Origin of the sequence: Streptomyces sp. NPDC006512 (assembly GCF_040611935.1) — a bacterium.
Taxonomy (GTDB): domain Bacteria; phylum Actinomycetota; class Actinomycetes; order Streptomycetales; family Streptomycetaceae; genus Streptomyces.
Genome location: NZ_JBEXPG010000020.1, coordinates 55,114 through 112,784 on the forward strand (window position 1 = coordinate 55,114; position 57,671 = coordinate 112,784).

Consider the following 57,671-nt stretch of genomic DNA (forward strand, 5'->3'; position numbering starts at 1 on the left):
TGGTAGCCGGGGGTGCGGGCGAGCTCGGGCAGCCGGGGCGCCGCCCAGGCCAGGGCTTCCGCGAGGCTGCCGTCGGGGGCGCCCATGGCGGCGATGGCGAGGTCGATGCCCGGTTCGTCGTCGGCCCGTCCGCCGATGCCGCCGACGAGGGCGTGGGTGCCGACGGGGCGGTGGCCTTCGGGCAGTTCGGTCCAGGTGCCGGAGCCGCGCCTGCTGCGCACGTAGCCGCTCTCGCGGAGCAGGTCGTAGGCGCCGGTGACGGTGGCGCGGCTGGCGCCGACGGCCTCGGCGAGTTCGCGTTCGGCGGGGAGGCGGACGTGCAGGGCGATCCGGCCGTCGAGGATCAGGGTGCGGACGGCGTCCGCGAGGGCCCGGTAGCCGGGGCGGGCCAGAACCTCCGCGGGGAGCAGTGCGGCGAGCTGCCGGCTGCCGATCGTTCTGTCCGCCGTCTGGACCACTCGCGCGTTCGCCATGCCAACCTCCCCCGATTGGCTCTGCCAGCCAGGCCAATCCAGGTCCAGACTCGCCTCATTGGACCCCGATTGGCAAGGAGAAGCCGATATGTACGAGCAGGTGTTCACCGACCGTGACGAGCGGGCCATGGCGGCCGCCTTCGAGAACCGGATCTCCGAGCCGCTGCGGATCGGCGCCGCGCTGGCCGCCGTCGGACGCGCCCTGGCGGGGCGCCCGCGGCGGGCCGCGAAGGCGCGAGAATCGTTGCCATGTCAGCACCCGAACGCCTCACCGACCCGTCCGCTGCCGCAGTAGCCGCCCCGCACGCCGGGGAGGGGCCGGTGGTCGCGGGACTGCTCCTGGCCGCCGGCGGCGGGCGCCGTCTCGGCGGACACCCCAAGGCCCTCCTGACCTACCGGGGCCGCCCGCTCGTGGAGAACGCGGTGCGCGTGCTGCGCGAGGCCGGCTGCGGTCCGGTCCACGTGGTGCTCGGGGCCTCGGCGGCCGAGGTCCGGGAGCGGGCCGACCTGACGGGCTGCGTGGTGGTGGACAACCCGGACTGGGAGGAGGGCATGGGCTCCTCCCTGCGGGTCGGCCTCGGTTCGCTGGCCGGTACGGGGGCCCGCGCGGCCCTGGTGTCCCTGGTGGACCAGCCCGGCATCGGCGCCGCGGCGGTGACCCGGGTCCGGGAGGCGTACCGCTCCCCCACGAGCCTGGCGGCGGCCGCGTACGGCGGGGAACGCGGGCATCCGGTCCTTTTCGGGGCGGACCGCTGGGCGGACATCGTGCGGACGGCGACCGGCGACCGGGGTGCGCGCGTCCATCTGAGGGAACACGCGAAGGAGGTCGTCCTGGTGGAGTGCGGGGACGTCGCGGCGGACTTCGACATCGACACCCCTCCCGACCTGGCACGACTGGCCGGGAGCGGGCCGGAGGAGGGCCTGCGCGGGGCGTGACCGAGGTGGCACCGAGGGCCACCGGCAGGCTGAATCTGTCGACTCAGAGAATCTCGACATCAACAAACCATTGAACTTCCACCATGAGGAAATTACTATCCACTGGTCAGAAGCGCCCTGAACCCCCAGACGGCGCCCGCGACCGTATTCCGGAACTCTCCACACCCGACGGCACTGCGTGCCGTCTCGCGCGAGCATTCCCCCGCGGCCGCCAGGCACCGCCGCTGAAGGAGTGACAGATATGTCCGCACCAGCGCCGTCCCCGCTGGCCATCGTCGACGCCGAGCCCCTGCCCCGGCAGGACGAAGTCCTCACCGAAGCGGCCCTCGCCTTCGTGGCCGAGCTCCACCGGCGGTTCGCCCCCCGCCGCGCGGAGCTCCTCGCCCGACGCGGCGAGCGGCGCGCCGAGATCGCCCGGACCTCCACCCTCGACTTCCTCCCGGACACCGCACAGGTCCGCGAGGGCGACTGGAAGGTCGCGCCGGCCCCGGCCGCGCTGAACGACCGCCGCGTGGAGATCACCGGTCCGACGGACCGCAAGATGACCATCAACGCCCTGAACTCGGGCGCCAAGGTCTGGCTCGCCGACTTCGAGGACGCCTCGGCTCCCACCTGGGAGAACGTCGTCCTCGGCCAGCTCAATCTCATCGACGCCTACGAGCGCCGCATCGACTTCACCGACCCGCGCACGGGCAAGGCGTACGCGCTGAAGCCCGCCGACCAGCTCGCCACCGTCGTGATGCGGCCGCGCGGCTGGCACCTGGAGGAGCGCCACCTCCGCTTCGAGGGCGGCCCGGCCTCCGGCTCGCTCGTGGACTTCGGCCTGTACTTCTTCCACAACGCGCAGCGCCTGATCGGCCTCGGCAAGGGCCCGTACTTCTACCTGCCGAAGACGGAGTCGCACCTGGAGGCCCGCCTCTGGAACGAGATCTTCGTCTTCGCCCAGGACTACGTCGGCATCCCGCAGGGCACCGTCCGCGCGACCGTCCTCATCGAGACCATCACCGCGGCCTACGAGATGGAAGAGATCCTCTTCGAGCTCAAGGACCACGCGGCGGGCCTGAACGCGGGCCGCTGGGACTACCTGTTCTCCATCGTGAAGAACTTCCGCGACGGCGGCGAGAAGTTCGTCCTGCCGGACCGCAACGCGGTGACCATGACCGCCCCCTTCATGCGGGCGTACACCGAACTGCTGGTCCGCACCTGCCACAAGCGCGGCGCGCACGCGATCGGCGGCATGGCGGCCTTCATCCCGTCCCGCAAGGACGCCGAGGTGAACAAGGTGGCCTTCGAGAAGGTCAAGGCCGACAAGGACCGTGAAGCCGGCGACGGCTTCGACGGCTCCTGGGTCGCCCACCCCGACCTGGTCCCGATCGCGATGGCCTCCTTCGACGCCGTCCTGGGCGACAAGCCGAACCAGAAGGACCGCCTCCGCGAGGACGTCTCGGTCGCCCCCGGCGAGCTGATCGCGATCGACTCCCTGGACGCGAAGCCGACGTACGAGGGCCTGCGCAACGCGGTCCAGGTCGGCACCCGTTACATCGAGGCGTGGCTGCGCGGCCTCGGCGCCGTCGGCATCTTCGGCCTCATGGAGGACGCCGCCACCGCCGAGATCTCCCGCTCGCAGATCTGGCAGTGGATCAACGCCGGAGTCGTCTTCGAGAACGGCAAGACGGCCACCGCCGAGCTGACCCGCGAGATCGCCGCCGAGGAACTCGCCGCCATCCGCGCCGAGGTCGGCGAGGAGGCCTTCACGGCCGGCAAGTGGCAGCAGGCCCACGACCTGCTCCTCCAGGTCTCCCTGGACGCCGACTACGCGGACTTCCTCACCCTCCCCGCGTACGACCAGCTCGTCGGCTGACCACCGCTTCGGCTGTCACGCACAGCAGCCGGAACACCGCCTCCGTCCCCGTCGCCCCCAAGGCGCCGGGGGCGGAGGCGTTTTCGGCCCCAGCCGGAACGGCCCGGCGGCCGCGGACCGGAGTCCGGACGGACAAGCGGAATCCACCGGCCCGAACGACCGGTCGGTCGTTACCCCATCGTAATCTGCGGCTACCTAGCGGTAACAACCGTCGGCATGTCACCTTTCCGAAAGCCACCGGCCGGCGGTATCCCCCACTTCCCCAGCCACGCACCGGAGTTCTTGCCGTCTCCGGCGTGGCCTACCGCAGGAGTTCCGCAGTGATCGGATTCCGCAACGCCAGCAAGAGCAGGAACGGCGGCCGGGTGCGACGGCCCGTCAGGGCCGCGGTGGCCGTCTCGGCCGTCGCCGGCGCGCTGATCGCCGCCGGCGCCGGCACCTCGGCGGCAGGGCCCCGGCCCGGACCGGGCACGGGACCCACCGCCGTGGTGTCCATGGGCGACAGCTACATCTCCGGCGAGGCCGGACGCTGGAAGGGCAACAGCCTGACCAACAGCGGGAGCAGGAACGGCACCGACCGGGCGTGGGTCAGCGGCAGTTCCTACGATCCCTCCAAGGTCTACGGCGCCACGGCGGGCGGCTGTCACCGCTCGGACTCGGCCGAGGTGTTCAGCGCGGGCGCGATCGCCGAGACGGCCGTGAACCTGGCCTGCTCCGGAGCGGTCTCCCGGAACGTCTTCCGGGCCTCGAACGGCGGCGTGTCCCAGAACGGCGAGGCCCCGCAGGCCGACCGGCTCGCGGCGGTGGCCGCGAGCAACAACGTGAAGATCATCGCCCTCTCCGTCGGCGGGAACGACCTGGGCTTCGCCGACATCATCAAGGACTGCGCCTACGACTTCGTGCTCTGGGGCTCCTACTGCCACGACGACCAGCAGGAGGGCGTCGACGCGAAGATGGACGGGGTCATGGCGGACGTCGGCAAGTCCGTCGACGAGATCCGCGCCGTGATGCGCGCGGCCGGGTACGCGGACTCCTCGTACCGCATCGTGCTCCAGTCGTACCCGTCGCCGATCCCGCGCGGCGCGGAGAACCGGTACACCCAGAGCGACTGGAGCCGGCTCAACACCGGCGGCTGCCCCTTCTGGAACCGGGACTCGGACTGGGCGCGGGACTCCCTCGTACCCCAGATCTCGAACCGCCTCAAGGCCGTCGCCGCCGCCAAGGGCGCCCAGTTCCTCGACCTGCGGGACATGATGCAGGGGCGCGAGGTGTGCGCGAAGGCCAGCAAGCAGGTCAGCTCCTCGGTCCCGGCCTCGGCGAAGACGAGCGAATGGGCGCGCTGGATCGACAACAACGAGTCGCAGGGCCTGATCCAGGAGTCCATGCACCCGAACCACTTCGGACAACTGGCGGCCGGGCGCTGCCTGGCACTGGCCGTCGCCCAGCCCGCGGGCTCGGGCGTCAGCTGCAAGAACACGGCCGGGGGCGACCACAGCGGGATGTACCTGACGCCCGCCCCGTAGCCGCGATCACCCCGTGGGGACGTCGCCCGACGCCCGCGGGGCGCGAACGAGCGGGCTGCCGTGGCCGGTTCCACGGCGGCCCGCTCCGCTCCTCCCGCAACGCCGCCTGCGGCCGGGCCTACGTCGCCACCTCGAACCTCCCCTGCGCGGCGCCCGGTTGGCCCGGCAGGGCGGCCAGGGCCGTGGCGAAGGCGGCGCGGCAGCGGAGCCAGTCCGGGTCCGCCGAGGTGGTGTGCAGGTCGCGGAGTTTGGGCAGTAGGTCCGCGGAGAAGTCGCGGGCGGCCTCGGCCGGGAGCAGGGACGGCAGGTTGTCGATGGCGATCACGTCCAGCGGGCGGTTCCCGCCGCGCAGGCGCCGGGCCGGGACCGTCCAGTCGGTGAGTTCGTCGTACACGGGCAGCAGGTGCAGCTCGGATCCCGTGTCACAGGTGATGTCGGCGATGACCGAGAGCCTGCGGGCCCCGGCCTCCAGGTCGTCCGGGGTCAGGAAGGGCGCCACGGGCCGGGTCGTGAGCACCGCGTTGACCAGGATGTCGTGCTCCAGCAGCGCGGCCTTGTCCAGCCGGCCCGTCGCGGCACGGCCCCAGCGGGTGACGGGGATTCCGGCCGCGGCGAGGGCGTCGCAGGCGCCGCGTCCGCTGCGGCCGCCGGCTCCGATCACCAGGGCCCGTAATCCGTCGGGCGCGGAGGCGCGGAGGCGGGCGTCGAGTTCGGCGCGGGCCTGGGGCACGAGCGGGGCCGCGAGCCGGCCGCGGGCGTGCAGTGCGGCAAGGGCGGCGCCCGCGTAGCCCGCCCAGTAGCCGAAGGCGGCCAGGCGACGGCCCTGCGCGTCGGCGAGGTACTCCAGGTCGAGCAGGGTTCCGCCGCCGGCCGCGAAGCGCCTCAGCAGGCCGGGAGCCTGGGCCTGGCCCTTGTAGGCGTGCCCGAAGTACACGTGCCGGTGGTGCAGGCGCTCGGGCGCGGGCGGGAGTTCCTTCAGTCCGAGGACGTACGCCGACCCGGGCGCGGCCTCGGCCCAGGAGCCGGCCGGGGCGGCGCGGCAGCCGGCGGCCAGGTAGTCGTCGAGGGGGAAGACCCGGTGCGCGGAGTCCTCCACGGTGACCCGTACGCCCTGCCGGACGAGGCGTCCGGCGTCGTCGGGGGTGAGCGGGGCGCGCCGTTCGGTGGGCCGGGTCTCGTTGCGCATCCAGAGCTGCGGAAGATCTGCCATCGCTGTGCCACCTGTCTGCTCAGAGGGGTGGGGACGAGCGGGCGGCGCGCGGGCCCCGGGGGTGGGGGGACCACGTGCTCATGCGATGTCTTTCCGCGTCCTTGACGCTGCACGCGGGTTCGGGGAGGGAACTCCGGGCCCGGGCGCACCGTGCGCACCGCGGGTCTTCCCGGGCCCCAGAGCTGCGGCGGCGACGGCCGCTTGTGCGTCCGGGCGCCGGGGGCGTGCGCCGCTGCGGGGCGGGGGCCGGGCCGGCGCGCGCGTACGCGTGCGGCGGTGCGCACGTCACACCCGCAGTGGGTGACGTACGCACCGCCGCACGCCGGTCGGGTGGGGCCGCGGTGCCGGTGGTCCCGGTACCGTCGCTCCCCGTGCCGGGGTCCCGCGTCAGTGCACGAAGGCGGGTTCCGGGGCCTGTTCGGAGGCGGCGCCCTTCCTGGAGCCGAGGTGGTTGAAGGCCAGGTTGAGGACGATCGCGACGACGCATCCGGTGCTGATGCCGGAGTCGAGGACGACGAGGAGGTCCTTGGGGAAGGCGTGGTAGAACTCCGGCGCGGCGATCGGGATCAGGCCGATGCCGACGGAGGCGGCGACGATCAGCGCGTTCTCGCCCCGCTCCATGGCCGCGCCGGCCAGGGTCTGGATGCCGCTGGCCGCGACCGAGCCGAAGAGGACGATGCCGGCGCCGCCGAGGACGGGCAGCGGCACGACCCCGATGACGGAGGCGGCCACCGGACACAGGCCGAGCAGGATCAGGATGCCGCCGCCCGCGGCGACCACGAAGCGGCTGCGCACCTTGGTCATCGCGACCAGGCCGATGTTCTGGGCGAAGGCGCTGCACATGAAGCCGTTGAACAGCGGGCTGATGGCGCTGCCGAGGGTGTCGGCGCGCAGGCCGCCCTCGATGGTCTTCGCGTCCGCCGGCCGGCCGACGATCTTGCCGAGGGCCAGGATGTCGGCGGTGGACTCCGTCATGCAGACGAGCATGACGATGCACATCGAGATGATGGCGGCGACCTGGAACTGGGGGGCGCCGAAGTGGAAGGGGGTGGGGAAGCCGACGAGGTCCGCGTTGCGGATGGCGTCGAAGCTGGTCATGTTCAGCGGTATCGCGATGAGCGTGCCCGCGATCAGGCCGAGCAGGATGGAGATCTGCTGGAGGAAGCCGCGCAGGAACTTCCGCATCAGCAGGACGATCGCCAGGGTGAGGGCGGCCATGCCGATGTTCTGCATCGAGCCGTAGTCGGAGGCGGTGCTGTTCCCGCCCTGCGACCAGTTGAACGCCACCGGGAGCAGTGACACGCCGATCAGCGTGATGACGGTGCCGGTGACGACGGGCGGGAAGAAGCGGACGAGCTTGCCGAAGTAGGGGGCGGCGAGGAAGCCCACGAGTCCGGCGACGATGATCGCGCCGAAGATGACGGGGATGGCGTTGTCCCCCTCCCCCTTGCCGATGGCGATCATCGGGGTCACGCCGGCGAAGGAGACGCCGTTGACGAAGGGGAGTTTGGCGCCGATCTTCCAGAACCCGAGGGTCTGGAGGAGGGTGGCCAGGCCTGCGGTGAAGAGGGAGGCGCCCATCAGGAAGGCGGTCTCGGTGGCGGAGAGACCGACGGCGGGGCCGACGATCATGGGCGGTGCGACGACACCCGCGTACATGGCGGCCACGTGCTGGAGGCCGCTCGTGAACATCTTCAGCGGGGGCAAGGTCTCGTCGACCGGGTGCTTCTCCTCCGGTACTGCGACTGCATCTTTGCGAAACCTGGGCGTTGCGGCCACGGCTTCCTCCGGTCGGTTAAACACGTCGGCAGGGACGTGGGTGTCTTGGAGGTGGTGCGAAAGCGTGCTGGTCGAGCCTGTCTTCAGTTGTGGGGTCGTGCCGAATGCGGGTCCCAAGGGGTGCGGAAACGATTCGCCCAAAAACCGGTTCCACGAGGTGTGCTGCGCTGGAGCTGGTGGTGCCGTGGCAGTGGCGCGGGACGAGTGCTGCGGGGCAGCCGTCACGGGTCACCGGCCCCGGGGGCGCCCTCGGATCTCTCCTCGGGCGCGTCCCGGGAACGGCTGCCGCGGACCCCGCTCGGGTCCGCGGCCGCCGGCCGGGGGCCGTCCCCCCCGACCGGACTCCGGGGGATCAGGCCTGCGCGGAGATCCGCGCGAGGCGCTGGGCCTCTTCCCGCGTGGACACCGCGATGGCGTCCTCGTCGGCGAAGAGCAGTCGGTTGTTCTCGACGATCTGCTTGCCGTTGACGAACGAGGCCGTCACCGGGGCCGCCGCACCGAAGACCAGCGCGGTGACCGGGTCGGCGATCGAGGAGTGCAGGAAGGTGTTCAGGTTCCACAGGACGAGGTCGGCGCACTTGCCGACCTCAAGCGAGCCGATGTTGTCGGCGCGGCCGAGGACCTGGGCGCCGCCGTAGGTACCGAGGCGCAGGGCCTGGCGCGCGTTGAGGGCGCGCTCGCGGTGGACCGGGTTCAGGCGGTTGATCAGCAGCGCGTTGCGCAGCTCGGTGTGCAGCTCACCGGACTCGTTGGAGGCGGTGCCGTCCACGCCGAGGCCCACCGGTACGCCGGCGGCCAGCATGTCCGGGACGCGGGCGATGCCGGCGGCCAGACGGGCGTTGGAGGACGGGCAGTGCGCGACACCGGTCTTGGTGCGGGCGAACGCGGCGATGTCGGAGTCGTTCATGTGGACGCTGTGCGCCATCCACACGTCCTCGCCGAGCCAGCCGGTCGACTCGAAGTAGTCGGTCGGGCCCATGCCGAACAGTTCCTTGCAGAACTGCTCTTCCTCGACGGTCTCGGAGCCGTGCGTGTGCAGGCGCACACCCAGGCGGCGGGCCAGCTCGGCACCCTGCTTGAGCAGCTCGGTGGAGACCGAGAAGGGGGAGCAGGGGGCGACGGCGACCTGGGTCATCGAGTCGAAGGAGGCGTCGTGGTACTTCTTGACGGTCGCCTCGGTGTCGGAGAGCGCGCCTTCGAGGGTCTCGACGGCGTGGTCCGGCGGCAGGCCGCCGTCCTTCTCGCTGCGGTCCATCGAACCGCGGGCGAGGGTGAAGCGGACACCCATCTCGGACGCGGCGCGGATGATCGAGCCGGACAGGTCGCCGGAGCCCTTGGGGAAGACGTAGTGGTGGTCCATCGCGGTGGTGACGCCACCCTTGGCCATCGCGGCGAGGGAGCCCTGCGCGGCCGAGTACGTCATCTGCTCGTCGATGCGCGCCCAGGTCGGGTACAGCGAGACCAGCCAGTTGAAGAGGTTGTGGTCGGTGGCCAGGCCACGCGTGATCCACTGGTAGAAGTGGTGGTGCGTGTTGACCAGACCGGGAGTCACGAGGTGCCCGGTGCCGTCGATGCGGCGGACTACGTTCTCGAGGTTCTCGGGGGCCTTGCCCGCGCCGATGGACTCGATCTTGTTGCCGGCGACGACGATGTGACCCGAGGCGTACTCGGTGTCGTTGGCGTCGACGGTCGCAATCGCACAGTTCTCGATGACGATGCGCTCGACGGCGCTGTCAGGGGCTGCCGATGCTGCCATGGGACTTCCTCGTGCTTTCAGTGGCGGTGCGGGCACGGCAAAACCCAGGGGATTTGAGTGCCGGAGCCGGGGGCCTTGGCAGCTGACAGTACTGCCGCCCCGTGTGTTGCGTCCGGGTGCCGATTCAGGAAGTTGAAGAGTGTCGCGCGCCCCGGGGCCACTGCGGAGCCCCGGGACGCGCGTGCCGCGCTCAGAGGTTGGTCATGTCCACGGGGATACGGGCGTCAACGCCGTCGCGGAGAACCGTCGCCTCGATCAGACCGTACGGGCGGTCGGCGGCGAAGTAGACCTCGTTGTCGTTCTTGAGCCCGAAGGGCTCCAGGTCGACGAGGAAGTGGTGCTTGTTCGGAAGCGAGAAGCGGACCTCGTCGATCTCCGAACGGTGGTTGATGATGCGCGAACCCATCTGGTACAGGGTCTGCTGCAGCGAGAGGGAGTAGGTCTCCGCGAAGGCCTGGAGCATGTGCTTGCGGGTCTCGGCGTAGGACTTCTCCCAGTTGGGCATCCGCTGCTCGTCATCGGACCAGGCGAAGCGCCAGCGAGCCGAAACCTGGGTCGCCAGGATGCGGTCGTAGGCCTCCTTCAGCGTCGTGTACTTGTCCTTCACGTAACCCCAGAACTCGGAGTTCGTGGAGTTCATGACGACGAGGTCCTTGAGGCCGGAGATGACCTCCCAGTTCTTGCCGTCGTACGTGATCTGGGTGACGCGGGTCTCGCCGCCGTTGCGGACGAAGGAGTGGTTCACCTCGTCGGAGCCGATGAACTTGGAGTTGGCGTCCGAGGTGGCGATCCGGGACCAGGAGTACTCCTCGATCCGGATGCGCGCCTTCTGGATCGGCTCCTGGCTGTTGACGAACCAGCGCGCCAGGTGGATGCCGAACTGCTCGGCGGACTCGATGCCGTATTCCTTCGCGAAGGCGTACACCGTGTTCTTGGTGGTGTCCGTCGGCAGCACGTTGGCGTTCGAGCCGGAGTAGTGGACGTCGTCCATGTCGCCGGAGAGGGCGACCGAGACGTTCAGGTCCTTGATGTGGTGGGTGTCGCCGTCCCGCGTGATCTTGACGACGCGGTTCTCTGCTTTGCCGTACTGGTTCTGGCCGAGAATCGTGGCCATGCTAGCTCCCTCGGTAAACGGAGTAGCCGAACGGGTTGAGCAGCAGCGGTACGTGGTAGTGCTCGCCCGGGTTCACCGCAAAGGTGATGGTGACCTCGGGGAAGAACGCACCGCTGTCCCTTACGCGGGGGGCGTCCTGCTGCGCCTCGGCTTGCTTCTTGGAGAAGTACGTCTCGGTCTCGAAGTCGAGACGCACGTGGGTGGTGCCCTCCGGCAGCGCCGGCAGGTCCTTGCAGCGCCCGTCCGCATCGGTGGCGGATCCGCCCAGGGCCGCCCACTCGCCGTCGAGACCCGTACGGGCCGACAGGGAGATGGCGACGCCCTCGGCGGGCTTGCCGATGCTGGTGTCCAGGATGTGAGTGGACACCGACGCGGTGGTTGCCGTGCTCATGGTCACTCTCCTTCTACGAGTCGGGTCAGGCGGATCTTGTTGATCTTGACGAGCTCGCCGCGGGCGATTTCCCGCTCCTGCTCCGGCGAGTTGTCGATCCGGACCTTGACCGCGTCCCGCATGAACTCACCGGTCGCACCGGTGGCACAGATGAGGAAGACGTGGCCGAACTTCTCCTGGTAGGCCAGGTTCAGTTCGAGGAGCTCGGTCTTGAGCTCCTCCGAGGCACCGGCCATGCCACGCTGCTCGCGGGCGGAGGTCGGGTCCCCCGGCTTCGGCCGGCCGATCGGCGCGTGGCCGCCCATCGCCTCGCCCAGGTCCTCCGCGGTGAGCTCCGCCATGGCGGATTCGTTCGCGGCGAACAGGGAGTCGGCGGTGGCGAAGGGGCGCTGGGCGAGGAGCTTGCCGCCCCACGCCGAGCTGGCGCACACCTCGTGCAGCTCGGCCGTGGCCTCGCTGTCATCCAAGGCGTTGAACCGGGCGAGACCCGGGGTCGGACTCGAAGTCACGGTAGGCCTCCGTGGCCTGTTGTTGCTTAGACGGGCTGCGCATAGCTAACGCCCTCGACAACACGGCGTCAACACTTTGTTGAAACTTCCCGTACACAAAAGCCGCCGCCCGGGTGAATTGGGCGGCGGCTCGTCACCAGCGGTGACTCGTCCTTCACTCTTGGCTGCTCTTCGGCCCTTTCGGGGTGGCGGAATCCCTGTTCAGGTAGTTGTAGACCGTGAAGCGGCTTACGCCGAGGGCTCCCGCGACCGTTTCCACGCCGTGCCGGACGGAAAAGGCACCGCGCGCCTCGAGTATCCGCACCACGTCCTGCTTGGACTTCCGGTCCAGCTGGGCCAACGGTACGCCGTGCCGGCGTTCCAGGGCCGCCAGGATGTGGTCCAGCGAGTCGGAGAGCTGGGGCAGCCGCACCGCCAGCAGTTCCTGGCCCTCCCAGGTCAAGACCACGTCGTCCGGCTGCGCCAGGGCCGGATCCATCAGCTCGCCGCCCATCGCGTCCACCAGGGGCTTGACCGCGGCGACGAACGGGTGGTCACGGGGCTCGGTCACGGGGTCTCCTCCCGGATCACGTTCACCTGGAGCGAGACGCGCGTGGCGCCGGCCTCCAGGGAGTCGCGCAGCAGCGCGGCCACCGCGCTCAGCACCCGGTCGGACTCGCCCTCGGCGGTGTTGCCGAACGGGCCGACGTCCACCGCGTCCAGCTGCGCCCTCTGGATGACCTCGCGAGCGGCCACGGCATGGGCGGGGGCCTCTTCGAGGTCGAAGGGCTCGGTCGTGAACTCCACTCTCAATCGCACGCAGGTCAACCTACTGCGCGGTCAGGATTTTTCGGGAGTCCGCACTTGACATCCGCGCGCAAGCCCATGCAGTCTTCCATCAAGCAGAAAATAACTTCCGCAATACGGAAGGAGCGCACACCCCTCATGGGATACACGGACCAGCGCTTCGATGTGAACCTGTCGATCCTCTTCACGGAACTCCCGCTTCTGGAGCGTCCCGCGGCTGCCGCCGCGGCGGGCTTCACGGCGGTCGAGCTGTGGTGGCCCTGGATCGAGACCCCCACCCCCGCTCAAGCGGAACTCGACGCCCTCAAGAAGGCTCTTGAGGACGCCGGCACCCAGCTGGTGGGCCTGAACTTCTACGCCGGCCAGCTGCCGGGACCGGACCGCGGTGCGGTCTCGGTACCCGGTGAGGAGTCGGACCGCTTCAACGCCAACATCAACGTCGCGGCGGACTTCGCCGCCTCGGTGGGCTGCAAGGCGCTGAACGCCCTGTACGGCAACCGCGTCGAAGGCGTGGACCCCGCCGTCCAGGACGAGCTCGCCCTGAAGAACCTGGTCGTGGCCGCTCAGGCCGCGGACCGCGTCGGCGCGATCCTCCTGATCGAGACCCTCAACAAGCCCGAGTCGCCGCTCTACCCCCTGGTGAGCGCACCGGCCGGCATCGAGGTCGTGGACAAGGTCAACGAGGCCACCGGCCTCGGGAACGCCAAGTTCCTGCTCGACCTGTACCACCTGGCGATGAACGATGAGGACCTCTCCGAGGTCATCGAAAAGTACGCCGCCAAGACCGGCCACGTCCAGATCGCGGACAAGCCGGGACGCGGTGCCCCCGGCACCGGCGAGCTGCCCCTCGAGGCGCTCCTGGACCAGCTGAAGAAGGCCGGATACGAGGGCTACGTAGGCCTCGAGTACAAGGCGGCCGACGCCGCCGCGTCCTTCGAGTGGCTGCCGGCCGAGGCCCGCGCCGCCCGATAGGCGGACAAAGTCCAGGCGATCAGCCAGGCACCCCCCGCACTTTTCGTACAAAGCATTAAGAGAAGGACCCTCATCATGAGCAACCTCCCCAAGATCGCCTGGATCGGTCTCGGAATCATGGGCTCCCCCATGGCCGAGAACCTCCTGAAGGCCGGCTACTCGGTCACCGGCTTCACCCTGGAGCAGGACAAGCTCGACCGCCTCGCCGCCGCCGGCGGCAGCGCGGCCGGCTCGATCGCCGAGGCCGTCAAGGACGCCGACGTCATCATCACGATGGTGCCCGCCTCCCCGCAGGTCGAGGCCATCTCCTACGGTGAGAACGGCATCCTGGAGAACGCGAAGTCCGGCGCGCTGATCGTCGACATGTCGTCGATCACCCCGCAGACCTCGATCGACCTCGCGAAGAACGCCGCCGAGAAGGGCATCCGCGTCATCGACGCCCCGGTGTCCGGCGGCGAGGCCGGTGCCATCGAGGCCGTCCTGTCGATCATGGTGGGTGGCGAGCAGGCCGACTTCGACGAGGCCCTGCCGGTCCTCCAGGCCCTCGGCAAGACCATCGTCCTGTGCGGTCCGCACGGCTCCGGCCAGACGGTGAAGGCCGCCAACCAGCTCATCGTCGCGGTGAACATCCAGGCTTGCGCCGAGGCCGTCGTCTTCCTCGAGAAGTCGGGCGTGAACCTCACCGCCGCCCTGGACGTCCTCAACGGCGGTCTGGCCGGCTCCACGGTCCTGACCCGCAAGAAGGACAACTTCCTGAACCGCGACTTCAAGCCCGGTTTCCGGATCGACCTGCACCACAAGGACATGGGCATCGTCACCGACGCCGCCCGCAACGTCGGTGCGGCCCTCCCGGTCGGCGCGGTCGTCGCCCAGCTCGTCGCCTCGCTGCGCGCCCAGGGTGACGGCGGTCTGGACCACTCCGCGCTGCTCCGCGCGGTCGAGCGCCTCTCCGGCGCCCAGATCTGATCCGGTTCTGATCCAGATCTGAGTACCCCTCCCCTCACGGGGCCCTGAGTTTCCGGATGGTGCCGGTGCTGACACCTGTCCTGTCGCGCCCAAGCGCCGGCACCGTCCGGATTTCCTCTCCTCAATCTTTGTTCAACAAACTGTTGACGTTTAGTTCTCGCCGAAATTAGGCTGTTCCGCATGACGGAAGACGCTTTCCGTCAGCAGTTACCCGTACGGAAGGTCACCATGTCGAAGCGCACGCTGACGACCGAGTCCGGCGCCCCGGTCGCCGACAATCAGAACTCCGCCACCGCCGGCGTCGGTGGCCCGCTCCTGGTCCAGGACCAGCAGCTCCTCGAGAAGCTTGCCCGGTTCAACCGTGAGCGCATCCCGGAGCGCGTGGTGCACGCCCGCGGCTCGGCGGCGTACGGCCACTTCGAGGTGACCGACGACGTCACCGCGTACACCAGCGCCGCGTTCCTGAACACGGTCGGCAAGAAGACCGAGACCTTCCTGCGGTTCTCCACCGTGGCGGACTCGCTCGGCGGCGCGGACGCGGTCCGCGACCCCCGCGGCTTCGCGCTGAAGTTCTACACCGAAGAGGGCAACTACGACCTCGTCGGCAACAACACCCCGGTGTTCTTCATCAAGGACCCGATCAAGTTCCCCGACTTCATCCACTCCCAGAAGCGCGACCCCTTCACGGGCAAGCAGGAGCCGGACAACGTCTGGGACTTCTGGGCGCACGCCCCCGAGGCGACGCACCAGATCACCTGGCTGATGGGTGACCGCGGCATACCCGCGTCCTACCGCCACATGAACGGCTACGGCTCCCACACCTACCAGTGGACCAACGCCCAGGGCGAGGCCTTCTTCGTCAAGTACCACTTCAAGACGAACCAGGGCATCCGCTGCCTGTCGGGCGAGCAGGCCGCCGAGCTCGTCGGCAAGGACGCGAACTCGCACCAGACCGACCTGCTCCAGGCCATCGAGCGCGGTGTGAACCCGAGCTGGACCCTCTACGTCCAGATCATGCCCGCCGCCGAGGCCGCGGACTACCGCTTCAACCCGTTCGACCTCACCAAGGTGTGGCCGCACAGCGACTACCCGTTGCAGCGCGTGGGCCGTCTGGTCCTCGACCGCAACCCGGACAACGTCTTCGCCGAGGTCGAGCAGTCCGCGTTCTCCCCGAACAACTTCGTCCCGGGCATCACCGCCTCGCCGGACAAGATGCTCCAGGGCCGTCTCTTCGCGTACGCCGACGCCCAGCGCTACCGCCTCGGTGTGAACCACACCCTGCTGCCGGTCAACGCCCCGAAGGCCACCACGGCCGACAACTACGGCCGCGACGGCGTCATGGCGCTGCGCAACGGCTCGCGCCACGACAAGAACTACGAGCCCAACTCGTACCAGGGTCCGGCCGAGACCGGTCTGGCGCTGGGCGCCCCCAAGGCCGTCTCCGGCTACACGGGCACCCACGAGGCCCCGGCCCACACCAAGGACGACAACTTCTTCCAGGCCGGTGAGCTCTACCGCCTGATGTCGGAGGCCGAGAAGGAGCGTCTGGTGGCGAACATCGCCGGCGGTCTCTCCCAGGTCACCCTGGAAGACGTCATCGAGAAGAACCTGGCTCACTTCCACGCCGCCGACGCCGACTACGGCAAGCGCGTCGAGGAGGCCGTCCGCGCCCTGCGCGACGCCTGAGCCACACAGCTGTACCGGGGGCCTGACGGGAGGTCAGGCCCCGGGTGCTGAGCCCGACCCGTGGACCCGGATGAGGGGTGGTACGCGGTGAGGGCCGGACGAGGACCGTGGCGAGCGAGCGAGCCAGTGCGGTGGTAATGGGTTCCGAGGCCCGTCTCTTGACCTGAGGGAGACGACGCCGGAGTTCTCGTCGCCCGCCCGCCACGGTCCCAGCCATCTCCCGCGCATATAGGGGACACGCACAGCGTCCCCTCCGTGCGCGGGACCACCTCCCCCCGACAACTCCGCCCGGCGGTGCGAACGTCCTGTCGCGCCAGCCTCGCTCCGTCGGGCGGTACCAGCCAGAGCGCCGAGTCACGGACGGTCCCGTGACCCGGCGCTTTGTCGTTCCCGGGCTTTGCCGTTCTCGGGGCTTTGTCGTTCGGGGGGCTTTGCCGTTCGGGGGGCTTTGCCGTTCCCTCCGTGCGGTGCTCCCGGCGCGGGAGGCCCTTACGCCAGCGGCTCGGTGAGCTGTCCGTAGAGCTCGGGGCGGCGGGTCTGGAGGAGGCCGAACGCCAGCCAGTCGCGGCGCTGGTCGAGGTCGAGGTCGGCGACGAGGACGGCGGGCCGGTCGCGGGGGGCGCGCAGCACGACGCGGCCGTAGGGGTCGGAGATGAAGGACGAGCCGTAGAAGGTGGAACGGCCCTCGGTGCCCACCCGGTTGGGGACGATCATGAAGAGGGCGTTGGCGAGGCCGTTGGCGGTGATGGCGTGTTCCCACATCGGCCGGGTGTCGAGGTCCGGGAGGCCGACCTCGGAGCCGATGGCGGTGGGGTGGACGAGGATCTCGGCGCCGTGCAGGGCGTAGGCGCGGGCGAGTTCGGGGAACCACTCGTCCCAGCAGGTGGGGAAGCCGAAGCGGGCGCCTTCGTGGGAGACGACGGGGAACCCGCTGTCACCGGGGCGGAAGCAGAGGTCCTCGCGGTAGCCGGGGAAGGCCGGGATGTGGTTCTTGCGGGTCCGGGCGATGAGCTTGCCGTCCGGGCCGACGCAGACGGCGGTGTTGTAGCCGAGGCCGCCGTCCTCGGCGCGCTCGTAGAGGGAGGCGTGGACGGTGACGCCGAGGTCCGTGGCGAGCTCGCCGGCCAGCCGGACGGTGGGTCCCGTGCCGAGGTCCTCCAGGTGGCGTGCGGCGCCGTCGGCCATCGGGTCGTCGGTGGTGCAGAAGTAGGGGCTGCGGGTGAGTTCGGGCAGGCAGACCACCGTGGCGCCCTGTGCGGCGGCCAGGGCGACGCCCTCGCGGATCCGGTCGTCGTGCTCGTTCGCGTCGGGGTACCAGCGCGTCTGGACGAGGCCGACGCGCAGCATGCCGCGCTCGGCGGGTTCCGTGCGGGCCGGGGAGCCGAGCGGGGAGCCGTGGGAGGTGAGGAGTGCGTACGGGGTCACGCGCGGGCCTCCTTCGGGAGCTGCTGGGTGATGCAGTGGACACCGCCGCCGCCGTAGGCGAGGACGGGGGCCTGTACGCCGACGACCTTGCGGCCGGGCAGGGCGGCGGCGAGCACGGCGAGCGCCTCCTCGTCGCGCGGGGTGCCGGCGACGGGGACCACGCAGCCGCCGTTGGCGAGGTAGAAGTTCAGGTAGCCGATCTCGATCGGGACGCCCTCCACCTCGCCGCGGGAGGTCTGCGGGACGGTTATGACCTCCAGCCTCCGGCCCCGGGCGTCGGTGGAGGCCTCCAGGACGGCGAGGTTGGCGCGCATCCGGGCGTGGTCGGGGTGGGCGGGGTCGTCGGGGAGGGAGACCACCACCGTGGCGGGGGCGACGAAGGCGGCGACGCCGTCGACGTGCCCGTCGGTCTCGGTGTCCTCCAGGCCGCCGTACGGGAGCCAGATGATCTTCTCGATGCCGAGGCGGCGCTTGAGCTCGTCCTCGATCTCGGCGCGGCTCATGCGGGGGTTGCGGTTGGGGTGCAGGAGGCACTGCTCGGTGGTGATCAGGGTTCCCTCGCCGTCGACGGTCAGGGCGCCGCCTTCGAGGACCATCGAGGAGTGGACGCGGGGGATGCGGAGCCGGTCCAGGAGGAGCGCGGCGAACTTGTCGTCGGCGGTCCAGGGGTGGTGCTTCTCGCCCCAGGCGTTGAAGCGGAAGTCGACGCCGACGCGGGTGCCGTCCGCGGCGTGGGCGAAGATCGGGCCCGAGTCGCGCAGCCAGGAGTCGTCGATGGGCAGTTCGATGACCTCGATGGGGTGAATGCCGGACGCCTCCTCGCGGCCGGGGGTGCTCTCGCGGCCGGTGGTGCCCTCGCCGCCTGGGGCGTCGGCGCCGCATGCGGCCCGGGCCTCGTCGGCCAGGCCGGGGGCGGCGGTCATGAGGACGGGCTCGAAGGCGGAGATGGCGCGGGCGACTGCCGCGTACTCGCGCTTGGCCGCCTCGAAGGCCGGGCCCCACAGTTCGCGGCGGGTCGGCCAGGCCATGAGGCAGGCCTCGTGTTCGGTCCATTCGGCCGGCATGCGCGGGTTCATCGGAGAGCTCCTCGGGTGCGGGTGTGTGGGTGTGTGGTCCCGGGTCCCGGGCCGTGGTGTGCGGCCGTCTTCCTGACTGAAATTTCAGTCAGGAAGACAGGCGGCTGAAAATCCGGTCAGGGGGCACGGTGGGGACTATCGTGTGTCCTGACTGAAAGGTCAGTCAAGGGGTGAACGACCGAAAGGTGCGAGCAAGAGTGGCCGACCGACAAGCGTTGATCTTGGAAGCAGCCGTACGGGTGATCGCGCGCAACGGGGTCAGAGGCCTGCGCGTCGAGGAACTCGCGGCCGAGGCGGGGGTCTCCACCGCCCTGATCTACTACCACTTCAAGGATCGCGCCGGCCTGGTCCAGCGGACGCTCGCCTTCATCAGCGACCGCGCCACCGGCTACACCGACGAGGCCCTGGAGGACACCGAGGACGCCCGCGCGGTGCTGCTCCAGCTGCTGCTCGGCGAGCTCCAGGAGGTCCCGCGCATCCGCGAGAACAGCATCGCCTGGGGCGAGCTGCGGGCCAGCGCCATCTTCGACACCGACCTGCGCGAGCCCCTGGCCGAGTCCACCCGCAGCTGGACCCAGGACACCGCCGACGCCGTGGCCGACGCCCAGACGGCCGGCCTGGCCGACCTCCGGGCGGTGCCGCTGGATGCCGCGGAGCGGCTCACCGCCCTGGTGGAGGGGCTCAGCGAGCGCTGGCTGAGCGGCTCCCTGAGCCTGGAACGGGCCCGCACCCTCCTGGAGGGCGCCGTGGACGCGGAACTGGGGCCGCACCCCGGCTAGTGCCGTGACCGGAAAGGTCCGCGGACGCGGGACGGCCCCCGCCCCTCCGGGGGGAGGGACGGGGGCCGTTCGGCGCTGCCGGACCGGTCAGACGGTCAGCGGGAGGATCGCGGTCGGGGCGTGACCCGGCTCGGTCGCGAGCTCTTCGAACTCGGTGACGTCGCTCATGTCGACCGTCTTGCTCATCGCGATGTTGGTGATGCGCTCCAGGATGGCCTCGACGACGACCGGGACCTGGAACTCCTGCGCCAGCTTCTTGGCCTCCTCGAAGGCCTCGCCCAGCTTGTCCGGGTCGGTGACGCGGATGGCCTTGACGCCCAGGCCCTCGGCGACCTTGACGTGGTCGACGCCGTAGACGCCCAGCTCGGGGGTGTTGATGTTCTCGAACTCGAGGTTGACCTCGAAGTTGATGCCCAGGTTGCCCTGCGCCTGACGGATCAGGCCCAGGTAGGCGTTGTTCACGAGGACGTGGACGTAGGGGACCTTGTGCTGGGCGGCGACCGCCAGCTCCTCGATCATGAACTGGAAGTCGTAGTCGCCCGAGAGCGCGACGATCGGGGTCTCCGGGTCCGCGGTGGCGGCACCGATCGCGGCCGGGATGGTCCAGCCGAGGGGGCCGGCCTGGCCGCAGTTGATCCAGTTGCGCGGGCGGTAGACGTGCAGGAACTGCGCGGCCGCGATCTGGGAGAGGCCGATGGTGGTGACGTAGCGGGTCTCCGGGCCGAAGGCCTTGTTCATCTCCTCGTAGACGCGCTGCGGCTTCAGGGGGATGTTGTCGAAGTGCGTACGGCGCTGCAGGGTGGCCTTGCGCTCCTGCGCGGAGGCGGTCCAGGCGGAGAAGTCCGGCAGCTTGCCCTCGGCCTTGAGCTCCTTGGCAACCTCGATGAAGAGCTCCAGCGCGACCTTGGCGTCGGAGGCGATGCCGAAGTCCGGGGCGAAGATCTTGCCGATCTGGGTGGGCTCGATGTCGACGTGGACGAACTTGCGGCCCTTGGTGTAGGCGTCCATGTTGTAGCCGGTGTGGCGGTTGGCCCAGCGGTTGCCGATGCCGAGGACGAAGTCCGACTCCAGGAACGTCGCGTTGCCGTAGCGGTGCGCGGTCTGGACACCGACCATGCCGGCCGCCAGCTCGTGGTCGTCCGGGATGGTGCCCCAGCCCATGAGGGTGGAGATGACGGGGACGTTGATCAGCTCGGCGAACTCGACCAGCAGGTCGGAGGCGTCGGCGTTGATGATGCCGCCACCGGCGACGATCAGCGGACGCTCGGACTCCAGCAGGAACTGGATGGCCTTGGCGGCCTGCGCGCGGGAGGCCTGCGGCTTGTAGACCGGCAGCGGCTGGTAGGTCTCCGGGTCGAACTCGATCTCGGTCAGCTGGACGTCGATCGGGAGGTCGATCAGGACCGGGCCCGGACGGCCGGAGCGCATCAGGTGGAAGGCCTGCTGGAACACGCCGGGGACCTGCGCGGCCTCCAGGACCGTGGTCGCGGCCTTGGTGACGGGCTTGGCGATCGAGGCGATGTCGACGGCCTGGAAGTCCTCCTTGTGGAGCTTCGAGACCGGAGCCTGACCGGTGATGCACAGGATCGGGATGGAGTCGGCGATCGCCGAGTACAGGCCGGTGATCATGTCGGTGCCGGCGGGGCCGGAGGTACCGATGCAGACACCGATGTTCCCCGCCTTGGCACGCGTGTATCCCTCGGCCATGTGCGAGGCGCCCTCGACGTGGCGGGCCAGCGTGTGGCTGATGCCGCCCACGTTCTTGAGCTCCCGGTAGAACGGGTTGATCGCTGCGCCGGGCACGCCGAAGGCTTGCGAAACGCCCTCGAGCTTGAGGATCTCCACTGCAGCGGCGGCGGCTGTCATACGGGGCATCGAGTTCTCCTGCGGGTCCGACGGTCAGGCTTTTCCGTAATCCGGAAGTTTTGTTCTGCTATACGGAACAAGCTAAGCGGCGGCTTCGCGCACGTCAAGGCGGTGGGTCACCCCGGAACCCACCAAAAGCCGCATCTCTTTCGGTGAGTTGCACAAATGGCCGGGTCTTCGGCGCGATTCCGGTGGAATCCGAGGGCTCGCACGCCCCCGTGGTCGCGGGTGGTGGAGCATGGACCCACGCACAGCGACGAGGGGGTCCTTTTCTCATGGCGGAAGCGGTACCGGTGCGCTGCCCGGCGTGCATGCGCGAGAACGGCTACACCAGCCCGGTCTTCCCCTGCGCCTGCGGGAGTCCGGTGACGCCTCCACTGGACCTGGCCTCGCCACCGCTCCCGCTGACGCACCGCACCTGGTCGCAGAGCTGGGTGGCCGTGCGCTGCGGGGCCTGCGGGCGGGAGAGCGAGTGGCCGCACCCGGAGGTCGGGTGCGGCTCGTGCGGGACGGTGGTGCTGCTCCCGGTCCACCCGCCGGAGCAGGCGGAGCCGCAGGGCCCAGGCGGGGCCGGGCCGGGCGCGGGCGTGCCGGAGAGCTCGGAGGGCGGCGGGGCGCCGGGTGCGCGGGACGGCGTACGGGCGGACGGGGCCGGTCGGGGTGCCGGGGCTCCGGGGCGGTCCGAGTCGCGTACGAGCGCGTCGGGGCGGACCCCGGTGCCGCGGCCGGCGTTCCGACCGGTGACCATCCGGACGGCCCGGGACGCGGTGGCGACGGCAGCGCTGTACCTGCGGTGGCTCGGTTTCCAGGACGTGCGCCAGCCGGACGGGCTGCCGATCCCCTCGGCGGCGGTCGACCTGCGGGCGCCGGGGGTGGTCGCGCAGGTGGACCCGACGACGACGCCGGCCGGGCTGCGGGCGGTGGAGTGCGTCTGGCTGAACGGGCTGACGGCCTCCGCGACCAGCGTCTACTTCTCGCTCGCGGGCTACACGGAGGAGGCCCGGACCCGTGCGGACGACCTGGGCATACCGTTGTTCGTGATGGACCTGACCGGCATGCCGCAGCCGGTCAACGACCCGGCGGACGCGCTCGTGGGCACGGGGGCCTAGGCTCGGAGGCTGTTGTTGCCGCCGCCCTGCCTGCCGAGGAGAGCCCTGTGAGCCTGTACGACATCCCGCTGACCACCCTTGACGACGAGCCGACCAGCCTCGCGGCCCACAAGGGCAAGGCGATCCTGCTGGTGAACACCGCCTCGCAGTGCGGGCTCACCCCCCAGTACTCGGGCCTGGCCCGGCTGCAGTTCAAGTACGAGGAGAAGGGGTTCACCGTCATCGGCGTGCCCTGCAACCAGTTCGGCGGCCAGGAGCCGGGCAACGCGGAGGACATCCAGACCTTCTGCGCGGCCGGTTTCGGCGTGACGTTCCCGATGCTGGAGAAGTCCGAGGTCAACGGGGAGAACCGGCACCCGCTGTACCGGGAGCTCGTGAAGACCGCGGACGCCGAGGGCGAGGCGGGGGACATCCAGTGGAACTTCGAGAAGTTCCTGATCTCCCCCGCCGGCGAGGTCGTGGCGCGCTTCCGCCCCCGCACCGAGCCCGAGGCCCCCGAGGTCATCGCCGCGATCGAGGCGCAGCTGCCGGCCTGAGGCCCCCGGCCCGCGTGCGCCCGCTCAGCGCAGGTCGGCCTCGTCGTATTCCTCCGCAGAGCCCGCGGCGGTGAGGTCCCGCAGCTCCACCCGGCGGATCTTGCCGGACACGGTCTTGGGGAGCTCGGCGAACTCGATGCGGCGGATCCGCTTGTACGGGGAGAGGACCGCCCGGGAGTGCTCGAAGAGCGCCCGGGCGGTCTCCTTGTCCGGCTCCCAGCCGGCGGCGAGGGTGATGTACGCCTTCGGTACGGAGAGCCGCAGCGCGTCCGGGGCCGGTACGACGGCCGCCTCGGCGACCGCCTCGTGCTCCAGCAGGGCGCTCTCCAGCTCGAACGGGCTGATCTTGTAGTCGGAGGCCTTGAACACGTCGTCGGCGCGTCCGATGTAGGTGAGGTAGCCGTCGGCGTCGCGCGAGGCGATGTCCCCGGTGCGGTAGAGGCCGTCCGCCATGGCTTCGGCGGTGCGCTGCGGGTCGTCGCGGTAGCCGGTCATCACTCCGGCGGGGCGGGGGCGCAGGTCGACGCAGAGCTCGCCCTCGTCGGGGGACTCCTCGCCGGTGACGGGGTCCAGCAGCACGATCGTGTAGCCGGGTGCCGGGCGGCCCATGGAGCCGGGCTTGACGGGGGCGCCGGGGAAGTTGCCGACCTGGAGGGTGGTCTCGGTCTGGCCGAAGCCGTCGCGGATGGTCAGGCCCCAGGCCCGCCGGACCTTCTCGATGACCTCGGGGTTCAGCGGTTCGCCCGCGGCGACGGCTTCGCGCGGGGGCTTGCGCAGCCGGGTGAGGTCGGACTGGATCAGCATGCGCCAGACGGTGGGCGGGGCGCAGAAGGTGGTGACTCCGGCCCGGTCCATCTCGGCCATCAGCCGTTCGGCGTCGAAGCGGGCGTAGTTGTGGACGAAGACGGTGGCGCCGGCGTTCCAGGGGGCGAAGAGGTTGGACCAGGCGTGCTTGGCCCAGCCGGGCGAGGCGATGTTGAGGTGGACGTCGCCGGGTCGCAGGCCGAGCCAGTACATGGTGGACAGGTGCCCGATCGGGTACGAGGCGTGGGTGTGCTCGACCAGCTTGGGGCGGTCGGTGGTGCCCGAGGTGAAGTACAGCATCAGCGGGTCGGTGGCGAGGGTCTCGCCGTCCGGACGGAATTCCCGGTCGGCGCCGCGCAGGTCCTCCAGCCGCCGCCATCCGGTGGGGACGTCCTGTCCTGCCGCGATCCGGGTGTAGGTGCCCGGTACCTCGTCGAACTTCGGGGTGTCCTCGGCGCGGGCGATGACGTGGCGGACCGCGCCGCGCTCGACCCGGTCGCGCAGGTCGGCGGGGCCGAGCAGGGGCGTGGCGGGGATGACGACGGCGCGCAGTTTCATCGCGGCGAGCATCACCTCCCACAGCTCGGCCTGGTTGCCGAGCATGACCAGGATCCGGTCGCCGGCGTCCACGCCCTGGGCGCGGAGCCAGTTCGCGGCCGCGGCGGAGCGGCCGCTGAGGTCCTCGAAGGAGATGCTGCGGCCGGCGCCGTCCTCCTCGACGATGCGCAGCGCGTCGGCGTCGTTTCCGGCCGCGATGCGGTCGAACCAGTCGAGGGCCCAGTTGAAGCGGTCGGGGCGGGGCCAGGTGAATCCGGTGTGGGCGGCGTCGTAGTCCCCGCGGCGCGCGAGGAGGAAGTCCCGCGCGGCGAGGAAGCTGTCGGTGGCGCTGTTCTCCGTCATGAGAGGCATCGTGCCGCGCCGGGTGCGGGGTCCACCAGGGCGGCGTCAGCCGTGGATTGACCCGAAGCGCACGGATCCGGGTCCGCCGGCCATCCCGGTGAGCAGGGTCCGCCCCTCGGCCTCGATCTCTTCCTTCCGCGCGCGGGACTGCGTACCGAACAGCTCGACGGTGAGGACGGGGTCCGCGCCCGTGCCGTCGAGGCGCCACAGTCCGGCGAGGAAGCCGTCGACCAGGAGGGTGCAGTGGGCCTGGTTGCCGGTCCAGGTGCGGCCCTTGATCTCGGGGGCGACGACGCGGGACCGGTCGGCGTGGGAGAGCAGCAGGTTGTCGAACTCGGGCAGGAAGCGGGGCGGGGCGGGGGTGTCGGGGTCGGGGCGGGGTGCGTCGGGGAGGTCGAACAGTTCGGTGCCGTTCTCGTCCCGGAAGGTGAGCAGGCGCGGCCGGAGCCGTTCGAAGGCTTCCCGCAGCCGGGTGAGGCCGGCCCAGGTCTGCATGTCCTTGACGGATGCGGGACCGAAGGCGCCGAGGTAGCGCAGCACGACGTCGTCGATCTGCTGCGCCGGGCCGGGGCTCTCGCCGATCCACTGGCTCTCACCGATCCACTGTTCCGCGGTGGTGAGCCGGACCTGCCCGCTGCGGCCCCACACGCCGCGCGGGGTGACCTGGACGAGCGGGAGCAGGCAGCGGGCGGCGACCGACAGGGACTGCGGGTCGGCGGCGGGCCAGTGGGTGAGGAGCTCCTCGCGGATCTCGGCCATGGTGTGGGGCCCGGCCTCGACGAAGTCCTGGGCGCGTGCGCGGAGCAGGTCCAGGTCCACGCCCGCGAGGCCCTTGCGGAAGTAGGCGACCTCCCGGTCGCGGGCGGGCTGGACGAGCGGGCGGAGGGTGAGGGCGTCGTCCGCGGTGTGGGTATGGATGGTGGAGCGCATGGTGACCATCCGGACCACCTGGCGGGACTCCATGAGCCCGGCGAGCTCCTCGGGCCGGAATCCGGCGAGGCGGGCGTGGAGCTGGAAGTAGGGGGGCTTGACGTTCTGGGCCTGGAGCCCGAGGAGGTGGGCGACGGCGTCCCGCGCGGACATCTCGGCGCGGCTCAGCAGCAGCTGGCGGGCGAGGGTGGCACGGTTCAGCGCACGGGTGCCGAGCACGGGGGTGGTCGTCGCGCTCTCGCCGGTCGGGTTCTTCGTCCTGGAGGCCATGACAGCAAGCTATCCGCCCTTGCGGACGACTTCTGTCCGCAACTCGAACGGACGGGTGGCGGGGAGGCGGCCCTCGCGGCCCCCCGCATCCGGTTCGCCCTATATCCTGCCCCTTGCCCGTAAACGTACGTTCGACCGGGAGCTGACCTGCGATGCCGGAGCGCCCAGACCGCCGCCCCTCCCCGCCCGCGAAGCGCCCGGGCCGGCTCCGCCCGTCGGCACCCGGTACCACTCCCCCGGCCGCCGCGCCTCCGGCCGCCGCCGGCCCCTCCCCCGCCGCCACGGTCCCCCCGGACCACCGCAGCCTGATCGACTCCGCCGTCTACCGCGACGGCCTGCGCGTCGCCTCGCCCACCACCCTCGCCGACACCTTCCGCCGGCTCCGGGAACAGCCGGACGGCATGGCCTGGATCGGCCTGCACCGCCCCACCGAGACGGAACTCCACTCCCTCGCCAGCGAGTTCAACCTCCACGAACTCGCCGTCGAGGACGCCCTGGAAGCCCACCAGCGCCCCAAGCTGGAGCGCTACGGCGACACCCTGTTCGTGGTCCTGCGCGCGGCCCGCTACCTGGACGCCCTGGAGGAGGTGGACTTCGGCGAGCTGCACGTCTTCGTCGGCCCGGACTTCCTGATCACCGTCCGCCACGGGGGCGCCCCCGACCTCTCCTCCGTCCGCCGCCGCATGGAGGAGAACCCCGAACTCCTCTCCCTCGGCCCGGAGGCCGCCCTGTACGCGATCCTCGACGCGGTGGTCGACGGCTACGCACCCGTCGTCGCGGGCGTCCAGACCGACATCGACGAGATCGAGACCGAGGTCTTCCGCGGCGACCCCGAGGTCTCGCGCCGCATCTACGAACTCTCCCGCGAGATGGTCGAGTTCCAGCGCGCCACCCGCCCCCTGGTCGGCATGCTCCACGGCCTGATGGCCGGCTTCGCCAAGTACGGCACCGACGAGGAACTCCAGCGCTACCTCCGCGACGTCGCCGACCACGTCACCCACACCAGCGAACGCGTCGACGGCTTCCGCCAGGCCCTCACGGAAATCCTCACGGTCAACGCCACCCTGGTCTCCCAGCAACAGAACGCGGAAATGCGCGCCCTGGCCGAAGCGGGCTTCGAACAGAACGAGGAGATCAAGAAGATCTCCTCCTGGGCCGCCATCCTCTTCGCCCCCACCCTGGTCGGCACCATCTACGGCATGAACTTCCAGGACATGCCCGAGCTGAAGTGGGCGGGCGGCTACCCCTTCGCGATCCTGCTGATGGCGGTCGTCTGCGTCAGCCTGTACGTCATCTTCAAGAAGCGCGACTGGCTGTAGACCACACAGCAGTACCATTGATCAACTTAGCTCCCGCGAACGCTGAGAAGTGGCCCGCAGGACCCCCTGGGGAGAATCTGGGGAGAATCCGCAGCCCTCCCATGCCGGGCGCTCCCCCGCACCTTGGGGCCAATCCTCCGTACTTGCCGACCTGAACGAGCTCCAGGAGATCAGGCATGACGCTGCGGAGGCAAGGCTTCCGGTTGGTCCGCGCCGCCGCAAAGCCTCGACTGCCACGCGGGTGACCTGCCCGGCGAACGCCACCGCCCACTCACCGTGCGAAGGTGGTCGCTTAAAGTAGTGATCTCCTCATGAGACACCCCATGTTAAAGGAGCCCCCTAGGACTCTCCCCGTGACTGTCTCGTTTCAGGGCGGCACATCCACGATCGCCACCTGCCTCAACGAGACCCCGCACCAGAAGACACGTTCGATCACAGTGCTGCGCCTCCTTTCATAGGGCCGTAACCACCGCGGCCGATGGCCCATCGCACATACTGGCTTCTGAAGCATGATCTGCGCTGTGTCGGGGATCTCAGCCGGCAGAATCGTCGAGTGCTGTGACCCACGGCAGGCGAGCTGGCGCATGCCTCCGTAGGACCCGATCCGTCGGCGCGAACTCGTGGACGAGCTCGAAGGCGCGAGCGCTCCGCAGCCGGTGGCAGTCGCCAGCAAGGACTTCTGCGAAGGCAAGCAACTTGCGTCGGGCTGGGCCCTCAAGCAGCTGAGCTGCCGCCTTGGCGCCGTCGCTGATCAGCTTCGTGGTGCTGATCAACTCGTCCTTGGCGGCTGAATCACCCTGTGCAAGGGCAGGCAACAAACGGTCTCGTTCTCCGACCACATGGGCAGCGGCCAAGCAGAGAACCGTTGAAGCAGCCGTCTCGGCAGGTTCTCCGGCATTGGTCATGGCATTCGCCAGTAGAGGGAGAACGGCGAACGGGAGGGGGTCGGCAAGCTCCCAGAGGGGTTCAGCGACTCGGAGTCCGGCATGTGTTCCCGTACGGTCCACGCACAGAGGTGGCCGGCCAGGAGAGGTTTGGCGTAGTTCCCAGCGCTCGATGCTGGGGTCAGCCAAGGCGGCCTTGAGAAGCGCCCGGCAGGCCTCTCTCAGTGTCTCAACGGAGATGTCAGGCACGTCCAACCGTACGAGGCTGCCGTGGCGTCGGATGTCCAGCACCGGGTATCTGGCTTCTCCAGCTGCCTGGAGTATGGAGAGGTCTCGGCTGACGTAGTTCGGGTCCTCCGGGCCCCAGGTGATCAGCGCTGCGTTCTGCGCGTAGGCCAAGGCGACCCCGTGCTCGAACCCGTGGCAGATGGCACGAGCTCGGATCGCTGCGTCCAGTACCTGATCCAGATCCGTGGGTTGTCCGCCTAGGAGGAGCGTGCTGTTGACGGGGTCCCAGCGGAAGTCCTCGTGTGCATTCGCGTTGCGCCACTCAGTGCGGATCGTCGAAGCCAGGAACTTGCACAGTGATTCACCGTCTTCAGCCGCCAGCAGGTCCCGTACGGTCGAGAGCGAAGCGCCTTGCGGAACGGCCCTGCCCAGCAGTTCCATGACCACGGCAGCCGTGCGCTTGACGTCACCTTCCAGCACGGCCCTGTGCAGGTCCATGGCCGCACGCACCTTTTCCTCTTGGTGTGCCGCGCGGTTGTAGGCGTCACGGTAGGCGATCTGTCCGCGGTGGGAGGACAGCATCTCCGGCTCGCGAGCGACGTGCCGTGCAATCACCGAACACGTCAGTTCCGGTTCGGCCTTCAGATGGGATGCCACCAGATCACGCGCCAAGAATGCGGCGCGATGCGCCACTAAGGGGCGATCGGACAGCGCGAGGGCGGCAAGGTGATGTAGCAGTTTCACCGTCAGCGGTAGCGAGTCATCGACCAGATGCCTCATGCTCCGTCGCAGCCGACGATCGAGCGCCCTCGGAGCCTTCGCCCAAGCGGCCAGCAAGCGGGCGCGTGACGCCACACCCGACCCGGGACGCAGTTGCTCGGCTGGCATCCCGAGCGTTCGCTGATAGACGTCCTCGTCGGGAAGGCTGGCGTGATCAGCCTTGGCAGCAGCCTCCAGAGTTCGTCCAACTGCTTGGGCCGCGAGAGCATGCCTCCGTACCTCAGACCACGCGAACTCCGCCCATCCCTGTTCCAGGCAGGCGAACAGCGCTCGCGCCTCGCTCCGATTCGCTTTCGCCAGGTCAGCCGCCAAGCGTTGCTCTGCCGCGCCGGTGTGGGACGGACTGAACCGGGAGACCTCTTCTGCGACAGTGCCCAAGGCGACCACCGACGCGCGGAGATGCCGCAGCAGCTCCGGAAGTTCCTTCCCCACGATCCGGCCGGAAGCGGTCCGCAGTCGCAGGATCTGCGCGACCGTCTCGTCGGTCTCCCGCTGAAGCTCGGGCAGGTCGGCGTCCCTCAACACTGACTTCCATTGCGCGCGGGTTACCGGAATAAAGGCCACGCCCTGTTGCCCCGTGATATGTGCAGGAGGCCGGGCGAGATTCAACTTTCGGATCACCGCAGGCGCTGCGGAACAGGACTCTCGTTCGACTGCGCCCAGTTGGTTGGGCAGGAGTGTGTCCACCAGTACAGGATGGCACCGACGCCCTACCCGAGGATGTTGCTTTCCTCGCTCCCATCAGTGCCCGCGTACTCAACGATGCTGGTGTGGAGCCTGCCGCTTATGCTGGGCGGGTCTGCGCAAGCGGACGGGGTGGATGAAGTAGCAAATGAGTTCAGGGGCGGAGGCGTCTGACCTGGTGAGACGCGCCCCTGTGGCACCACCCGGCATCAGCCGGGATGGTCTTGCAGGGGTCTCCTAATGCGTACATCTCGGGTTCGAATGGGGGAATATCGGCCAACCGGACAAGCCTCCATGTCAAACTGTCGGGTCCGCCCTTGCGAACAGCGGTTGCTCCAGTCTCCTGTTCAGGCAGTACCCGCCTTGGCAATGAGCTCGACCAGCGCTGGTTTGTCGAGGTAGCGGTGGACGTCGTGGGCGGGCGGGAACGTGCCGTTGTTCACCTCGATGTCCGTGACACCCGGCGCAAGTTGGGACAGGCCGACGCATCCGGTCACGAAGTCCTTCGAGGCGTACAGGTTCGCCCACTTCACTCCCACGGGGACCGTGAGCCGCTCGCCCCCCGAGTGAATGCCCTTGCGGCCGGCCAGCCAGCCCAGCGGGGATCCACACGTCACCAGCATCGTCACGCCCGGAGCTTCACCGCGGCTGAGCATGTCGTAGACCACCACGCTGCCCAGGGAGTGGGCGATGACCATGTGCGCTCCCGTATCGGCCAGGGCCTCGGCGACCGCGGCACGTACGGCGACGGCCGTCTCCTCCTTGCGCAGGTAGGCGTGGGCTTCGCGGACGAACCACAGGAGGCGGCCCGTTACGCCCTTGCCTATCTTCCGGTCCACGGCCTGGACGCGGCGAACGATTCGGGGCGTGAGATGGCCGTCTCCGAGGGTCAGACCCGCCTCGGGCGACTCGTCCTCGACGGTGGAGGGTGCGTAGGCCGCCAGTGCCTGGAGGATGAAGGCCTCTTCCTCCTCGTCGATGGCCCTGCCCTCCGACAGGAAGCCCGTTTCCGAGCCGCCGAGCCGTACGTACCGGGTGGGTGTCCGCGGGAACACCGCCTGGTAAGACGGGACGGTGATCACAGCCCCGGCTCCGCTCTCTGGAGCAGCGGCCAGTGTCTCGTCGATCGTGGCCTGCCAGCTGGCACTCAGCCCTGCCGTCGTCGCGTCCGAACCCTGCTTGATTCCGTGCACTCCGACGATCTTCAGCCCGCCCATGCTTCCCCCATTCACCGTCTTCTGCATGTCAGTTGGCTGATCGTAGCCAGCCCCGGCAACGGCCCCTGCAACCCGGGTTAGGCTGATGTCGCGAAGCGGGGGGAACGGGTTGAGCGCGGGAAAACTTGACGGCATCGTCCGCAGGCGGCTGGTGGTCGTCGCGGTCGACGGCTACGAGGACGGGCAGGAAGGCTTCAAAGAAGGCATCGCCACCCAGGTGGAACGGATCACCAGGTGGCTGGCGGATCCCGAGCTCGGGAACGACCGGCGCTTCGAGGTGGTGCGGGCGGAGCAGTCGCCGTCTTCAGTGGACGATCTGCGCGCCTTTCTGCACGGCCAGAACCTGGCAGCGGCCAGCTACAAAGAAGCCGTCGTCGTCTACATCACCGGCCACGGGATGCGCCGCCTTGCACAACGCCACTACCTGATGCTTCCGAAAACGAAGGAAGAACGGCTGCTGGCGACCGCGTTCCCCACGAGCGAGCTCATCACCGCGGTCCTTGACAGCCAGTCCGAGCACGTCATGGTGCTAGTCGACTCGTGCCACTCCGGCACCCTCCGTGCCGAGCTCGGCAGCCTGTTCCAGGATCTGTCCGACGAACGCCACAAACACAAGGGAACCGCCGTCATCACGGCCGGTGACCACTACGAGAAGCCCCTGGTGGGCTCCTTTACCCGGCGCGTCGCCCTGGCCTGCGAGCGAATGAGAGACGAAGCCTCCGGCTACACCGGCTCCCACCTGTCGTTCGCGGAGTGGGAGCAGCTCCTTCATCAGGTGGGCCTGGACGATGAGGGCGTGGAGAAGGAGCTGATCAGCGCCGAGTGGATCGTGCCGCACTCACGCGGCCGCGCCCCAAGCGCCTGCCTGCCCAACCCGCGCTACCAGCCGGTGGAGAGCGTGATGAGCGCGGCTCTGCGTCAGCTCATGCTTGATTCCGGACCCCTAGAGGAGTTTTGGCTGGAGCGGGCCTCAGGGCGGGCCGGGGCGGACGATCCCGGCTGGTACTTCAGCGGGCGGGCCGAGCCGATGGCGCGCATGGTCACCTTCGTCCGCGCGGGCGCGGGTGTCCTCGTAGTGACCGGAGCGGCAGGCTCGGGGAAGTCGGCCCTCCTGGCGCGGCTCGTGACCCTGGCCGACGGGGGCTTCGCGGCCGACCCTAAGTACGCGGCCATGGTGGCAGCCATCCCGGACGGGCTGCGGCCGGACCCCGGCGCGGTCAACGTCGCCGTCCTGGTCCGGAACAAATCCGCGCGAGTAGTGGTCGAAGAGCTGCTCTCCGCACTCGGCGGCATCCCCGACGGCCGCGAACTCCCGTTGCAGACGCTGCTGCGCCTGCTGGCCGAACGAGCCTCATCCGGCGCCGTCAGCATCGTCATCGACGCACTGGATGAGGCCGAGGACCCACTCGCCTGCGTAGGCGACCTCATCGTCCCGCTGTCCCGGCTGACCAGCGTCGGCGGTGCCGGGCGGGCCGTCCGGCTCGTGGTCGGCGTCCGCAGTTCCCCCGTGACCGTGTACGCGTCCGGGACGGCCCTGCAAGACGAACGAGCGGACCAGCTGCTGCAGAAGCTGGTCGACGCGCTGCGCACGGAAGAAGCGGCGGTACAGGTCCTGCGCACCGACGGCCCCGACTGCACGGCGGACATCGCCTCCTACACCGTCACCCTCCTGTGCGCTCCGCGGACCAGCCCGTACCACGGGGCGCCGGAGGCCGCCGAGACGGCAGCCCGTCACATCGCGGAAGCGGTCGCGCCTTCCTTCCTCGACGCCCGGATCGCCGCCGACCAGCTGAGGACGGCCCCGGTCCGCCAGAGTCTCGACGAGGCGGACTGGCTGAGGCGCCTCGCTGACGGCACCACTGGGCTCCTGCGCGACGACATCCAGGCGGTAGCCACCGCTACGGGCATTAGCGCCGGTCTGCTGGTCACCGCGTTGCGCGCGACCGCGTTCGCGCCGGGGCCCGGACTACCATGGGCAGAGGTCTGGCCCGCCGTCACAGCCGCGCTGGCTGCCGCGGCTTACGGTCCCGGCTACGCGGACCCGGACGCGGCCGACCGTGCCATCCGCACCCTCCGGTCCGGCCGCCTGACCGGCTACCTCGCCACCGCCGAAGAGGACGCCCGTACCGTCTACCGCCCCGTGCACCAGCGGCTGACCGATCTGCTGTTGACCGGCCACGACTGGCTGTCGGCCCCGGCCCTGCCAGCGGCAACCGAGAACGGGCCGCTCCCGGCCAGGCCACTCACGCACACGGTGGCACAGGCCGCGATTACCCGTGCCCTCGCGAACCTGGTGGAGCGTGCCCGGCCGCACCTGGCGCATCCTTACGTCCGCAGGCACTTCCTGCACCACGCGGCGGCCGGGGACATCCTGACCGACCGTGAGGTGCCGCTGGAACTTCTCGCTCAGGAGACCTCGGGGACCCTGCGCGCCCACCTAGCGCTGCCCCTTCCCGCTGGGGACCCTGAGCGGCGGAACCTGACGGCGGCGGCCCTGATCGAGCCGTACGCCGATGCCGGCACCGACTACGCCTCACGTCTGGGCAGCATCGCCTTCCACCGCGGCATACGGGGGCTCGGTGGGACGGCCGAGGCACCATCCGCCTTGCTGGGCGGACTGCCGGTGGCGCCGTCGTGGGGGCGGTGGGCAGCGCGCGTGAACGTACTGGCGCCCTCCCCGGGTCATACGAACGCCCTGTGCGCGGTGCCGACGCTGGACGGGCGCCAGCTGATCGCTGTCGCAGCTGAGGCCGGTGGCGTCCGGATCTGGGACGCCAGGACGGGCAGACATGTCGCGGACCTGGACACGGGGCCGGTGCAACGCCTGCGCACCATCCTGGCGAACGGTGGACGCACCTTTCTCATCACGCTGGGACAGCGTGATGTACGGATCTACGACCCGGTCTCCGGGCAGCGCATCGCGCAGACGCCGCTTCCCCGCGCCCATGACGTGCACGTCCTAGCGGATGGTCCCGCGCTGTGGAAGCTGTGCGTCCTGACGAGCCGCGGCGCCTACGTGTGGAGGCCGCGCGCGAACAGGCTGTTCGAGGCTCCCGGTTTCCCGGAAGACATCACGAGGGAGTACGACCGGGGACAGGCCCCTTTCCGCCGTCTGACGGCAGTGGTCCGCCGCAGGAGCGGCGAGGCCCTGGTCGCCGCCTGCCGCGAGGACGGAATCCGTCTGTGGAACCCGGTGTCGGGCGCGGCGGTGGGCCCTACCTTCGGAGGCAGCCAGGTGTCGGGCGTGGTGGGTATGGCCCGGCCGGACAACGCCGATGACGACCTGCTGATCGCAGAGTCCCCCAGTCCCCTGGTACTCCTGCAAGTGTGGAACCCCTTCACCGCTCAGCCAGTGGCACGCACCCGCGAAGGCGGCAGCACGGCGGTGGCAGGCCCCGGGGGGACGGCCTTCGCCTATGTCGCACGCAACCGCATCGTGCTGCAGAGCGTCGGCACGGATTCAGCCCGTTCGTTCGACGCTGGCATCAAGTCCGTTGACGCCCTCGCGGTTCTTGAAGATCCCGCCGGTCCGCGGGTGGTGTCGGCTGGTCCGCAGGGCATCAGGATCTGGGATCCCGGTTTCGACGGGCCACTCTACGAGGACGGGCTGGCGGAGTCGGTGTACCGGGGACCCTCCTTGGAGCAGCACCGGCGGCTTGCACCCACGTGGTCTGTGTGCAGGTCGCTTCTGCCCGCCACCGGTGAAGCCCCGGGGGGCAGTGTCCTCGTCCTCGCCACCCGAAGCGGGCTCGACGTGCACAGCGCCACGACGGGAAACCTGCTGAAGCGGCTTGGGACCGGCCTCGTCAGCCAGGTCCTGCCGCTCGTCCCCGCCGGTACACGAGTGGCGGTCAGCGACCCGAAGGGCGACCTGTCGATCTGGGATCTCATCTCGGGACACATGGTGATGACGGGCCCCAAGGATCTGTCCCAGTCCGTCCTGTCCTCATGCGTCGCCTGGACAGCCGAAGGCCTGCCCATGTCCGTTTCCATGGGTACCACGGGCCACATCAGAGAGCTCACCTCAGTGGTCCTGGACCCCGAGAACGGGCGGTGCACCGCCAGTACAGTCCCGATCAGCGCAGACATCGGCGAATCCCCCATCCACCTTCTGGGAGCGCTGCCCCCATCGCCCTCCGGCGACGTCATCGTCGTGGCAGGCGTCGGCCAGGAGGCCGCGCTCATCGATGTGGCCTCGGGGCGTCGTGCCGGCGCGCTGCCCCGCTGGGACCACAGAGGGGGGCACGGCAGTGTCCTACACCGCCTGCACGGCGACAGCGGCCCGCTCTTGGTGATGTCGAACGGGACGCACATTGGTGTCTGGGACGTGGCCACCCGGACCCGGATCGCCGCCTGGGAGTCTCCGGACACCTTCGCCATGAGCGGCCTGCCCGCACCGGACGGCCACACACTGCTCGCCTCAGGAGGCGCCAGCGGCGTCCGGATCTGGGACCCGCGGACGGGCGACCTCGTCCACACCGTCCTGACGGGTGCTCCCGTCCACGGCATTGCCACAGGTGAAGGGGCCTCGGGCACCGTGCTCCACCTCTATGGCCCCGCAGGCCTGGCAACCTTGTCAGTCGACACCAGGCTGCTGTGACGGGTCATGGACTGGAGGAAGCCCTTCAAGGATGGCGTGATTTCCGCTGGCGGCCAGGCCGGAATGCATCTTCGGGGCTGAATAAATCCTCTCATCATCCATCGACGCGACGCCACCCGCAGGGCATTTGAACAACCTCATAACTAGGCCGGCTTCATCTCCCGCCCAGAAGCCCGGTAACTATGAACAGAAGCCTGCGAGGTGATAGATCTGTGGCGTGCTGTCCGCTCATCAGCACGGTTTCATGAGGTGGGGGCTGTTTATGCACGTGCGTCGCGCGGTTGTTGTGCTGCCTGTACAAAGTCGGGCGGCAGGTTCAGCCGCCGGGGCCGGCCTCCGTCACGGAGCAGACCGATGACTACGCGGTCCGACGATCAGCCGTCGAGCTACTGGGCTGCATTCGAATGGTGGCAGGCTCGCCTGGCCGGTGAGTTCTTCGGCGAGCACCGCAGGGATACTCCGGTCCTTTTCTTCATCGACAAAGCAGAGCTGCTCACCCTTCGGGGCGAAGACGAGGTCGAAGAGCTCGGCACCGCAGTGAGCTCCGCCCTCGCGTGGCACGGGAACCCGTACACACCAGTCGTCGACCGCTGCCAAAGCTGGAGGCGCGGGAAGCGCGAGGAACCGCCCCCCTGCCTGCCGCTTCTCGCGGCGGCTGTCCTGGCAGCTGCCAACATGCAGCGGACGGAAGGGGTAGCCGGGGCTCCCGCGTACTACGCGCGCCTCGCTGAAGTACTCCAGCCCCCCTGGGGTGGTGGGCAGCACCGGAAGCCGCTGGAGAACCACTACGCCGCCGTCGTTGACCAGTGGGGCTACCTGGACGAATGGCTCCGGGAGCAGGCCGGAGCGCGTGGCCTCAGCACGATCAAAGAGAACCCCACATACCGGAAAATCGGCTACGCCCAGTCCCAGGCGCTGGTCAGGGCCGCCGACCACGCGGCCCTGATCCGGTTCTTCATGGGATCCGGCCTGTCCCCCAGCCAGCCGGTGAATGGGGCGCGGCTGCTGGAGAAGCTCAAGGGGTGGAGCGTCATCAACCCAAGGGGCCTGTCCCAGGGGCTTCGCGAGGCACTTCATTCGTCGGCAGAGAGCCACCTCCTGGAGCCCTTGCTGGCCACGCTGCTCGAGAGCTGGGACGGAACCGCTGCGCAAGGCCGCCTTGACGGCACCCTGCTCCAGGTTCCCCTGCGCGTGGTACTCGAAGAGGACTTCATAGGGTGGGAGGTGCGCTGGCACGCGGACGCCGTCCACGGAGTGAACCGTGACTCTCTCCAGCACCAAGGCGGAACACTGGAGCTCGCTTCGGGCGCCGGAGATCAGGCGTACACGCTCTCTGGGGCGATGCCCGGTGTGGCGGAGGCTCTACAGCACGGGTTCACCGCACGCGGGGCGAAGACCACCGTGCGGATCGACCGCGGTCGCGATGTCCTTGCACTGCACGAAGACCCGGTCGCCGGAGGCTGGACCCAGACAGACGTGGTGACCGTCTTCGAGCCGTACATATTCCTGTTCACCCACTCCGGCCGGAGTGGGCTCCAGAGGCTCCTGGTTGATACCGGCCATCAGTGGAACCGCCCTGAAGTCGCCCCGCTCCAGGGCTGGCAAGCCACCCCCGAACTGCAGTTCACCGACGAGTCGGCGCTGGCAGCGGCACTGTCACGATCCGGCATCCAGAACATCCGCCACATCCCAGGCCGCAGAATGAGCCTGCGCAACGGACTGCGAGTGCAACAGGAATGGAGCCACCGTTCGCTGTTCCTGCTGGGCGGGGAGCCCGATGTGATGGTCCCCCAGGAGTTCCGCGAGCCTGGACGAGTCACGCTGGACGGCCAGCCCCTGGCCGTTCCCGCCGATGGCCTGGTGGTGTTGCGCGGGACAGGCCTGGCCCCAGGCCGGCACGTGCTCACCGCCGACGGCGCGGAAGCCGACTTCTACCTGGAGCAAGGCGCGGAGCCCCAGGCAGGCCCTCCAGCCGACTCTACTTCCACTGCACCTTCAGGCACCGTTAGCGTCCCGCTGGACGGAGACGCGCGCTTCCTGACGGCGCAAGGGCACTTCCTCACCATCCGGCGGCCACCTGAGCCCGCGTGGTGGAAGGACCGCGCCCCCGTCCTCCGCGCCGGCGGGACAGCGCGCGTACCCGTCCCACCCGAGGCCGTGTGGCTGGTGGTCATTTCCGAGACAGGTGCAACTGCCGTCATGCTACTGCGTCCACAGGACCCGGACTTCGGAACCCTGAGCCGGGCTGCCAAGGACTTCTGGAGCAAGATCGCTCTGTTCAGCCTGAGAGGTGTTCCCCACGCCACCTTGTGGAAGCGCTACCGGGAAGCTGCCCTGAGCCAGTTCCCGCGAGGAGGATCCACACGTGTTTGACCCGGACCTCTTCATCTCCTGGATGGCGGAGCAAGGCACCGGATCTCTTCGCTCGCTCATCCGTGACGCGTCATGGGCCAGCGGCCACGATAGGAAACCCGTCACCCAGTGGCTCAGCCGCATCGAGGCACTCGGCGCAGTCACCATCGACTGGCGTGGCGAGCAGTGGCACACGAGCCCCTGCGAGGTCACCGACCTGCCCGGGAACACCCAGACCGCCGTGGTCACCGGCGCCCGGCCAGCCGCCCCGGCCTTCTACAGGAAGCGCGGGGCGGCGGCCATGCCGCAGCGGCATGAGCAGTCCGGGATACCGCTGCCAGCGGCCCTGTGGTTGCAGTACACGGAGCGGTCCCGACTCCACGCGTTCGCCGCGGCCGTCAGCGCCGCGGTCGTACCCTGCGCGGCTGAGTCTGCTGCCCGGTCCCTCAGCGCCTTCGCCCCAGGGCCGGAGACAGCTCCGCCGGCCCAGGACATTACGGCCGAACTGCTCGATCCCGTCTCCGGCCGGTTCCGCCCCGTTGGCCTCGTTGGCTTCAGGCCTGTACCTGGTCTGTACAAGTACAAGCAGTTCGGCCGGATGGACCGCTACGCGCTCTTGCGTGAGCCTCCCCGCCAGTCGGCGCCGGGCGTCCACACCCGCGTCCCTCCCCCGGAACGGACCTGGCACAGCGTCGACCGGAGGGCGGGCATCCATCACGCCCTCCGCCCTTCAGCGCTCCCCCTGCGGTGGAGAGCCGATCGTCCCGTTCCAGGGCAGGCAGGACGCAATGCTCTGGGACGCCTGACCGCTGACCGCAAGGCTCCCCTACCTTTGGCCCAGGAACGCACAGCCGTCCTGTGCACAGGGCTCGCGAGCCTGCGCACGGCGGACACGGAGCACTACGACGGAGTTCCCTTCTTCATCGCCGAGCGCATCGCCCACACCCTGCACCGCCGCCTGGAGACCGCATGAGCACGCCCCTGTCCGGCCTGGACGCCTTCGCCACGCACAATTCCCTGGTCGACGCATACCTGCGCTACTACGACACCGCCTTCCGGCTCCGCGACGACGCCCTCCAGGCAGAGCGGCGGGCCCTGCTCGACCAGCCCGGCGGCGTCTTCGCCGACCCCTTCGTCGAACTCCGCCCGGAGTACGCCCTCACAGGGCACAGCATCGCCGAATCGGCCCAGGCCGCCGGCGCCCCCGCCGAACTGGCGGGGTTCGCCGAGCGCGGGCTCTTCGAGGAGGGCATGCAGCTCTACACCCACCAGGAACGGGCTCTTGCGAGCACAATGGCCGCCGGGCGGAACGCAGTGATCACCGCGGGCACCGGATCTGGGAAGACCGAAGCATTCCTCCTGCCCATCCTGGCCGATCTGCTGCGCGAGTCACGGACCTGGAAGGGAGACCCCGCCGTCCCTAACCGCTGGTGGGAGCGGGAATCAGCGGACTACCGCCCGCAGCGGGAGGGCGAGACCGGGCACGCCCCTGCGGTCCGGGCGATGATCCTCTACCCGATGAATGCACTGGTCGACGACCAGCTCGTCAGACTCAGGCGCGCCCTGGACAGCGACCTGGTCCGCAAATGGTTTGAAGAGCACCGGCAGGGCCACCGCTTCTACTTCGGGCGCTTCACCGGCAGCACCCCCGTCACCGGCAGTCCAGACCAGCGCTTCGCCGTCGACGAGCTGCGCACCTATCTAAAAACCACCGCCGCCCGCGGCGAGCGCGCCCGCCAAGCCGCCGTAGAAAGCGACAAGGAGGACATCCGGTACTTCGCCCCCCGCCTGGACGGCGCGGAGATGCGCAGCCGGTGGGACATGTACCACGCGTCTCCCGACATCCTGATCACGAACTACTCCATGCTCAACGTGATGCTCCAGCGCAGCCGCGACGAGGACTTCTTCCGCAGCACCGCACGGTGGCTGGACGCCCATGAGGACGCCCGTTTCACCCTCGTGCTGGACGAACTCCACATGTACCGCGGGACGCAGGGCACCGAGACGGCGTACCTGATCCGCAATCTCCTGCACCGGCTGGGCCTGAGCCGACGCCCCGAGAAACTCCGCATCCTCGCCGCGTCCGCGTCGCTGGACGAGACGCGCGCTACGGACCGCCGCTTCCTCCAGGAGTTCTTCGCAGCGGCCGAGGGCTCCTTCCACTTCATCCCCGGAGAGGCCACCCCCCGCGCCCAAGGCCCCGAGAATGTCTCCGCGGCGGCCACCCAGCTGGCGGAATACTCCCGTACGGAACCCGATCCGGCTGAGGCCGCACAACTGCTCGCCGCGACCGGCGCGGCGGACGCTCTGGCCAGCGCGCTCGCCGCCGGATCGAGCACGCCGTCTGCCCCCTCGATGGCAGCCGCCTCCCTGGCGGGGAAGCTCTTCCCAGCCAGCAACAAGGAGGAAGCAGGCCTGGCTCTGCACGGGACAGCAACCGCCATCCGCGCCGCTGCGGCCGCCGGAGTCGGCGGTCTGCCGCGGATCCGCATCCACCTCTTCTTCCGCAACGTCGCGGGCATGTGGGCCTGCACCGACCCCCAGTGCTCCGAGGTGCCCACCCCCCTCCAGCACTCCGAACGGTCCGTCGGCAGGATCTACTCTGTCCCGCGCACGTCCTGCGACTGCGGTGCCCGCGTCCTGGAGCTGCTCTACTGCCAGTCCTGCGGGGAGGCGATGCTCGGCGGCTACGCTCCTCAAAACGCCACCGGAGGCAGCCTCTTCAAGTCTGTCCTACTCCCCGACAGCCCCGACCTCTCCCGGGTCCCTGATCAGGCGGGCAAGGACCGCACGGCGGCCAACTACGTCGTCTACTGGCCGTCCACCAAGCCCCAGCGCGCCGACGACGACGCCACATGGAGCGCGGACAGCGGCAACGTCACCTTCGCCTTCCGGCGCAGCGCCTACGATCCGGCCAGCGGGCACCTGCACAACCAGGGAAGCCGCTTCACCGGCTGGAGTTTCCACGTGAGCACCCCTGTCGACAAGAAGACGGGCCGGTCCAAACTCGCCCTCTCTTCCCTCCCGCCCTTCCCCACCCGCAGCCCCTGTTGCGGGGCCGACTGGGAGCGTCTCTACACCAAAGACCGCACGCGCAGGCCCATCACGGACCCCGTACGACTGACGTCGCCTGTACGGACGATGAGGACGGGTTTCGAGAAGATCAACCAGGTGCTGTCGGACGGGCTGGCCGAGCAGTTCACCGACCCCGCCGAACGCAAGCTGATCGTCTTCACCGACAGTCGCCAAGACGCTGCGAAGCTCTCCGCGGGCATGGAGCTGCGCCACTACCAGGACCTCGTCCGTCGCCTCGCCCTGGACGAACTCAGAAGGTCCGGCACCGCAGCCGAAGACGTCGCCACCGTTCGTGAGGCTGGGGGCGCACAGTCCGAAGAGAGTGCCGCCGCCATCGAGCGCCTCCGGACTCGGAGCAAGAGCGATCTGAGCGCCCTGCGCCTGGCACTCATGGATGGTGACGCAGCCACCGCAGCCGAAGCAGGAGCGCGGCTCTCCTCTCCGCCGACACTTGACTCCCTGGCCAAGGTGCACGTCAACACTCGCCTGCTCTCCCTGGGAGTCAACCCCGCAGGCCCGAAGCCGAGCGTACAGCGCGTCGGGAACCAGTCCTGGCACGAGCTCTTCAACTGGGAGCAGCAGCCCCCCGCGCTCCAGGCGAACACCTCGGACGCGGCGCAGGCCGCCCTCAGCTCTGAGGATGGCCTTCTGGAGAACACCCTCGAAGCCCTGTTCTCCGGCGCCGGCCGCGACATCGAGTCGCTCGGCCTGGGCTCGATCACCCCCGCGACGGCCACACTGGACCGCGAGGGGCTGGGCCGCGCAAGCCTGCGGATCCTCGCCGAGCTCCGCCGCTTCACCAGTCTTCGTGAAGGCAGGGACAAGCCCCCGCCACGGCTCAGGGAATTCTGGGCAGGCGTCGCCGAACACCAGGGCACGCACCCCGACGACGTGCAGGCCGAGGCCGAAGCCGCCTGGGGCAGCGGCACCGTACGCGAGTACCTCATCGACCCGAGGAAGACGGCCGGAGAGCCCTCTCCCGGCCACTCCTGGACGTGCACCCACTGCGGACGCCGGCACCTCACGCCGAGCGCTGGAACCTGCACACGGTGCCGGAGCCAGCTCCCCACCCAGTCGGCGCCCGACGCAAACCCCGAAGCGAGCGACTACTACGCCTGGAAGGCCGCGAGCAGCCGCGCCTTCCGCCTGAACTGCGCCGAGCTGACGGGCCAGACCGATCGCCTCGACGCCCAGTCTCGCCAGGCCCGCTTCCAGCAGGTCTTCCTCAGCGACCCGCCCGAGGTACCGCTCGTGCACGGGATCGACCTCCTCTCGGTCACCACCACCATGGAAGCCGGCGTAGACATCGGGCCGCTCTCCGCCGTCCTGATGGCCAACATGCCGCCCAGCCGGTTCAACTACCAACAGCGTGTCGGACGCGCCGGCCGCCGTTCCTCTCCCGTGGCGGCCGCCCTCACGGTCTGCCGAGGCCGCAGCCACGACGAGCACTACTTCGCTAACCCCTCGGCCATCACCAATGACCCCACGCCCCCGCCTTACCTCACCCTCGAACGTCCGGAGATCCTGGAACGGGCGATGAATGCCGAGGTTCTGCGCCTCGCCTTCCGCGGTCTCGACACCCATGGCGGCTCTGGCAGCGTGCACGGCGAGTTCGGCAAGGCCCGGGACTGGGCCACTGCCCAGCCCGACGTACGGGACTGGCTCGACCAGCAGAGCAGTGTTCTGGCCGCGACGGCACAGGCCCTCACCGCGTTCACCGCACTCCAGTCCGCCGACCTCCTCGGCCGCCAGTGGCGGGAAAGGCTGCTGCAGCGCATCACGAAGGTGGCTGCCGAACCCACAGGAGCCGAGGAGCTCAGCGAGCGGCTGGCGCATGCTGGCGTGCTGCCCATGTTCGGCTTCCCGACCCGCGTCCGGCAGCTCTACCTGGACATCCCGCAGAAGAGGTTCCCCTGGCCGCCTGGCAACACCATCGACCGTGACATCGCCATGTCCGTCTCACAGTTCGCACCGGGCAGCGAGGTGGTCAAGGACGGCAAGGTGTACACCGTCACCGGCATCACCGACTTCGAGCCCACACCCAGGGGCGTGAAGCCCATCGCGGAGCCACTGGAGCACCCCCGGAGCGTGGGCCTGTGCCGCGTCTGCAACCACGTTGCGGAGACGCCGTCCAGCAGCGAGGGCACCTGTCCGACCTGCCAGGCCGACGACTACGACATCGTCGACCTGCGGGAACCCGCCGGGTTCCGGGCCGGCCCGCCGCGCGACTTCGACGGAGTTTTCGCCTGGACCCCGAACACGGTCTCATCCAGGGCAGCCGCTGACCTTTCGGCCCTCCGCTTCACCTCCTGGGAGGAGGCACACGTCTACTCCGGACCCGGCAAGCGGTACGTCATCAACGACAACGACGGCGACCTGTTCTCGCTGCGCCGCGCACCGGGCCCCTGGGGCGGGTACTCCGCCCACGGCGCCACAACCTCGAGTACCGGCGAACAGCTGCAGGTGGCTCTGGGTGCCGTGCTGCCCACTGACTTCTTCTTCCTCGGCCCTGTGTCTGCCGTCGACGACACCAACGGTTACCGGCTCAATCTCACCCCCGCTGCCCCTGCCTACGGCGCCGACATCAGCCACGGCAGGCGGGCCGCCTGGTACTCGCTCGCGTTCCTCCTGCGCAGCGCGGCCGCCCAGTTCCTCGATGTCGGCCGACAGGAACTGCTGGCCGGAATTCACGCCGGACCGCACCCCGATGGGCCTGTCGCCTATGCCTTCCTGGCCGATGCTCTTGAGAACGGCGCGGGCTTCAGCACGCACCTTGGCAACCCGCAGGTCATCGCCGAGTTCATGCAGGCCGTCCATACCTACCTGGACGAACTGCGGCAGACCGAACACGCGGAAATCTGCACCTCCTCGTGCCCCCGCTGCCTTCGCGACTACTCCAACATGGCCTACCACCCCCTGCTCGACTGGCGGCTCGCCGGTGACCTGCTGACCGTCCTCTCCGGCGGTCTGGCCAGCTCCTCCGCCGACCGTGCCATCCGGTCCCTGACCGGTCTCCAGAGGATGCTGAGGGGCACCTCGCTCAATGGAGAGCTACCCGGCCTGGTCTTCACCCCGAGCGGGGGCCTGCGCCACGCCGTGGTGGCGAAGCATCCGCTCCACATGTGCGAAAAGGACGCCGTGAGTACTGACCTCCAGCCCGCTCTGGACGCCGCGCTGGAGTACACGCAAGACGCAGGCCGGATCGTAGTCGCCGACTGGTTCACCCTGGAGAAGAGCCCCATGCAGATCATCGAGCAACTCAAGAGTCTCTGAACGGTCCATCTCGGGACATCATGCACGCAGCGGACGGGGTGCCCCTCTCATCCAGGGATGCCCCCGCAAGTTTTGACGAGCCTGCAGCAACCTTTGGATGATCACGCCTATCAGCACATGCGGAATCACATGTGCTATGTCTCATAGTTGGCCCCAACACTGGATCACGGTCCTGACCAATGTCGGCAGCTACTTCCCCCGGGGAGAATCTGGGGAGAATGAAGTGGCGTTGGGCAGCGGCTGGGGAGGATCGGCCGTACAAACGGGCAGCACGGTGAAACGGTCGGACAGGCGGATCGTCGCAGGTCGGACCGCCTGCACTGCCGATTTCCGCAGGTCAGCGGTGTGAGGGTAACGACTTCAAAAAGATCTCCTCCTGGGCAGCCATCCTCTTCGCCCTCACCCTGGTAGGCACGATCTACGGCATGAACTTCGAGGACCTACCCGAGCTGAAGTGGGCAGGCGGCTACCCCTTCGCAATCCTGCTGATGGCAGTAGTCTGCGTCAGCCTGTACGTCATCTTCAAGGAGCGCGACTGGCTATAGACCGCACAGCAGCACCATTGATCAACTTAGCTCTTGCGAACGCTGAACAGCGGCCCGCGCGACCCTGCGAAACTCAATGGCCGCCCTGCCCCCAGGCCTTCTCCGCAGGCGGGATGGCATTGAAGGGCCGAGGGAAGCGGGGCCCGGCCAGGGCGAACCTGCTGGCGGACAGCGAGATCATGTGTTTCCAGAGCCCCTTGAACGCACCCACGTCTGCGGCGCGGATGGCGACCGGCGGCGACCAAGCTCGTGGGCGTCGCGCAGGAGTTCGTAGACCCCACCGGCGAAAGTGGACGGGGGACCTTTGGCGGCCGTTGAGGAGCTGGTCCTGGCGGCGAAACCGGAGGAGACCGGACGCGAAGTCGACGTCCTCGGGCGACGGGCAGAAGACCTCCCTTTGCGCAGCCTGCACCCATGAGTCACAGCCACCGCGGCCCGGTACCGCGGATTGGTGACGTCCCGCACCCGCTGCGCGGTCAATAGCGTCGACACCTCCCGCTGATCTTCCGGCACCTTCGGCCAGGCACCCTCCCAGCAGCACCCATCTCAAGGGCCCAGCCACGACTTCGTCCCCAGCCTCCTTGGCGGCGTCTACAACACCGCCGGCTCCTTCCCCGCCCTCGACAACCTCACGCTCTTCCTCCGCCACATGCTCGCCCCCGCTCAAGCTGCCTTCGGCCCCACTTGGATCGAGGACTGCCTCCACGTCTGCACTGGCGACCCCGCCCCCGCCCGCGGCCTCTTCTGGCACCCCAACCTCGCCGAGGACATCTGAGTTCACTACGGCTTAACCAGCACGGGAATATGGTTCAGTCCCGCCCAGGGGCGCTGGGTCACCCTCCTCACCAACAAGCACCGCCTCAACCGCGACCGAGTGCCCCTCACGGCTGTTCGCAACGCTTTCCATGCGGCCGCTCTCACACCGTGAAGGGCCGATCGCTGCTCCGCTCAGCCAGGTATGCGCCAAGCCGAGCAGAACATCGACCGCCATACGGACTCAAATGTTTGCCCAGGTCACATCAGCGTTGGGCCCACCAGATGAAGGCGGTGACCACGGCACCACCCGTGGCTGCGGCGAGTCCTCGGACGAGTTCATCGCCAGCAATGCGGACGATCCGCCTCCACCCGCGGAGAACGGGTTCGGGCGCGTTCCCGTCGGCGCCTCCTTCATGTTGATCGGGCTGAGACGCGGGCCCACTCGACGCAGCCTTCTCAAAGGACATAGGCTCTGGTACGGAACTGATGGCTTTCTCCACTTCTACATGGCGTGCTTGAAAGCTTTCGGACTACGCGATACGCGGCCCCTCGTTGGCGCGGGGGGCCGTAGTCGTCTCTACCTCCAGTCGCGTTGGAATGGCCAGATCTATGCATGACGTCAACCTGCTGACACAGAGACACCATGACCAGCGAAGTGGTCGACTAACTCTCCTTCCCAGGCGCCGTTTTGACGTCATGAAGCAGCCACTGGCGCTCTCGCGCCGAAGCGCGAAAAGGGCGAGCCACAGCCACCCGACACGAGGACGATCACGGGCCTGGTCTCGCGCAAGGTGCGCGAGACCAGGCCCGGACCTGCACAGATCGCCTTGACAGTCGGCGTAACGGGGCCCGAGCCGCTTGGCCTTGAGGCGGTCCGGGATTAGCTGGCATCCCCTGGTCGCACCCGATTGCGTACACGTCCTCGCCGCCGGCGAGCATGAGCTGCTCGACCGCCCTCCGGACGTAGTCGGACACATCGCATCCGATGGTGCGAGCGATCTCGTCGCACCAGGCGCCGCCTTGCCTGTCTCGATGCTCGCGCCGATGAACAGCCTTGGCACCGCGAGCTTTTCGTGGTGGGGCTCGTGGAACTGCGTCCCCAGCGAAGCAAGCTGCTCGTGGTCGCGGGCAGAGCGCATGCCGTTCCGGGGCACAACGAAGCAGACGAGGAGGTAGCGGGCGCGAATGGACGTGCTGGGAGCCATGCGTGTCTCCAGGGGGCGGTCGCGTGAGTCACCAGCTGCAGGACTCCAATCGTGACGATCGGGGTGACGGGAAACGAGATTGGCAGGCGAAGTCCGCGCCCAGAACCCGACAGCCTGATAGCACCTGCTATCAGGCTCCCGTGAACCCTTCCTAGAAGGACCGCCGATAGAGTGCGAACAGCGTCAGTTCGCCGTAGCCAAATGGCCAGTTGGGGAGGGAGTCGCAATGTCCAGTGGACACGAAACTCATGCTCCCGAGCCGCCCAGAGGGACAACCTGGCGAATCTCGGCGACAGAGATCGCGGCCCTCGCCCAAGTGGAGCGAGCCGTGCCCGCCAACTGGCGGCGTCGCCACGACGGCTTTCCTGAACCCATCGCACGGGACGGCGGTCGCACCTTCTTCGACGGCCGTGAGATCGTCGACTGGCTCCTGACGACGGGCCACGGCAACGCGGACGAGAACGACCTGGGCACGGAGCTTGCACTGCACACCCTCTCCGCCTGGACCGCGCACATTCCCGGCAAGGAGCTGCTGGACGTGCTCACTGCGCTCTTGTGCGTGCGCCACCGAAGCGGCGAACCGCTGCTCCCTGCGGGAGCCACTTGGGAAGCGGTCCTGGAGAGAGCCAAGCTGATGGACGCGAACGACACCTGCCTCGTCAGCGAGTTGGCGAACACTGGCCCATGGGGCCTCTCCCTGGCCCGGCTCACCGACGAGTTGGCGGCGGCCGCCGCCAACATGCGCCGACGCCGAGACGACGTGGTGGCTCACCGTCACACACCCGCGGCCGCTGCCTTCGAGTGGCTGCTCGGTGTGCGCCGCAGGCTGGGGCTCCACGATCTGGCGGCGGACACCCTCAACCGCGGGATGCCCGAGTGCATCGCCCAGCTCACGGGAATCGACGGCATGACCGACCCGATCGTCGCCAACCCGGGTGCCCGCAGCGGCGACCTCCTCGTCGCCCTGCACTCCGCCGCCGGGCGAGGAGCCACGCCGAGGTTCCTCGCATCCGACATGGACCGTTCGCTGGCACGTCTCATACGGCGTCGGATGCTGGTCCGGGGCGTGACTGGACTGGCCTTGGACGTGCAGGAGGGCGAGAGTGTCGCCGACGGACACGACGGCCCGGACGTCGTCGTCTCGGTCCTCCCTTACCTGGCCGGCGAAAGACGACGACCCGAGGAGGTACTGGAACGTGTCGAGGCTTTGACAGATCTCCTCGCCGAGAGCTGCACGGCCGTTGTACTCGGTCCCGCCGACGCCTTGACGGAGCCTCTGCGTCCACATGTCGAAGCGGACCGTTTCCGTCGGGGCTTTCTGACAAACGGCCTCCTCAAAGCCGTGGTCGCCCTTCCCGGCGGGGTCATGCCCTACCGGCCGGGGTACCGCACCGCCCTCTGGGTGCTGGCCCGCACGCCTGAGCGGGACAGGCGGGGCCGGGTCCTCCTGGCCGACCTCTCAGGCCAGGAAATGTCTGGGCGGACTCTCGCGCAGCTCGCCTCGGACATCAGGGGGTGGCGCGCCGGCGGCTGGGACGATGACCGTCCTCTCGCACTCCACCATGGCGTGGTCGTGCCCATCGAAGAGCTGAACAGCCGCGCCGGCGCAGCGCTCACGCCCCGACCGCGACCCGCCGCGAGGGCCCTGGACAGGCCTGTAAGCATCGCTGATCTGGAATTGCGACTGAAGGATCTCGGCGAGCGGGCATTACGCGAATCCAAGACGCGCGGCGAGCTGCGAGTCCACGCCTCACTCCGCCCCGAAAGCAGCACCCTGCCGCCCACGACCACCATCGCGCGACTGCGTAAGGAACGCCGTCTGCGTACGTTTCCGGGGCACCGGATCACCACCGAGAGCCTGCTGGGCGCGGGTGACCACAACGTCCTCACACCCGCCGAGGTCCTCGGCACAAAGCCGATCGGCACCCACCGCATCGACCGTGCTCTGCTGATGACGGCCTACGGACACGCCACATTCACGGAGCCCGGTGATCTGGTGGTCACGACTCAGCCGGAATTCGGTGCGTACATCGACGTGGACGGGTTCTCCGTCGTTGCCCATCCCGCCCGGGTGCTGCGGGTCCGGCCGGAGGCCGAGCTCCGTGTGCGGCCCCGCGTCCTGGCCGCGCTCCTGTCCGTGGCCGCCACCGACCACCGGCGCGCCCGGGGTTCCGTCCACTCCGCGCGTACCCTCGAGGAGTTAGAGATTCCCGATGTCGGTCCAGCGGAAGCCGACCGGCTCGAAGCCCTGCTCGACGACATCGAGCAGCGGTCGTCGGTACTGCGTCAGCAGATCGGGGCCCTCAACGAGCTGGGACGCCTCGCCACCGCCGGGACCGCTGACGGCACCCTTACCCTGCACGCCGACCAGTGATCCACCGTATGAAGGAGATGGACCCCCACCATGTCGCCGCGGATGAACCGAGCCGACGTCCGAGTCGAGCTATCGGGGGTACCGGGCTCCGGGGAGATCCAGCGCATCCTTTGGACAGCCGCGGACAAGCTGCGTGGCTCCATGGACGCGGCCCGGTACAAGGAGTTCCTCTTTGGCTTGGTGTTCCTGAAGTACCTCTCCGACGCCTTCGACGAGCGCCGTGACGCGCTCGAGGAGGAGCTCGCCGCCGAGGGCACTGATACAGGGCAGCGGGCCCGGTTCCTGGAGGACAAGGACGAGTACATCGGTTACGGCACCTTCTGGGTGCCGGCGCCCGCCCGCTGGAACGCCATCGCCGCTCGGACCGGGAGCGAGGATGTCGGCCGATACCTTGACGACGCCGTCGAGGCCGTCATGCGGGAGAACCCGCCGCTCGCCGGTGTACTGCCGAAAATCTACGGTCAGGAAGACGTCGGCTGGCGCCGTCTTGCCGAGCTGGTCTCACTCATCGGCGACGCACGGTTCACAGGCCGCGGAGTCAGGGCGGCGCGCGACGTCCTGGGTGAGGTGTACGCGGATTTCCTCGACCGGTTCTCCAGGTCGGAGGGAAGGCGGGGCGGAGACTTCCACACGCCAGGGAGCGTGGGCAAGCTTCTGGTGGAGATGCTGGAGCCGTACGCGGGCCGGATCTACGACCCGGCCTGTGGCGCAGCGGGGATGCTCGTTCGGGCGGGCAAGTTCGCTGCTGAGCACCAGACGACGGCACACACCGGCGGCCTGGCGGTCTACGGACAGGAGCAGAACGAGCGCACTTGGCGGCTGGCGAGGATGAACCTCGCCATTCACGGTATCGAAGGCGATCTGACGCAGGGGGATTCCTTCGGCGAAGACCGGCACTCTGGTCTCAAGGCCGACTTCGTCCTGTCGAGTCCTCCCTTCAACCTCAAGGACTGGGCACGGAACGCGTCCGACCCACGCTGGCGATTCGGGGTACCCCCGCAGGCCAACGCGAACTTCGCCTGGCTGCAGCACATCATCGCCAAGCTCGGGGACAGCGGCACTGCGGGTGTAGTTCTGGCCGGCGCCTCGGTCAGCGGCGGCCAGGGCCGCGAGGACGAGATCCGCCAGGCGTTGATCGAGGCAGACCTGGTGGCCTGCATGGTCGCACTGCCGCCGAACCTCTTCCACAGCACACGGATCCCCGTGTACCTGTGGCTCCTGGACAAGGACAAGTCCCCGCGAGGAGCGAAGAACCTGGTAGACCGGCGTGGTCGTATTCTGTTCATCGACGCCGCGAGCATGGGTGAGACGGCCAGTCGAGGAGAGCGCGCTCTCACTGACGGCGACCTCGCGGAGATCGTTGGCACATATCATGCGTGGCGTGGCGTGGCCTCGGCCGGGGACAGGCGGTATGCGAATCTTCCCGGATTCTGCTTCTCGGCCGATCTGGCAGCTGTCCGGGATGCGGGCCATGTGCTATCGCCGAACCGGTACATCGCCGAAGCTGGCATCGAGTCGGCCGCCGAACGAATCGAGCGCCTGACGAAGGAGCTCTACGAACACTTCGGCAGGGCGGATGAGCTGACCGAGGTGGTACGAGCACAGTTGCGGAGGATCGATGGCTGACTGGAAATTCGTCGAGTACCAGTCGCTCACCTCACCAGAAGATCATTCAGCCTTTGCAATGGGCCCCTTAGGGTCGAGGATCACGAAGGAAGACTACGTCCGGGACGGAGTCCCCGTCATCCGCGGGGTGAACCTTGCACACGGAATCCTTGACGGCGAATTCGTCTTCGTCAGCGAGGAGAAGGCGAACGAGGTGCCGTCAGCGAACGTCCATCCGGGGGACATCGTCTTCACACACCGCGGTGCCGTCGGCCAGGTGTCCGTGATCCCTCGCGGGCATGAATTCAGCCGGTACGTCATTGACTCGTCCCAATTGAGGTCCCGGCTGGACCGGACGAGAGCGCTGCCCGAGTTCTACTACTACTGGTTCCGGTCGGAGGCGGGACAGCGCTCGATCCTGGCCCGGGCCTCGGCTCTGGGAGGACCAGGCATGGCCGCTCCCCTGACGTCGATCCGTACCCTTCGGGTCCCACACCCAGCGATGTCCGAGCAAGCGGCCGTGGTCGCGGTCCTTGGCGCATTGGACGACAAGATCGCCGCCAATGGCCGGATTGTGGCCACCGCCCGAGAGCTGGAACTGGCGCATTACGACCGGGCCGTCGAGTCGAGCCACCCGGTCCGGGTCACCGTCGGATCCGTCGCGAGTGCGCTGTACCGAGGCAAGATGCCCCGGTACGCAGACTTCCCGGCCAGGGTGAGCGTGCTCGACCCTGAGTGCATCCGAAACGGCCGGGTGATCATCGAATCCGCGCGCCGGGTACCCAGGGAGGAGGTGGACGCCTCCAGGATGCTCAAGCGCCACGACGTGTTGCTCACCTCGTACGGTGTCGGCACACTAGGCCGCGTCGCCCGCTGGACCACGGACGCGGATGCGGTGATCGACGCCCGCCTGATGATGGTCCGCTTCTCACCGGAGCTGACCGACCCCGTGTGTGCAGGCTTCGCGATGCTGCGTGCACAGCCCCGGATCGAGGCCATGGTCGAGGGAGCCACCCGGCAGACAGGGCTTCGAGAGACCCACCTCGCCGCCCTGGAGCTCGTCTTGCCCGCCCTGGCTCGCCGGCCCGCTCTTCGGGCTACTCTCGAGGCGCTGGAGAATCGGGCCGACCAAGCGCAAGCGGAATCGGACACCCTGGCCGAGCTCCGCGACAGCCTCCTTCCCCAGCTGATGACGGGCCGTGTGCGCGTCAAGAACGCCGAAGCAGCCGTGGAGGACGCTACGTGACCAGCCTGCCCACCGAGACCGAGTGGGCGCGGCTCGCCGCTACCGAGTTGACGCGGCTCGGCTGGAACGCGAGTCCGGGAAGCCGCCTCGCGCCCGGGTCCAGCCATCGCCGCGACTGGGACGGTCTCATCCTTCACGACCAACTCCATGAAGCAGTCACCCGCCTCAACCCCAGCCTTCCTTCGGCTGTGGTAAGCGAAGCCGTGTCCGTCGCGGCTACTCCCGTCTCCCAGGACGTGTACACCGAAAACAAGCAGGGGCACGAGTATGTGACCCGGGGGATTCGATCCGTCGTCTACGTGGACGAGTTCGGCGCCCGACACAACCCCACCATTCGGCTGATTGATCTGACGGACGAGGACGCCAACAGGTACGTCGTCTCGACAGGGGCCGCACTCATCGGCCCGAACGGGCAGCGCCACCGCTTGGATCTCGTCTTGTACGTCAACGGCCTGCCTGTGGCGGTCGTCGAGGTCAAGCGGACCCACGACGGGGAGGAAGCGCTGCAAGAAGCACACAACACGATTCAGCGATGCGCCAAGGACTTCCCCGCTGCCTTCCGCTACAACGCCGTCACTCTGCTCTCCTCCGTAACGAAGGCCGTATACGGAACGCCTTTCACCCCGTACGAGCACTATGCGCCTTGGAACGTCGATGAGTTGGGTCAGTGGGTACGGCCAAACGAAGCCGATGAATTCGCCGGAGAGTTGCAATATCTGCCCTTGCGTGGCCTGTTCGACCGAACTCGGCTGCTGCGATTGATCGACGGGTTCATTGACTTCACTCCTGCGAGCAAGCACATTGCCAGACCGCACCAGTACTTTGCGGCCACCATGGCCGCACAGAGAGTGGCCGAAGCCTTCCGCAACGACGGACGGGCCGGTGTCGTCCAGCACGCTACCGGGACTGGCAAGTCCCGGACCATGTTGCTGGCTTCTGGCATCATCTCTCACGACCCGGCATTGAACCGGCCGACCGTCGTCGTCGTCACAGACACCCTCGAACGCGACCACCAACTGTTCGAGACCTTCCAGGAGCGGACGTCCCTGCTGGAGCCCTTGTTCCATGCGCACTCCCGCGAGCAGTTGCGTCAGCTGCTGTCCGGCAGGCAAGCCGGCGGCGCCATCTTCACCACTTTGCAGAAGTTCGGCCTCACCAGGAGTGAGCAAACGTCAGGTTCGGGGCACCCCATTCTGTCCGAACGGCGAAACATCGTCGTTATCGTCGACGAAGCACGCCGCTGGCGCCACTCCTGGCACGCCCGCCATCTCCGCCAGGCTCTGCCAAATGCCACCCTGCTCGCTTTCACCTCCACCCCGCTCTCTGCGTCCGACCGGGTAATCCGCGAGGTGTTCGGCGACTGCATCGACGTCTACGACCTCGAGCGTGCCACCGACGAAGGGGTGACGGTCCCTATCCACTACGAGGACCGAACCATCGAACTCGGGTGGGAGTCGGCGCCGGACCTGCCAGAGATCGACGAGGAATCCGGCCGGATCTCCACTGCGGGACGCCGCCGCGACGAGCGGACGGTCGCCGATCTGAACGCCACGTACGGTGCCCCGGATCGGATCCACACACTCGCCGCTGACCTGGTCGCACACTGGGAGCAGCGTCGCGCGCACATGGCATCATTCATCGACACTCCTGGCAAGGCCCTGATCGTCTGCGCCACCCGCGAGATGTGCGTACGGGTCTTCGAAGCCCTCCGAGAACGACGACCCGAATGGGCCCATGAGGCCGTCGACCACGGCAGGATGAAGGTCGTCATCTCCGATTCCAGCATGGACCCGGACCGACTGCGCGCGCATGCCCTGACTCCATCGGAACGCTCGACGGTCGTCGTTCGGGCCAAGGATCCGGACGACGAACTCGAGCTGCTCATCATCCACAGCATGCTACTCACCGGCTTCGACGCACCGCCTGTCCACACCATGTACCTAGACCGCCCCCTCCGGGGCACCCTGCTGATGCAGGCTGTGGCCCGGGTCAACCGGCGCTTCCGCGGAAAGCCGGATGGCCTCCTCGTGGGATACGTACCACTCGCCGATAGCCTGCAGCAGACACTCGCCGGTTCCTCTGTAGCTGGCCAGGCCACCGGAACCGCCACCGCGGACATCGACAACGCTCTAGCTCAGCTGCGTGGGGAGTACGACGCCCTGCGCGAAATACTCTCGGGCATTGACTGGCGCGCACTGCTCGCCGCACCAGGCCCCGGTTCGTACCGTGACGTCGTACTGAAGACCTTGAACCATCTGCGTGACCCTCGCACTCCAGGGAACGAAAGCGTCAACACGCCCGGGAACCTCGGGCGGCGCTATCGTGATCACGCCTACCGCTTGCAGCGTCTCTACGCTCTGACATTCGCCAGCACCAAAATCGCGGAACGATTCCCGGAATTCCCGAACTGGCGCTCCGACATTAAGTTCCTCACAGAGGTCCGTGTCTGGATGGCCAAGCTCGACGCCGGCGACCGCAAGGTGGCGGGCCCGGTCAGTTCCCATGACGTGGAGGTGCACCTCGCGCAGGTCGCCTCACCCATCACGGGCAGCGGCGAAGAGACGTCCCCGCCCACAACATCCGGATCCGAGGTGTCGAGCACAGGACTCCAAGCGTCCGAAACTCCGCACCTGGTCATCGAAGCCCTGGGGCGGCTGGCCGAGCAGTCTGTACACGAGGCCACCAAGCACAACATCGTCCGGCGCAGCGTACTGTCCGCACAGCTGCAAGTCCTGACAGCCGAATACGAGCGACAGCAGCTCACCAGCAGGCAGATCATCGCCGAGCTGACCAAGCTGGTTCACGAGATCGCGGCGGACCCCAACCGGGGCGAGGGGTTCGACCCACCGCTGAGCGACAACGAGCTCGCGTTCTACGACGCAATCGCAGGCCACGGTACGGCCCGCGACCTAATGGGCGACGCAGCCCTCGCCGACATCGCCCGCGCGATGGTGACCACCGTGCGTCAACAGCTGACGCCGGACTGGATCTCCCGCGAGCCTGTCCGCGCCAAACTGCGCAGCACGATCAAACGACTACTTGCCCGACATGAGTACCCGCCCGACGGGGTCGTCGAGGCAGTCGAGCTCATCACTAAGCAGCTGGAGTATTTCGCCCGGGAGTGGACGCAAAGCGAACAGAAAAGATGACGCCTATGAGCGACCAGTCGTTCACTCCGCATCGCGACACTGATGACCCGTGGCACCGGTAAGAAGAACTCGGACGGCCTTGCACCAGAGGCCAGCACCCCCGACGAGCATCTCACCGATCCGTCCTGGCAGAGCATCCGACTGCACGATCAACGTCGTACGGCGCTGACCTCGCGGTGCGATAGCCCCACGTCACACCCCCCTTCGGCGTGCGGAAGCCGCGGGGTGGGCGGTCAACGGCCTCCTCCCAGGCAAAGCGGGCAGCCGCCACCGAACTTCGGGCAGTGCGGCTCGTGGCTGCCGAACACCAGGTCCATTGCACGCAGCCCATCCCATCGAACCTGCATCGTTACGCACGGTGGGCGGGCGGTGTTCATGTAGGGCCGGACGGCGACATGGATGCCCATGCCCGGGCCCTCGCACATGATGCCCAGGGCGAGGGCGAAGGTAGCGCCGCGCTTGTTGGCTGTATTGAAGGGGCCGGTGCGACGGCGATGACATCGGCCCGCGGGGCGTCAGAGCGTGTCACCGGGCGACCGCCAGGCATGGCCTATCGGGAAGTACGACGGTCCCCGGTCGGCCATGTCTGCGACCAACTCGCGGACCGCAGGCCCTTCCGCCTATGCGCGTAGCGGACCGGTCTGGGCTTCGCTCAGGTGTCGGGCCCGACCAACTAGACCATGCCCGCGAGCGTCCCGCGGACTGGCGAGGAACGGCCTGGCGACACAATGGCCTTCCGCAGCCCATCCTCCACAACAAGTAGTCGGTCCCGCCGCCCTGATCGATCCCTAACCAGCGGCGATGCTCCCTTCAAAGCGGCTGCGGTTGGGGAGGATCTGGGGAGAATGACGGCTCGTTGGGGAGCGGCTGGGGAGGATCGGCCGCACAAACGGGCAGCAGGGCGAAAGGGCTGGAAAGGTCGATCGTCGCAGGTCAGATCCCCCATCAGGACGGTTCATCCAGGTCAGCGCAACTAGGGCGACAACTTCAAGAAGATCTCCTCCTGGGCCGCCATCCTCTTCGCCCCCACCCTGGTCGGCACCATCTACGGCATGAACTTCGAAACCATGCCGGAACTCCACTGGGCGGCCGGCTATCCCTTCGCGATCCTCCTGATGGCGGTGGTCTGCGTCAGCCTGTACGTCATCTTCAAGAAGCGCGACTGGCTGTAAGGCAGTGAGGACCCGCTGAAAGTCACTAAGGCTGGCCGGCAACAGCCTCCTCTCCGTGCCGTCCCTCGACCCGGTCAGTGTTGGCGGACGCCCGTCAGACGGGCGCAGGCGGCCACCACCTCCGCTCGGTGACGGGACTCCGTGCCGGCCAGGGCCGCCTCTACCCGCTGGGTGAACCCCCGCTCACGCTCTCGCTCCCGACGCTCCTCCGTCCGGTGACGCACCCACCAGCGCACTACCCCGGCGAGCACTACCAGGACCGTCAGCAGCCATGCGTAATCCCCGGCCGATCCCATCGCCTCACCCACTGCACCGAACACGGCACCTCTACCCTTCTTCCTCTCGGCTCCCCGGCAGCCCTGCCGGTGCCACCAACTCTTCACGTCCTGCCGCGTTTCCCTCTAGCGTGGGGAAACTCAGGGGAAACCGATCACCGCACGAAGGGGAGGCCATGGCCGGCGGACGACCCAGCGGCAGCACAGCGCAGCCCGAACTCCGGGAACTGGCTGCCTGGTTCCAGGCGGCACTGCGCGCCGCCGGACATGAGAACGCCCACGCCTTTCTCAACGCTCGCCGAGCGGCCCGCCAGGTTCCACCACCGCACAAGAACGCCGTGTACGAGATCCTCGGCGGGCGGCGGCTGCACGAGCTGGCGACCAATGAGCAGTTCGCCCAGTCTCTGGGCCTGCCTCGGCAGGCAGTCGCCGAAATCTGGGGCAGGGCCCGGTTCGCACTGCAGCGCCGGGAACTGGCCGCCCGGCGCGCCGCACCCGGCCTCACTCCCACCGCCTGGTCCGCCATCCCTCTGCCCGATGACTGGCTAGAGGACCTGCTGTCCAGTCAGGCAGCCGCTGCCGAGCAGTTCCCGTACGACCTGCTCGGCGTGCGCAAGCCGCCGCTGTCTCACATCCACGTCGAACAGGACCTCCAGCCGCTTTCAGAGAACACCAGGCACGCATCGCGTGCCCCCACCCTCGCCGCTGCCCTCACTGCCCACGACCACCTGTTCATCACGGGTGGTCCGGGTGCAGGGAAGACCACCCTTGGCCGTCACCTTGTCCGCCAGATCGCCCGGTTTTGGCTACGTGAGGAGGGAGCGGAGCATCCATGGTGCGAGGAGGCGGTCGTCGCCCTGCGGGTCACAGCGACGGACCTGAGGACGCGCCGTGCCCTCCACCAACAGCTCAGCAGTGCCGCAGGCCGCACCGGCACCCTGCGCAGCGCAGTGCCCGCCGACCGGTTCGCCGTGCGGCCGCACGGTGTGCGGTGGCTGGTGATCGTCGATGGTCTTGACGAAGTCGTCTCGCCGAACGAGCGGCAACTGGTCCTAAAGAATCTAGCGCGGGAGATCCGACCGCACGGCCTGTTCCGGCTGGTCATCACTTCCCGGCCACTTCCCCAGGACGAGCTGCAACCCTTCCGGAACCTGCAGTCCATCGGTTTCTACACGCTCGCCGGTTTCGACTCCGGCCAGCAGTTGGCCTTCGCCAAACGCTGGTTTGTCGCTCAGGGGGACCCCGACCCGGCCACCGAGGCCAGAGCATTCCTCA

At 68.8% G+C, this 57,671-nt stretch carries 37 protein-coding genes and 2 pseudogenes (2 of these 39 only partly in view); 23 read left to right on the forward strand and 16 right to left on the reverse strand.

Going from position 1 to position 57,671, the window contains the following annotated elements; genetic code table 11:
- Positions 1–473: the beginning of a PLP-dependent aminotransferase family protein gene (locus ABZZ17_RS16220; protein WP_356876363.1), read on the reverse strand. The gene continues 1,015 nt to the left of window position 1, outside the view; the window shows 473 of its 1,488 coding nt (coding positions 1–473); the start codon lies at positions 471–473; the stop codon falls past the left edge of the window.
- An 88-nt stretch (positions 474–561) separates the two neighbouring features.
- Here ABZZ17_RS16220 and ABZZ17_RS16225 point away from each other — a divergent pair, with 88 nt between their 5' ends.
- The 4 genes from ABZZ17_RS16225 (at position 562) to ABZZ17_RS16240 (ending at position 4,793) form a co-directional block, all read left to right on the forward strand.
- Positions 562–768, forward strand: a complete 207-nt coding sequence (locus ABZZ17_RS16225) for a hypothetical protein (protein WP_356876365.1) — start codon at positions 562–564, stop codon at positions 766–768.
- Entirely contained in the window at positions 723–1,409 is a 687-nt protein-coding gene (locus ABZZ17_RS16230) for a nucleotidyltransferase family protein (RefSeq protein WP_356876367.1), read from the forward strand. Before ABZZ17_RS16225 ends, ABZZ17_RS16230 begins: the two co-directional genes overlap by 46 nt.
- Positions 1,410–1,650: 241 nt before the next feature.
- A complete protein-coding gene (aceB, locus tag ABZZ17_RS16235; protein WP_356876369.1) occupies positions 1,651–3,270 on the forward strand; it encodes a malate synthase A in 1,620 nt (539 codons plus the stop codon).
- Positions 3,271–3,590: 320 nt separating this feature from the next.
- Positions 3,591–4,793, forward strand: a complete 1,203-nt coding sequence (locus ABZZ17_RS16240; protein WP_356876371.1) for a GDSL-type esterase/lipase family protein — start codon at positions 3,591–3,593, stop codon at positions 4,791–4,793.
- 118 nt (positions 4,794–4,911) lie between these two features.
- Here ABZZ17_RS16240 and ABZZ17_RS16245 read toward each other — a convergent pair whose 3' ends face one another.
- From ABZZ17_RS16245 to ABZZ17_RS16280, 8 genes are all read right to left on the reverse strand, one after another.
- On the reverse strand, positions 4,912–6,003 hold the full coding sequence (locus ABZZ17_RS16245; protein ID WP_356876373.1) for a saccharopine dehydrogenase: 1,092 nt from the start codon (positions 6,001–6,003) through the stop codon (positions 4,912–4,914).
- A gap of 387 nt (positions 6,004–6,390) precedes the next feature.
- Positions 6,391–7,782 carry a nucleobase:cation symporter-2 family protein gene (locus tag ABZZ17_RS16250; RefSeq protein WP_356876375.1) on the reverse strand — a complete coding sequence of 464 codons (1,392 nt, stop codon included), beginning with the start codon at positions 7,780–7,782 and terminating at the stop codon, positions 6,391–6,393.
- Positions 7,783–8,134: 352 nt separating this feature from the next.
- Complete coding sequence (locus tag ABZZ17_RS16255; RefSeq protein ID WP_356876377.1) at positions 8,135–9,538, reverse strand: 8-oxoguanine deaminase; 1,404 nt, start codon at positions 9,536–9,538, stop codon at positions 8,135–8,137.
- A gap of 190 nt (positions 9,539–9,728) precedes the next feature.
- Positions 9,729–10,652 carry a factor-independent urate hydroxylase gene (gene pucL / locus ABZZ17_RS16260; RefSeq protein WP_356876379.1) on the reverse strand — a complete coding sequence of 308 codons (924 nt, stop codon included), beginning with the start codon at positions 10,650–10,652 and terminating at the stop codon, positions 9,729–9,731.
- A gap of 1 nt (position 10,653) precedes the next feature.
- Positions 10,654–11,043: a hydroxyisourate hydrolase gene (uraH, locus tag ABZZ17_RS16265; RefSeq protein ID WP_281204049.1), complete on the reverse strand. Its 390-nt coding sequence runs from the start codon at positions 11,041–11,043 to the stop codon at positions 10,654–10,656.
- Positions 11,044–11,045: 2 nt separating this feature from the next.
- Positions 11,046–11,552 carry a 2-oxo-4-hydroxy-4-carboxy-5-ureidoimidazoline decarboxylase gene (uraD, locus tag ABZZ17_RS16270; RefSeq protein WP_356876382.1) on the reverse strand — a complete coding sequence of 169 codons (507 nt, stop codon included), beginning with the start codon at positions 11,550–11,552 and terminating at the stop codon, positions 11,046–11,048.
- Positions 11,553–11,706: 154 nt separating this feature from the next.
- Complete coding sequence (locus ABZZ17_RS16275; protein WP_356876384.1) at positions 11,707–12,102, reverse strand: helix-turn-helix domain-containing protein; 396 nt, start codon at positions 12,100–12,102, stop codon at positions 11,707–11,709.
- A complete protein-coding gene (locus tag ABZZ17_RS16280; protein ID WP_356876386.1) occupies positions 12,099–12,350 on the reverse strand; it encodes a thiamine-binding protein in 252 nt (83 codons plus the stop codon). Before ABZZ17_RS16280 ends, ABZZ17_RS16275 begins: the two co-directional genes overlap by 4 nt.
- A gap of 126 nt (positions 12,351–12,476) precedes the next feature.
- Between ABZZ17_RS16280 and ABZZ17_RS16285 the strand changes: the two genes are divergently transcribed.
- The 3 genes from ABZZ17_RS16285 (at position 12,477) to ABZZ17_RS16295 (ending at position 15,962) form a co-directional block, all read left to right on the forward strand.
- Positions 12,477–13,310 carry a TIM barrel protein gene (locus tag ABZZ17_RS16285; protein WP_356876388.1) on the forward strand — a complete coding sequence of 278 codons (834 nt, stop codon included), beginning with the start codon at positions 12,477–12,479 and terminating at the stop codon, positions 13,308–13,310.
- A gap of 75 nt (positions 13,311–13,385) precedes the next feature.
- Positions 13,386–14,276 carry a 2-hydroxy-3-oxopropionate reductase gene (locus ABZZ17_RS16290; protein WP_356876390.1) on the forward strand — a complete coding sequence of 297 codons (891 nt, stop codon included), beginning with the start codon at positions 13,386–13,388 and terminating at the stop codon, positions 14,274–14,276.
- Between the two features lie 228 nt (positions 14,277–14,504).
- A complete protein-coding gene (locus tag ABZZ17_RS16295) occupies positions 14,505–15,962 on the forward strand; it encodes a catalase (protein WP_356876472.1) in 1,458 nt (485 codons plus the stop codon).
- A gap of 489 nt (positions 15,963–16,451) precedes the next feature.
- Here ABZZ17_RS16295 and ABZZ17_RS16300 read toward each other — a convergent pair whose 3' ends face one another.
- Together ABZZ17_RS16300 and ABZZ17_RS16305 are read right to left on the reverse strand one after the other, a co-directional pair.
- Positions 16,452–17,387 (reverse strand): nitrilase-related carbon-nitrogen hydrolase, encoded by a 936-nt coding sequence (locus tag ABZZ17_RS16300; protein ID WP_356876392.1) that lies wholly within the window; start codon positions 17,385–17,387, stop codon positions 16,452–16,454.
- Positions 17,384–18,463 (reverse strand): agmatine deiminase family protein, encoded by a 1,080-nt coding sequence (locus tag ABZZ17_RS16305; RefSeq protein WP_356876394.1) that lies wholly within the window; start codon positions 18,461–18,463, stop codon positions 17,384–17,386. Before ABZZ17_RS16305 ends, ABZZ17_RS16300 begins: the two co-directional genes overlap by 4 nt.
- A 197-nt stretch (positions 18,464–18,660) precedes the next feature.
- On the opposite strand from ABZZ17_RS16305, the gene ABZZ17_RS16310 reads away from it, so the two are divergent.
- A complete protein-coding gene (locus ABZZ17_RS16310; protein WP_356876396.1) occupies positions 18,661–19,242 on the forward strand; it encodes a TetR/AcrR family transcriptional regulator in 582 nt (193 codons plus the stop codon).
- 87 nt (positions 19,243–19,329) lie between these two features.
- On the opposite strand, the gene gcl is transcribed toward ABZZ17_RS16310, so the two are convergent.
- Entirely contained in the window at positions 19,330–21,117 is a 1,788-nt protein-coding gene (gene gcl / locus ABZZ17_RS16315; protein ID WP_356876398.1) for a glyoxylate carboligase, read from the reverse strand.
- A gap of 266 nt (positions 21,118–21,383) precedes the next feature.
- Here gcl and ABZZ17_RS16320 point away from each other — a divergent pair, with 266 nt between their 5' ends.
- The gene (locus tag ABZZ17_RS16320; protein WP_356876400.1) at positions 21,384–22,217 is read left to right on the forward strand and encodes a hypothetical protein; all 834 of its coding nucleotides are present in this window, start codon (positions 21,384–21,386) and stop codon (positions 22,215–22,217) included.
- A gap of 47 nt (positions 22,218–22,264) precedes the next feature.
- Positions 22,265–22,753 carry a glutathione peroxidase gene (locus tag ABZZ17_RS16325; RefSeq protein WP_356876402.1) on the forward strand — a complete coding sequence of 163 codons (489 nt, stop codon included), beginning with the start codon at positions 22,265–22,267 and terminating at the stop codon, positions 22,751–22,753.
- A gap of 24 nt (positions 22,754–22,777) precedes the next feature.
- Here the strand turns inward: ABZZ17_RS16325 and ABZZ17_RS16330 are convergent, their stop codons facing one another.
- Positions 22,778–24,457 (reverse strand): AMP-binding protein, encoded by a 1,680-nt coding sequence (locus ABZZ17_RS16330; protein WP_356876404.1) that lies wholly within the window; start codon positions 24,455–24,457, stop codon positions 22,778–22,780.
- A 45-nt stretch (positions 24,458–24,502) separates the two neighbouring features.
- Positions 24,503–25,657 carry a winged helix DNA-binding domain-containing protein gene (locus tag ABZZ17_RS16335; protein ID WP_356876406.1) on the reverse strand — a complete coding sequence of 385 codons (1,155 nt, stop codon included), beginning with the start codon at positions 25,655–25,657 and terminating at the stop codon, positions 24,503–24,505.
- A gap of 152 nt (positions 25,658–25,809) precedes the next feature.
- Here ABZZ17_RS16335 and ABZZ17_RS16340 point away from each other — a divergent pair, with 152 nt between their 5' ends.
- Positions 25,810–26,976, forward strand: coding sequence for a magnesium and cobalt transport protein CorA (locus ABZZ17_RS16340; protein ID WP_356876408.1), 1,167 nt, complete (start codon positions 25,810–25,812; stop codon positions 26,974–26,976).
- Between the two features lie 533 nt (positions 26,977–27,509).
- On the opposite strand, the gene ABZZ17_RS16345 is transcribed toward ABZZ17_RS16340, so the two are convergent.
- Together ABZZ17_RS16345 and ABZZ17_RS16350 are read right to left on the reverse strand one after the other, a co-directional pair.
- Positions 27,510–29,555 carry a hypothetical protein gene (locus ABZZ17_RS16345; RefSeq protein ID WP_356876410.1) on the reverse strand — a complete coding sequence of 682 codons (2,046 nt, stop codon included), beginning with the start codon at positions 29,553–29,555 and terminating at the stop codon, positions 27,510–27,512.
- A gap of 344 nt (positions 29,556–29,899) precedes the next feature.
- Positions 29,900–30,796 carry a hypothetical protein gene (locus ABZZ17_RS16350; protein ID WP_356876412.1) on the reverse strand — a complete coding sequence of 299 codons (897 nt, stop codon included), beginning with the start codon at positions 30,794–30,796 and terminating at the stop codon, positions 29,900–29,902.
- Between the two features lie 82 nt (positions 30,797–30,878).
- Between ABZZ17_RS16350 and ABZZ17_RS16355 the strand changes: the two genes are divergently transcribed.
- The 12 genes and pseudogenes from ABZZ17_RS16355 to ABZZ17_RS16410 form a co-directional block, all read left to right on the forward strand.
- A complete protein-coding gene (locus tag ABZZ17_RS16355; RefSeq protein WP_356876414.1) occupies positions 30,879–35,369 on the forward strand; it encodes a WD40 repeat domain-containing protein in 4,491 nt (1,496 codons plus the stop codon).
- A 354-nt stretch (positions 35,370–35,723) separates the two neighbouring features.
- Entirely contained in the window at positions 35,724–37,742 is a 2,019-nt protein-coding gene (locus ABZZ17_RS16360) for a hypothetical protein (protein ID WP_356876416.1), read from the forward strand.
- Positions 37,743–38,553: 811 nt separating this feature from the next.
- A complete protein-coding gene (locus tag ABZZ17_RS16365; RefSeq protein WP_356876418.1) occupies positions 38,554–38,694 on the forward strand; it encodes a hypothetical protein in 141 nt (46 codons plus the stop codon).
- Positions 38,691–44,069, forward strand: coding sequence for a DEAD/DEAH box helicase (locus ABZZ17_RS16370; protein ID WP_356876420.1), 5,379 nt, complete (start codon positions 38,691–38,693; stop codon positions 44,067–44,069). The genes ABZZ17_RS16365 and ABZZ17_RS16370 overlap by 4 nt, the downstream gene beginning before the upstream one ends.
- A gap of 356 nt (positions 44,070–44,425) precedes the next feature.
- A pseudogene (locus ABZZ17_RS16375) lies at positions 44,426–44,614 on the forward strand (CorA family divalent cation transporter); the annotation flags it as partial.
- Positions 44,615–45,263: 649 nt separating this feature from the next.
- The gene (locus ABZZ17_RS16380) at positions 45,264–45,389 is read left to right on the forward strand and encodes a hypothetical protein (RefSeq protein ID WP_356876422.1); all 126 of its coding nucleotides are present in this window, start codon (positions 45,264–45,266) and stop codon (positions 45,387–45,389) included.
- 1,514 nt (positions 45,390–46,903) lie between these two features.
- Positions 46,904–48,949, forward strand: coding sequence for a hypothetical protein (locus tag ABZZ17_RS16385; RefSeq protein ID WP_356876424.1), 2,046 nt, complete (start codon positions 46,904–46,906; stop codon positions 48,947–48,949).
- Between the two features lie 42 nt (positions 48,950–48,991).
- Positions 48,992–50,575, forward strand: a complete 1,584-nt coding sequence (locus tag ABZZ17_RS16390) for a class I SAM-dependent DNA methyltransferase (protein WP_356876426.1) — start codon at positions 48,992–48,994, stop codon at positions 50,573–50,575.
- Positions 50,568–51,800, forward strand: coding sequence for a hypothetical protein (locus tag ABZZ17_RS16395; protein ID WP_356876428.1), 1,233 nt, complete (start codon positions 50,568–50,570; stop codon positions 51,798–51,800). Before ABZZ17_RS16390 ends, ABZZ17_RS16395 begins: the two co-directional genes overlap by 8 nt.
- The gene (locus ABZZ17_RS16400) at positions 51,797–54,949 is read left to right on the forward strand and encodes an HsdR family type I site-specific deoxyribonuclease (RefSeq protein WP_356876430.1); all 3,153 of its coding nucleotides are present in this window, start codon (positions 51,797–51,799) and stop codon (positions 54,947–54,949) included. The genes ABZZ17_RS16395 and ABZZ17_RS16400 overlap by 4 nt, the downstream gene beginning before the upstream one ends.
- Positions 54,950–55,938: 989 nt before the next feature.
- Positions 55,939–56,121: pseudogene (locus tag ABZZ17_RS16405) on the forward strand (CorA family divalent cation transporter); the annotation flags it as partial.
- 451 nt (positions 56,122–56,572) lie between these two features.
- Positions 56,573–57,671 carry the 5' end (the start) of an NACHT domain-containing protein gene (locus tag ABZZ17_RS16410; protein WP_356876432.1) on the forward strand. 2,390 nt of this gene lie beyond the right edge of the window, so 1,099 of the gene's 3,489 nt are visible here — the first part of the coding sequence; its start codon is at positions 56,573–56,575; the stop codon falls past the right edge of the window.

Bases quoted from the DNA above. Each gene is read 5' to 3' on its own strand.
- ABZZ17_RS16225 (WP_356876365.1), top strand. From the start codon at position 562: ATGTACGAGCAGGTGTTCACCGACCGTGACGAGCGGGCCATGGCGGCC.
- ABZZ17_RS16230 (WP_356876367.1), top strand. From the start codon at position 723: ATGTCAGCACCCGAACGCCTCACCGACCCGTCCGCTGCCGCAGTAGCC.
- aceB (WP_356876369.1), top strand. From the start codon at position 1,651: ATGTCCGCACCAGCGCCGTCCCCGCTGGCCATCGTCGACGCCGAGCCC.
- ABZZ17_RS16245 (WP_356876373.1), bottom strand. From the start codon at position 6,003: ATGGCAGATCTTCCGCAGCTCTGGATGCGCAACGAGACCCGGCCCACC.
- ABZZ17_RS16255 (WP_356876377.1), bottom strand. From the start codon at position 9,538: ATGGCAGCATCGGCAGCCCCTGACAGCGCCGTCGAGCGCATCGTCATC.
- pucL (WP_356876379.1), bottom strand. From the start codon at position 10,652: ATGGCCACGATTCTCGGCCAGAACCAGTACGGCAAAGCAGAGAACCGC.
- uraH (WP_281204049.1), bottom strand. From the start codon at position 11,043: ATGAGCACGGCAACCACCGCGTCGGTGTCCACTCACATCCTGGACACC.
- ABZZ17_RS16285 (WP_356876388.1), top strand. From the start codon at position 12,477: ATGGGATACACGGACCAGCGCTTCGATGTGAACCTGTCGATCCTCTTC.
- ABZZ17_RS16290 (WP_356876390.1), top strand. From the start codon at position 13,386: ATGAGCAACCTCCCCAAGATCGCCTGGATCGGTCTCGGAATCATGGGC.
- ABZZ17_RS16295 (WP_356876472.1), top strand. From the start codon at position 14,505: ATGTCGAAGCGCACGCTGACGACCGAGTCCGGCGCCCCGGTCGCCGAC.
- ABZZ17_RS16305 (WP_356876394.1), bottom strand. From the start codon at position 18,463: ATGAACCCGCGCATGCCGGCCGAATGGACCGAACACGAGGCCTGCCTC.
- gcl (WP_356876398.1), bottom strand. From the start codon at position 21,117: ATGCCCCGTATGACAGCCGCCGCCGCTGCAGTGGAGATCCTCAAGCTC.
- ABZZ17_RS16320 (WP_356876400.1), top strand. From the start codon at position 21,384: ATGGCGGAAGCGGTACCGGTGCGCTGCCCGGCGTGCATGCGCGAGAAC.
- ABZZ17_RS16330 (WP_356876404.1), bottom strand. From the start codon at position 24,457: ATGACGGAGAACAGCGCCACCGACAGCTTCCTCGCCGCGCGGGACTTC.
- ABZZ17_RS16335 (WP_356876406.1), bottom strand. From the start codon at position 25,657: ATGGCCTCCAGGACGAAGAACCCGACCGGCGAGAGCGCGACGACCACC.
- ABZZ17_RS16340 (WP_356876408.1), top strand. From the start codon at position 25,810: ATGCCGGAGCGCCCAGACCGCCGCCCCTCCCCGCCCGCGAAGCGCCCG.
- ABZZ17_RS16350 (WP_356876412.1), bottom strand. From the start codon at position 30,796: ATGCAGAAGACGGTGAATGGGGGAAGCATGGGCGGGCTGAAGATCGTC.
- ABZZ17_RS16360 (WP_356876416.1), top strand. From the start codon at position 35,724: ATGACTACGCGGTCCGACGATCAGCCGTCGAGCTACTGGGCTGCATTC.
- ABZZ17_RS16370 (WP_356876420.1), top strand. From the start codon at position 38,691: ATGAGCACGCCCCTGTCCGGCCTGGACGCCTTCGCCACGCACAATTCC.
- ABZZ17_RS16380 (WP_356876422.1), top strand. From the start codon at position 45,264: ATGCTCGCCCCCGCTCAAGCTGCCTTCGGCCCCACTTGGATCGAGGAC.
- ABZZ17_RS16390 (WP_356876426.1), top strand. From the start codon at position 48,992: ATGAACCGAGCCGACGTCCGAGTCGAGCTATCGGGGGTACCGGGCTCC.
- ABZZ17_RS16395 (WP_356876428.1), top strand. From the start codon at position 50,568: ATGGCTGACTGGAAATTCGTCGAGTACCAGTCGCTCACCTCACCAGAA.